This is a genomic window from Vibrio coralliilyticus ATCC BAA-450 (genome assembly GCF_000176135.1).
In the GTDB taxonomy this organism is placed as follows: Bacteria; Pseudomonadota; Gammaproteobacteria; order Enterobacterales; family Vibrionaceae; genus Vibrio; species Vibrio coralliilyticus.
In genome coordinates, this window is the sequence record NZ_ACZN01000016.1 from 230687 (window position 1) to 288357 (window position 57671).

At 45.6% G+C, this 57671-nt stretch carries 43 protein-coding genes (2 of these 43 running past the window's edge); 22 read left to right on the plus strand and 21 right to left on the minus strand.

The window, feature by feature from the left end:
* The 4 genes in view from VIC_RS12320 to VIC_RS12335 are tightly spaced (at most 46 nt apart) and all read right to left on the minus strand, a layout consistent with a single transcriptional unit that may run on beyond the window.
* Positions 1 to 1998: the 5' portion of a type I secretion system permease/ATPase gene (locus tag VIC_RS12320; protein WP_006960198.1), read on the minus strand. 117 nt of this gene lie to the left of the window's left edge; only the first 1998 of its 2115 coding nucleotides appear in the window; it begins with the start codon at positions 1996 to 1998; the stop codon falls past the left edge of the window.
* 11 nt (positions 1999 to 2009) lie between these two features.
* Positions 2010 to 3920 carry a bifunctional diguanylate cyclase/phosphodiesterase gene (locus VIC_RS12325; RefSeq protein ID WP_006960199.1) on the minus strand — a complete coding sequence of 637 codons (1911 nt, stop codon included), beginning with the start codon at positions 3918 to 3920 and terminating at the stop codon, positions 2010 to 2012.
* Positions 3921 to 3925: 5 nt separating this feature from the next.
* Positions 3926 to 4588 carry a transglutaminase-like cysteine peptidase gene (locus VIC_RS12330; protein ID WP_006960200.1) on the minus strand — a complete coding sequence of 221 codons (663 nt, stop codon included), beginning with the start codon at positions 4586 to 4588 and terminating at the stop codon, positions 3926 to 3928.
* A gap of 46 nt (positions 4589 to 4634) precedes the next feature.
* Positions 4635 to 6026, minus strand: a complete 1392-nt coding sequence (locus VIC_RS12335; protein ID WP_006960201.1) for an HlyD family type I secretion periplasmic adaptor subunit — start codon at positions 6024 to 6026, stop codon at positions 4635 to 4637.
* Between the two features lie 282 nt (positions 6027 to 6308).
* Between VIC_RS12335 and pdxH the strand changes: the two genes are divergently transcribed.
* Entirely contained in the window at positions 6309 to 6944 is a 636-nt protein-coding gene (pdxH, locus tag VIC_RS12340; protein WP_006960202.1) for a pyridoxamine 5'-phosphate oxidase, read from the plus strand.
* Between the two features lie 37 nt (positions 6945 to 6981).
* On the opposite strand, the gene VIC_RS12345 is transcribed toward pdxH, so the two are convergent.
* The 3 genes from VIC_RS12345 to VIC_RS12360 form a co-directional block, all read right to left on the minus strand.
* Positions 6982 to 7695: a helix-turn-helix transcriptional regulator gene (locus VIC_RS12345; RefSeq protein WP_006960203.1), complete on the minus strand. Its 714-nt coding sequence runs from the start codon at positions 7693 to 7695 to the stop codon at positions 6982 to 6984.
* A gap of 342 nt (positions 7696 to 8037) precedes the next feature.
* Positions 8038 to 9867 (minus strand): SUMF1/EgtB/PvdO family nonheme iron enzyme, encoded by a 1830-nt coding sequence (locus VIC_RS12355; protein ID WP_006960204.1) that lies wholly within the window; start codon positions 9865 to 9867, stop codon positions 8038 to 8040.
* A gap of 148 nt (positions 9868 to 10015) precedes the next feature.
* Positions 10016 to 11125 carry a PEGA domain-containing protein gene (locus VIC_RS12360; RefSeq protein ID WP_006960205.1) on the minus strand — a complete coding sequence of 370 codons (1110 nt, stop codon included), beginning with the start codon at positions 11123 to 11125 and terminating at the stop codon, positions 10016 to 10018.
* Between the two features lie 447 nt (positions 11126 to 11572).
* Between VIC_RS12360 and VIC_RS12365 the strand changes: the two genes are divergently transcribed.
* The 6 genes from VIC_RS12365 (at position 11573) to VIC_RS12390 (ending at position 18963) form a co-directional block, all read left to right on the plus strand.
* The gene (locus tag VIC_RS12365; RefSeq protein WP_006960206.1) at positions 11573 to 12388 is read left to right on the plus strand and encodes an AraC family transcriptional regulator; all 816 of its coding nucleotides are present in this window, start codon (positions 11573 to 11575) and stop codon (positions 12386 to 12388) included.
* 187 nt (positions 12389 to 12575) lie between these two features.
* Positions 12576 to 15695, plus strand: a complete 3120-nt coding sequence (gene putA / locus VIC_RS12370; RefSeq protein ID WP_006960207.1) for a bifunctional proline dehydrogenase/L-glutamate gamma-semialdehyde dehydrogenase PutA — start codon at positions 12576 to 12578, stop codon at positions 15693 to 15695.
* A gap of 22 nt (positions 15696 to 15717) precedes the next feature.
* The gene (locus tag VIC_RS12375) at positions 15718 to 16416 is read left to right on the plus strand and encodes a hypothetical protein (protein WP_006960208.1); all 699 of its coding nucleotides are present in this window, start codon (positions 15718 to 15720) and stop codon (positions 16414 to 16416) included.
* Positions 16417 to 16490: 74 nt separating this feature from the next.
* Positions 16491 to 17978 (plus strand): sodium/proline symporter PutP, encoded by a 1488-nt coding sequence (putP, locus tag VIC_RS12380; RefSeq protein WP_006960209.1) that lies wholly within the window; start codon positions 16491 to 16493, stop codon positions 17976 to 17978.
* Positions 17979 to 18145: 167 nt separating this feature from the next.
* Positions 18146 to 18376 carry a hypothetical protein gene (locus tag VIC_RS12385; RefSeq protein ID WP_006960210.1) on the plus strand — a complete coding sequence of 77 codons (231 nt, stop codon included), beginning with the start codon at positions 18146 to 18148 and terminating at the stop codon, positions 18374 to 18376.
* A 110-nt stretch (positions 18377 to 18486) separates the two neighbouring features.
* Positions 18487 to 18963, plus strand: a complete 477-nt coding sequence (locus tag VIC_RS12390) for an Lrp/AsnC family transcriptional regulator (RefSeq protein WP_006960211.1) — start codon at positions 18487 to 18489, stop codon at positions 18961 to 18963.
* A gap of 54 nt (positions 18964 to 19017) precedes the next feature.
* Here VIC_RS12390 and VIC_RS12395 read toward each other — a convergent pair whose 3' ends face one another.
* Together VIC_RS12395 and VIC_RS12400 are read right to left on the minus strand one after the other, a co-directional pair.
* Positions 19018 to 19719, minus strand: a complete 702-nt coding sequence (locus VIC_RS12395) for a DUF445 domain-containing protein (protein ID WP_006960212.1) — start codon at positions 19717 to 19719, stop codon at positions 19018 to 19020.
* Positions 19720 to 19844: 125 nt separating this feature from the next.
* The gene (locus VIC_RS12400) at positions 19845 to 21698 is read right to left on the minus strand and encodes an ABC transporter ATP-binding protein (RefSeq protein ID WP_006960213.1); all 1854 of its coding nucleotides are present in this window, start codon (positions 21696 to 21698) and stop codon (positions 19845 to 19847) included.
* 304 nt (positions 21699 to 22002) lie between these two features.
* On the opposite strand from VIC_RS12400, the gene VIC_RS12405 reads away from it, so the two are divergent.
* Complete coding sequence (locus VIC_RS12405) at positions 22003 to 22980, plus strand: arginine deiminase-related protein (RefSeq protein ID WP_006960214.1); 978 nt, start codon at positions 22003 to 22005, stop codon at positions 22978 to 22980.
* A 117-nt stretch (positions 22981 to 23097) separates the two neighbouring features.
* Positions 23098 to 23988 carry a LysR substrate-binding domain-containing protein gene (locus tag VIC_RS12410; protein WP_006960215.1) on the plus strand — a complete coding sequence of 297 codons (891 nt, stop codon included), beginning with the start codon at positions 23098 to 23100 and terminating at the stop codon, positions 23986 to 23988.
* 39 nt (positions 23989 to 24027) lie between these two features.
* Here VIC_RS12410 and VIC_RS12415 read toward each other — a convergent pair whose 3' ends face one another.
* The 4 genes from VIC_RS12415 to VIC_RS12430 all read right to left on the minus strand — a co-directional run bounded on the left by VIC_RS12415 (position 24028) and on the right by VIC_RS12430 (position 28301).
* Positions 24028 to 25002, minus strand: coding sequence for a TAXI family TRAP transporter solute-binding subunit (locus VIC_RS12415; protein ID WP_006960216.1), 975 nt, complete (start codon positions 25000 to 25002; stop codon positions 24028 to 24030).
* 55 nt (positions 25003 to 25057) lie between these two features.
* Positions 25058 to 25909 (minus strand): beta-keto acid cleavage family enzyme, encoded by an 852-nt coding sequence (locus VIC_RS12420; RefSeq protein WP_006960217.1) that lies wholly within the window; start codon positions 25907 to 25909, stop codon positions 25058 to 25060.
* Entirely contained in the window at positions 25900 to 27231 is a 1332-nt protein-coding gene (locus VIC_RS12425) for an aspartate aminotransferase family protein (RefSeq protein ID WP_006960218.1), read from the minus strand. Before VIC_RS12425 ends, VIC_RS12420 begins: the two co-directional genes overlap by 10 nt.
* A 149-nt stretch (positions 27232 to 27380) precedes the next feature.
* Positions 27381 to 28301 carry a polyprenyl-phosphate transporter gene (locus VIC_RS12430; RefSeq protein ID WP_039951879.1) on the minus strand — a complete coding sequence of 307 codons (921 nt, stop codon included), beginning with the start codon at positions 28299 to 28301 and terminating at the stop codon, positions 27381 to 27383.
* Between the two features lie 645 nt (positions 28302 to 28946).
* On the opposite strand from VIC_RS12430, the gene gltS reads away from it, so the two are divergent.
* Complete coding sequence (gene gltS / locus VIC_RS12435) at positions 28947 to 30173, plus strand: sodium/glutamate symporter (protein WP_006960220.1); 1227 nt, start codon at positions 28947 to 28949, stop codon at positions 30171 to 30173.
* 59 nt (positions 30174 to 30232) lie between these two features.
* Here the strand turns inward: gltS and VIC_RS12440 are convergent, their stop codons facing one another.
* The gene (locus tag VIC_RS12440) at positions 30233 to 31363 is read right to left on the minus strand and encodes an HlyD family secretion protein (protein ID WP_006960221.1); all 1131 of its coding nucleotides are present in this window, start codon (positions 31361 to 31363) and stop codon (positions 30233 to 30235) included.
* Positions 31363 to 31752, minus strand: coding sequence for a DUF3302 domain-containing protein (locus tag VIC_RS12445; RefSeq protein ID WP_006960222.1), 390 nt, complete (start codon positions 31750 to 31752; stop codon positions 31363 to 31365). Before VIC_RS12445 ends, VIC_RS12440 begins: the two co-directional genes overlap by 1 nt.
* Before the next feature lie 135 nt (positions 31753 to 31887).
* On the opposite strand from VIC_RS12445, the gene VIC_RS12450 reads away from it, so the two are divergent.
* Positions 31888 to 32778 (plus strand): DMT family transporter, encoded by an 891-nt coding sequence (locus VIC_RS12450; protein ID WP_006960223.1) that lies wholly within the window; start codon positions 31888 to 31890, stop codon positions 32776 to 32778.
* A 3-nt stretch (positions 32779 to 32781) separates the two neighbouring features.
* Here the strand turns inward: VIC_RS12450 and VIC_RS12455 are convergent, their stop codons facing one another.
* The 4 genes from VIC_RS12455 to deoD all read right to left on the minus strand — a co-directional run bounded on the left by VIC_RS12455 (position 32782) and on the right by deoD (position 38200).
* Positions 32782 to 34362 carry a GGDEF domain-containing protein gene (locus VIC_RS12455; protein ID WP_006960224.1) on the minus strand — a complete coding sequence of 527 codons (1581 nt, stop codon included), beginning with the start codon at positions 34360 to 34362 and terminating at the stop codon, positions 32782 to 32784.
* Positions 34346 to 35830: a hypothetical protein gene (locus VIC_RS12460; RefSeq protein ID WP_006960225.1), complete on the minus strand. Its 1485-nt coding sequence runs from the start codon at positions 35828 to 35830 to the stop codon at positions 34346 to 34348. The genes VIC_RS12455 and VIC_RS12460 overlap by 17 nt, the downstream gene beginning before the upstream one ends.
* 126 nt (positions 35831 to 35956) lie before the next feature.
* Positions 35957 to 37426 carry a hypothetical protein gene (locus tag VIC_RS12465; protein WP_006960226.1) on the minus strand — a complete coding sequence of 490 codons (1470 nt, stop codon included), beginning with the start codon at positions 37424 to 37426 and terminating at the stop codon, positions 35957 to 35959.
* A gap of 63 nt (positions 37427 to 37489) precedes the next feature.
* On the minus strand, positions 37490 to 38200 hold the full coding sequence (deoD, locus tag VIC_RS12470) for a purine-nucleoside phosphorylase (protein WP_006960227.1): 711 nt from the start codon (positions 38198 to 38200) through the stop codon (positions 37490 to 37492).
* Between the two features lie 350 nt (positions 38201 to 38550).
* On the opposite strand from deoD, the gene VIC_RS12475 reads away from it, so the two are divergent.
* From VIC_RS12475 to VIC_RS12490, 4 genes are read left to right on the plus strand one after another with little or no spacing between them, the layout of a single operon-like run.
* On the plus strand, positions 38551 to 39501 hold the full coding sequence (locus VIC_RS12475) for a YbgA family protein (RefSeq protein WP_006960228.1): 951 nt from the start codon (positions 38551 to 38553) through the stop codon (positions 39499 to 39501).
* Position 39502: 1 nt separating this feature from the next.
* A complete protein-coding gene (locus VIC_RS12480; RefSeq protein ID WP_006960229.1) occupies positions 39503 to 40288 on the plus strand; it encodes a MerR family transcriptional regulator in 786 nt (261 codons plus the stop codon).
* A gap of 4 nt (positions 40289 to 40292) precedes the next feature.
* A complete protein-coding gene (phrB, locus tag VIC_RS12485) occupies positions 40293 to 41708 on the plus strand; it encodes a deoxyribodipyrimidine photo-lyase (RefSeq protein WP_006960230.1) in 1416 nt (471 codons plus the stop codon).
* A 1-nt stretch (position 41709) separates the two neighbouring features.
* Positions 41710 to 42621 carry a L,D-transpeptidase family protein gene (locus VIC_RS12490; protein ID WP_039951882.1) on the plus strand — a complete coding sequence of 304 codons (912 nt, stop codon included), beginning with the start codon at positions 41710 to 41712 and terminating at the stop codon, positions 42619 to 42621.
* A gap of 63 nt (positions 42622 to 42684) precedes the next feature.
* Here VIC_RS12490 and VIC_RS12495 read toward each other — a convergent pair whose 3' ends face one another.
* Positions 42685 to 42933, minus strand: coding sequence for an Lpp/OprI family alanine-zipper lipoprotein (locus VIC_RS12495; protein ID WP_006960232.1), 249 nt, complete (start codon positions 42931 to 42933; stop codon positions 42685 to 42687).
* A 344-nt stretch (positions 42934 to 43277) separates the two neighbouring features.
* On the opposite strand from VIC_RS12495, the gene VIC_RS12500 reads away from it, so the two are divergent.
* Together VIC_RS12500 and VIC_RS12505 are read left to right on the plus strand one after the other, a co-directional pair.
* Positions 43278 to 44621 carry a DEAD/DEAH box helicase gene (locus tag VIC_RS12500; RefSeq protein WP_031343167.1) on the plus strand — a complete coding sequence of 448 codons (1344 nt, stop codon included), beginning with the start codon at positions 43278 to 43280 and terminating at the stop codon, positions 44619 to 44621.
* Between the two features lie 292 nt (positions 44622 to 44913).
* Positions 44914 to 47385 carry a collagenase gene (locus tag VIC_RS12505; RefSeq protein WP_006960234.1) on the plus strand — a complete coding sequence of 824 codons (2472 nt, stop codon included), beginning with the start codon at positions 44914 to 44916 and terminating at the stop codon, positions 47383 to 47385.
* A gap of 63 nt (positions 47386 to 47448) precedes the next feature.
* Here the strand turns inward: VIC_RS12505 and VIC_RS26305 are convergent, their stop codons facing one another.
* Positions 47449 to 47724, minus strand: coding sequence for a nitrogenase-stabilizing/protective protein NifW (locus tag VIC_RS26305; RefSeq protein WP_080555936.1), 276 nt, complete (start codon positions 47722 to 47724; stop codon positions 47449 to 47451).
* Positions 47725 to 47969: 245 nt separating this feature from the next.
* On the opposite strand from VIC_RS26305, the gene VIC_RS12510 reads away from it, so the two are divergent.
* The 5 genes from VIC_RS12510 to VIC_RS12530 all read left to right on the plus strand — a co-directional run.
* Entirely contained in the window at positions 47970 to 49295 is a 1326-nt protein-coding gene (locus tag VIC_RS12510; RefSeq protein WP_006960235.1) for a sphingomyelin phosphodiesterase, read from the plus strand.
* Complete coding sequence (locus VIC_RS12515) at positions 49295 to 50239, plus strand: hypothetical protein (RefSeq protein WP_006960236.1); 945 nt, start codon at positions 49295 to 49297, stop codon at positions 50237 to 50239. The genes VIC_RS12510 and VIC_RS12515 overlap by 1 nt, the downstream gene beginning before the upstream one ends.
* Positions 50240 to 50394: 155 nt before the next feature.
* Entirely contained in the window at positions 50395 to 52812 is a 2418-nt protein-coding gene (locus tag VIC_RS12520) for a M9 family metallopeptidase (protein ID WP_006960237.1), read from the plus strand.
* A 254-nt stretch (positions 52813 to 53066) separates the two neighbouring features.
* Positions 53067 to 54260 (plus strand): DUF3103 domain-containing protein, encoded by a 1194-nt coding sequence (locus tag VIC_RS12525; protein WP_006960238.1) that lies wholly within the window; start codon positions 53067 to 53069, stop codon positions 54258 to 54260.
* A gap of 415 nt (positions 54261 to 54675) precedes the next feature.
* Positions 54676 to 57671, plus strand: partial view of a tandem large repeat gene (locus VIC_RS12530; RefSeq protein WP_039951885.1) — the start only. Its footprint extends 3799 nt past the window's final position; the window shows 2996 of its 6795 coding nt (coding positions 1-2996); its start codon is at positions 54676 to 54678; its stop codon lies beyond the right edge, outside the window.

The following is a 57671-nucleotide window of genomic DNA, read 5'->3' on the forward strand; positions in this document are numbered from 1 at the left end:
GGATGTTTTATGCGTAATCAAGATCAGCGTTTCCGATGGCTTTAGTTGCGCTAACTGTTGCTTGATGTGCATTTCAGAGCGGTTATCCATAGCACTGGTTGGCTCATCCATTAACAGCACTGGTGGGCGACCAAGGAAGGCGCGTGCAATGGTAACGGCTTGACGTTGACCACCGGAGAGCAATAAGCCTCCTTCACCGACCTGACGTTCTAGACCTGCTGGGTCTTGCTGAGTAAATACGGTCACACCAGCGCGGTTAGCCGCATCCATCACATCACGATCGTCGGCCAATGGGCGACCCAAAGTAATGTTATCGCGAATGGAGCCATAGAAGAGCTGGCTGTCTTGTGGCACGCAGCCAATGTTGCGTCGGATGTCGATGTGATGCAGCTGCTCGATATCTGTATCATCGATACGAACATGGCCTTCCGTCGGTTTAAACAATCCAAGGATCAAACGCTCAAGCGTAGTTTTACCTGAGCCAATTCGACCAATAATAGCGACTTTTTCACCAGGATTGATGGTAATGCTCAGGTCTCGAATAGAAGCTATCGGCGAGTCCGGATAGTGGAAGGTGACCTTATCCAATTCAATCTTACCGTGAACAATTGGACGGTGAATATAGCGCTTCCCTTCCTCCTGCTCATCTGGCATTTCCATCACTTGTTCAATAATGGTCATTGAAGACTTGGCTTGGTTGTATCGTGTGGATAGCAAAGAAAGCTGAACCATAGGACCAATGGCTCGACCACTCAACATGGTTGCTGCAATCAGGCCACCCATGGTGAGGTCACCTTCTGCAATCAAGTACACGCCAAGAATGATCATCCCAACATTGGATGCTTGCTGAACGAAGCCTGCGGTGTTCTGGATGCCATCTGTGATGCGACGACTCTTGATGTTCCAGTTTGCCATATGAGCGACCGCTTCTTCCCAGCGGAACTGGAATTGGCTTTGCGCACCAAACAGCTTGACGGTTTCTAGCCCTGACAGACTCTCAATAAGGTTAGCGTACTTTTGTGAGGCTAGGCGTGAACCCTCTTCAATTGTGCGTCGCAAAGGTCCCTGAATCAGCGCCGAGTAGATAATTAGGATCAGCACGCCTGCAATTGGAACCAAAACAAGATTACCCGCCATCAGCCAGATTAGAACAAGGAATAGCAGCGCAAAAGGCAAGTCAATTAAAGAACCAATGGTGGCTGAAGTGAAAAATTCCCGAATGGACTCAAATTCTTGCAAATGACGAGCAAACGCGCCGACCGACGGTGGTCTCGCTTCCATTCGAATGCCAAGTACTTTACTGAACAGCTTGGAAGAGATCAGAATATCGGATTTTTTGCCTGCCACGTCGATAAAGTAGCTGCGCATTATCTTGAGTGTCAGATCAAACAGGAAGATGACAAAGATACCGCTTGCCAGCACCCACAAGGTTTCGAAGGCGAGGTTGGGCACCACCTTGTCATACACCAAACGGGTAAACATTGGCGCTGCAACGGCAAACAAGTTAATCAGAATAGAAGCGATCAACACGTCACGATAGATGTTCTTCGACTGCCAAATCGTGCTCCAGAACCAGTGCCCTTCGCGCGTTTTGAGGACTTCTGGAGAACGTTCGTCATAACGGAACTGTTTCTTAACCAGAAAGTAGCGACCAATGTAGAGTTCTTCCAGTTCATCAAGCGGAATAGCGATTGGTACTAAGCCAGATTCGCCAGTGACGATTTCTGCTTCCTGTTTATCACTGTTGATAGTGTTAAGCACGCACGCATCACCACTTTTTAGCAGTAAGACCACAGGCAAAACTAAATCCGAAATATCTTCGAGTTTGGAACGGTTCTCTTTCGCGACCAGACCGGCACGCTCAGCCGAGCGAGGGAATAAAAATGGTGTCAGCTTGCCTTCGGTTAAAGGCAAGCCATTTATCAAGGCTTCCGGCGAGTTAGCCAGACCGTAATAGCGGCTGACGTAAATCAGCGAATTTAATAAAGGATCCTGCATCTATAACCTTTTTACTTATCGACAATGAAGCCTTGGAAGACATCAATAAAGTGTTCAGACAAGAAATCCAACTGGATTTGTGTCTCAACTCGGGACGCAATGGTTTTAATACCAAGGTTATGTGCGGTACGTGAGATAGAAGTCAGGGTAAATTTCTGCTTCTCATCATCCAGATGGTGCGTGTATAGGTAATCCAGTTTGACGTAAGCCGGGCGGAATTCGTTAATGTAATCCAGCGATTGGAAGTTACGTCCGTAGTTATCGACACCAAAATCCGCACCTGCACCACGAACCGCATTACAGAATAAAGCTGTATGGTGCGGTGTATTGACAAAGCAGCTTTCGGGAACTTCGAAATGTAGCTTATCGGCAACGGACTTATGGCGATTCAACATCTGAGTGATCCAGCGGATAAAGCTTGGCTGGGCAATACTGCTTTGCGAAATGTTGATGGCAATTGGTTCAGAAAATTCCCCTTTCTCAAGGCGTTCGACAATGGACTTGATAACGTATTCATCAAACAGGTGGCTGGCATTGAGCTGTTCTAAGGCAAACAGGTATTGGTTAGCACTGAAGCGTTCGCCATTTTTCTCAATCGCAGAAAAGACTTCTCGGTGATAAGTTCTTCCACCTTCGTCATTGGCAGCTTGGAATCGGAACTGGAACCAATCGTTACTGATGGCTTCCTCAACCAACGTTTTCCATTGCTGTTTACCCATCAGATTTTCAGAGTTATCACCCGTGACGTAGCCATAGGTAATTTCCGGATCAGACTTAGCCGTTGCCAGTGCGTTATCTAGCATGGTCAAAATTTCAGATGGGTTCTTAGTTGTTTCACTGTATACAACACCCAGTGATAGGTTGGAGGTAGCCATGCCTGTCGGATCGGCGTTGATGTCCTGAACATAAGTTACGATGCTATCGGAAACCAGTTTAAGGTCCACTTCATCCATATTTGGCAGGATGAAACCGAATTCTGCGGAGGAGATTCGAGCCAGCGTCACATCTGGAGACGTGAGAGAGATTTTAAGATGGTCAGCCAACTCACGTACCATTCCATCACCAGCTTCGTAACCTTTCTCTTCATAAAGCTCGTTGATGAAGCTTGCTTCGAGGATTGCAACACCGCCGATACCGCCTTCACCAAGCCACGAGTTAAGCTGACTCATATAGTAAGCGCGGTTTCCAAGCCCTGATACTGGATCAATGTAGGCACGCTCACGTAGTTGCTGTGCTTCTTTTGCTTGCGCCTTAAAGGATTGTTCTACTTGAGCAGACATGCTGTTAATGCCGTCAACGACATAAATAAGATCTTTCGTGCTCGGTCTTGGGAGTGGTTCACCAAAGTGATTACGTGCCACTTGCTCCATTTTTTCAACGATGAGCTGAAGAGGACGAAGGGCGCGCTTAAGAATGAAGGCAATTGATAAGAGTCCGATAGTGAAAATCAGACTGAACGCGATAACTAGGCGCTCAAATGCGTTCCACAGCTGGGTGTAGGCATCCCCAGTGTGGCTGACAATCTCAACTTCTGCCAGTTGCATCCATCCGCTAGTAACGACTCGGCGCTCGTGAATTTTCTCAAACAGGTGCAGTTTGGTAAACCAATCTGGCACATCCAGTGGCTTGACGGGGTACGAACGAAGAATTTCCTCACCATTATCGAGGAAAATCAGTCGAACGACTGAATAACTGCTGCCATCAAACAGGGCATTAATGACGGATTCAACGGCGACCTGATCCTTGTTCTCCAGATATGGAGCCAAAGCAAGACCGACTGTGTTGATGGTGTTATTCACTTCAGAGCGCTGCTGCTGCACTAAGTTATTGCGCGTGGTGTTAAATTCGATGATGAAGACCGAAGCCATCAGCATCAAAAATACAGCAATCATTCCCGCGACAAGCTGTTTATATAAAGTCATATTGCCTACTCATCGTAATTCACTATTGGTTTGTTGAGTTTGAGTGATTTTTCTCGTGCACGAAGATCATTCCATAGACTAAGTCTGGATGATTTTCCTGCCAGTTGTCCTTGTTTTGATTTCATCAGCCATAGGTTTTTACCGTTGAAGCTGTAAATCGGTAGTAAGTCCCTGCGTTTGGAGGCTTTTTTTATCTCTGGGTCGATATTATCGAGCAGAATCGGTTCCGCACTGGGCTTAGAGTAATATGCGAGCACCATGTGAAACTGGTTAAGCGTGATAGCTTTAACGTATACCAAACGCAGTTTTTTATCTGAGACGCCCAGCTCAAGGAGAGAGAAATACTTTGCGATGGTAAAATCTTCGCAATCGCCGGCATTACTGCCGAGAAATTCCAACGGAGTAGCCCAGTAGTCTTTCTTTCCCCATAAACGGTCATCGTTGACAAAGTTCAGCTGGTTAAAGAAGCTATTGACTTCAGTGAGCTTTTGTCTTTCCGAAAGCCCCTTAAACTGTTCCATTTCACGACGCCATGTTTCGACACGTTTGCCTGCTCGATCACCATAAGTATTACGCACAGCCTCGACCCAGCGCTGCTCTTGAGTATTGAGCGCCTGTGAAGCTGTGGAAGCTAAAATAATAAATAGAGCTGCGAGCCAGTATTTCATGTTGGCTATACTCTGACCTTACTTGCAGTCTCAGTTGTTCGCATCTTTATTCCTTTAGTGCGTTGTTTTTGGCGCCCAAAATTGGTTTAAGTAAGTATTCCATTACCGTGCGTTTGCCTGTGATGATATCGACAGAAGCGGTCATCCCAGGAATGATGGGTAAAGAGGTATCGTTGTTCAGGCTGGTTTCTTTAGTTCGCACTCTAACCAGATAAAAGCTATTGCCTTCTTCGTCTGTCGTGGTATCAGCACTGATGTGCTCTAACGTTCCTTCCAAACCCCCGTATTTGGTGAAATCATATGCACTGAACTTAACGATGGCATGCAATTCAGGGCGTAGGAAGGCAATATCCTGTGGGGCAATTTTTGCTTCGACCAACAGAGTATCTTCACTTGGGACAATCTCAACGATATCCATGCCCGGTTGGATAACACCACCGACGGTATTCACATTCAGTGTTTTTACTGTTCCGGTAACGGGGGATACGACCACAGTTCGATTTACTCTGTCTTCAAGCCCTACTGTTGATTCGGTTAGGGCTGATAGCTTGTCCTGTGCTTCGTTAAGCTTTTCTTGTTGCTCAGAGCGGAATTTTTGTGCGGCATCTATCCGGCTGAGCATGGATTCTTTGATAGAGGATCTTAAGACGGGAACCTTCAGTTCACTCGAAGTCATCTCCCGGCGGGTATCATTAACTTGACGTTGTAATTTAAGCAACTCAATACGTGGAACAACACCTTCATCAGCGAGTGGTTTGGTGATTTCCAGCTCTTTACGGGCAAAATTGTAGCTTTCACGTAAGTTGCTTACCCTAGCCTGAATTTCGACGAGGTCTTGCTGCTTCTGTTTAACTTGTTGATCGATCACTGAGATTTGGTTACGCAGGTTATTTAAGTCTTGACGATACTCAGCGCGCTGGCGAGCGACGAGTTTTGGTTGACGTTCTTCAAGTTCAGGTGGAAATGCCAGTTTACTGAAGTCGAGTTGAACACTTTGCTGCCAAGATTTTTCACTGAAGTCTTCATTCACACTCACGCTGGTGATAGACGCTGATAGCTGCAGAACACTGGCCGTCAGGTTTGCCACTTGCTGTTCGCGTTCACGAAAATCTGAGCGAAAGCGGGTATCATCGATCAAAAGTAGTTGCTGACCTTTCTGAACGATTTGACCTTCACGAACGAGGATTTCTTTAACTAGGCCGCCTTCAAGGTTTTGTACTACTTGTATTTGAGAAGAAGGCACAACCTTCCCTTGCCCAACGGTAACTTTATCGATCTGAGCCCAAGACGCCCATGCCCCAGCAAGGATAAAAAACAAAACCATCACCCACAGCATAATTCTCGCGCTGCTTGGCGTATTGAGCAAGAGCGCTGCTGTTTTGTCATCTACATACTCAAGCTCATTGTTAGCGAGCTTGTTGTAATTGTCTTGACCCATTGATGATCCTTGTTACTTCTACGTATTTGATTGATTCTATTATCCAAAATGATAAATGTTAAGCTGTAGTCGTTAGAACGGTGTGCCATATCAAACACTTAAATAATAGAAAACAATCAATCAGTTGTACTAAGTATATACGGCGATTTTTCTTGATAACTTGCTTTCTACCGATAGATAGCGCTTTACGTGCATCAAATCTCCCGAGACAATCTGGTACATGAGCTTGTGTTCATGTATATATGAGCGCACAATCGGCAAAAAAATTTCGCAGGAGAGAAGATGGAACTCGAAGATATCCGCCGTGAATACAGTAAAGGTGGTTTGCGTAGGAAAGACCTAAAAACCAACCCAGTAGATCAATTCAATCTATGGTTGCAGCAAGCGATTGACGCTAAACTTACTGACCCAACCGCAATGACAGTGGCGACGGTAGACGAAAACGGTCAGCCTTTCCAGCGAATCGTGTTGCTGAAGTATGTCGATACACAGGGGTTTGTCTTCTATACCAACTTAGGTAGCCGCAAAGCGCAGCAAATTGAAGTTAACTCACGAGTTAGCCTTCATTTCCCATGGCATCCATTGGAGCGTCAGGTGCATATTACGGGTGTGGCTGAAAAACTGAGTGTTGCAGAAAATATTAAGTACTTCTCCTCACGTCCAAAAGAAAGCCAACTGGCGGCGATTGCAAGTAGACAAAGTAGCCGTATTTCTACACGCGGCGTACTGGAAGGTAAGTTTCTCGAGCTAAAGCAAAAGTTTGCACAGGGCGAGATTCCTGTTCCTAGCTTCTGGGGAGGATTTCGTATTAAACCTGAAAGCATTGAGTTTTGGCAGGGTGGCGATCACCGCCTTCATGACCGCTTTTTATTCTCCAAGTCAGATAACGAGTGGCAGATTGACCGTTTAGCACCATAGGTTAGCCGCTTACAAGACATACGTTGAATACGCCGTGCTATGCGGCGTATTCATTACTCAATACCACTGAAAGCTGTGTTCTCAGCAGGGTTTGAGGGATGTGCGAGCCAAATCCTGCATCCAGAGCCATATCAATCAGTTGTGCTTTACTGTGGGCACCAAATTTCCCTCTTAGGTGCAACACGTAGTTTTCCAGCGTTTTAGTCGAGATGTTCATGACATCGGCTATGTATTTCGGCTTCTTACCGTACAGCAACAAAAATAATACTTCTGACTCTCTTGTTGTCAGCTTGATTTGATGGTTTTGCGGCGACAATTGATTCAACGAGATTCGCTCTTCACTGTGTAAACCCGTCGCCCGACAAATCCAATGACCGACCTCCAACACTGCGGTATCAGTCAGCTCTTGACCATAGAAGATAGTGCCCTGAACGTTTCCTTGAGAGTCATACCAAGGGGACTTACTGAAAATGTGTGTGCGCCAACTGCCGTCAGGGTAGGGGTGAACATCCAGTACCTTAATTGACTGTTTAGTCTCAATCACGAACCTATCTTGCTCCTGAAAGTCACTGGCACACTTAGTGGTTGGGCTAGGCATCTGATGATCGGTGAGACCGATACAATCCTCTGGCAGTTCAAAGCCAATGAGCTTGGCATAAGAGTGGTTAGCGTAAGCGAAAACGGAATTGAGGTCTTTGCATCCCCAGTAGCCAGGGAGTTGGTTGAATAAAGAAATTAGGTGCGGTTCCAAAGCGATGTCTACCTTTTACAGTACTCCGGTTATGATATCAGATGAGTAATCTGTCAATCCATCCCAGATTTGCTGTAAGGGCTTTAAAAATAAGAATTTTTGCGGTAAATCGACAAGTATCGAACGAAAAAAAGCCAGCTATCGACAGGATGGCTGGCAAACACAAGAATAATTCTTGTCGACGTGTAGAAGAGGTTCTATGCACTCAGTACGAGGAACTGAGCATAGACGTATCAATCGATACTGAGCCCATTGTTGGGTGAGCTCAGGGGAAATTCTACGTGGAAATGACGTACAAAAAAGGGGGGAAATCCCCCCTAAACCATTATGTGTATTGTTTATTTAATTGATGTCTCTTACGACACGGAATCCGACATAGTTTGCAGCAGACGAACTTGATAGCGAAAGCTGCTGATGAGCCGCTGCCATGTCTGGTGAAAAGTTCCATGCGCCACCTTTTAGCAGACCGCGAGAGTCACTGGTCCATTGCCAGATGTTACCCACAGTATCGTAAATACCTAAACGGTTTGGTTTGAACGCATTGACTGGAGAGGTACTCTTGTTTGACCAAGGCGTTCCTCCCCAACCCGTGTTGGCTTGATTGGGGATAAAACTGTCACCCCACCAATAGTTGGTTTCCGCGCCTGCTCTTGCGGCGATCTCCCATTCATCCTCACTTGGTAGACGATAGGTATGTTTGGTTTTTGTGCTTAACCAGTTTACGTAGGCTTGAGCATCGTTTCTGCTAACACAAACCACAGGAGAGTTTGCTGCTTGTTTAAAGCCAGGGTTACGCCAGTAGCCTTTCGAGATAGGTGTTACTTCGCCTTTTACAATAGCGGTACAGGTGTTCTTAAGCTCCGCGTCAGTCTGGTAGTTAGTGGCGTCAACGAACGTTTTAAACTGACCAACGGTAATAGGAGTAGTACCAAAGCCGAATGGGTGTTTCAACTGAAGTTGCTTTGAGCCATGTTCACCAAGAATGTACTGGCCTGATAGAATAGTGGACAACTCAGGGCCTTGATAACCAGAGCCCAGTGAGTCTGCGAACTTGTCACCTTCACGCAATGGGTTCTCTTTTTCGACCAGAACAGCACGAAGATTTTGATCACGTCTGACGGTCAGCTCACGATGGAAAGAGCGGTAGCCTTCTTTCTGGACGGTAATCATATGCGGCCCAACGGGTAACATGACTTCGACAGGAGTACTGCCATAGTTTACGCCGTTGATCTCAACGTTATCATCGTAAAGGTTAGAACGGATATTCAAAGTGACCCAAGCCACTTCTTTATTGCTAACAAACTGATCTTTATCGCTCAGTGCTTCCGGTTCGAAGCAGTATTTCTTATCGATGCCCAATAGTGTACAAGCTGCGCTTTGGGTTGGTCTGGCTTGCATCTCAACGTCCATTAAGCTGCGGTAACGAACACCATCATAGAAGCCAGATTCTTTCGCTTTTGAGCGCAAAACGTGAATGTTGAAGGGAACCTTATTGGCATGCAGTTTCACCACTTGAGGCTCACTGGTACCTGCTACAAGTTCTGACTGGAATTGCTTAACCGCCTTCTGCAATGCAAGATCGCGAGTCTGGCGATCACACTGGGCAATAGTCATATCTGCCTGACAACGATTTGTGAAACTCACAGATAAGGAGTGAGCTTGCTGAAGTTCCTCTTGAAGGCGCTCGGCGCGTGCACGCAACTTATTCTGGTCGAGAGCATCAATGCCTTGCTCAATCGATTCAACTTCATTGTTCGCGAGATCAAGCTGGTGTTTAAGCTCTTGCAGTTGCTGTTCTTCTGATAGGCGTTCTTTCTGGTTTTGTTTTACCTTTGACCAGGCATCTTGGTAGGCTTTCTGAGTAGCGGCGAGATCGATGTTCGGGTCTTCAATCATCCGTGAGTAATCACTTTCAAGGCGTGTTTTTGCCTCGGTCAGTGCCTCATCAAGCGATTTGGCCAGCTTGGTTAATTCAGAGACAGATTGTTGCTGTTGCTCATACGTCGCTTTTTGCTCATCCCGAGCTTGAGTTGCCGCTTTCAGCTCTCCATGCCTATCAAATAACTGCTGATCAATTTCGACAATAGGATCACGAGTATCCTGTGCCGCAACATTAGCTGTGATGAAGCATGGTGATAAAGCAAGAAGAAGCGTTGGTAAACCAGTTCGCATTATCTATATCTACAATTCTTTTCTATCTAATGGGCTTATTCTAAACGAAAACGCCATTTTGTCTTAAGTTATAAAGCGATAACTTACGACAAAACGGCGTTTTAGGTCAATTTTGTGCAATTCCCCTCTTTCCAAAAAGAGAAGTGGGTTAAATATCTGAATCTGGGCGCAACTTCACCCATACTGTATCGTTGCCATTGACTGGAATTGTACGGTTATAGGTTTGGTAGCCATCTTTCGACACAGTAAACTGGTGTTTGCCTCTTGGTAACACAACTTCAACTGGTGTGCTGCCGTAGTTGACACCGTTAATGGTGACACGATCTTCGTACTGATCTGAACGAATGGTAATGTTTGCCCAACTCTTCTCTTTGTTGCCTTGTTCTTTCTTGACAACTTCGGTGCCGTTTAGGCAGTAACGAGATGACACGTTCAATAGCTTACAAGCTGCAGAGGCTTCTGGACGCGCCTGAAGTTGCGCCTGCATTTCAGTGTAGTAGCTGTTGTTACCTTCAAAACCAGAGCGGATGATTTGGCTTTCCTGAACAAACACATTCAGCTGCACACCTTTAAGGTTCTGCTTAGCCAGATTGGCTTCAGTTAAACCATCAAGCAGTTTCGCTTTGAACGTGTTTACAGCGCGCTGCTTAGTTAGGTATTTACCTTGATTGGTACATTCACCAAGTGTCATGGTAGCAGAACAAGTGGTCTTAAATGCTGTGTTGAGCACATCGCTTTCGCGCAATTCAGCGTCAAGACGCTTCACTCGCGCTTCGACTTTCTGCTCTTTTAGGTAAGATAACTCTGAGTTAATGCGAGAGCGTTTCTGTTTGATTTGCGACAAACGCATTTCCTGTTCGGTAATGGTTTGTTCCTGTTCCAGAATCTGACTTTGGTTCTCTTTAACCGAAGCCCAAGCTTGTTGATACTCCTGCTGGAAAGAAAGCAGGTCAACATCTGGATCGTCTAGAAGGCGGTTATATTGCTTGTCCAGTGCAGACTTGGCACGGTTACGTTTGGCGTTTAGCTCTTGCTCTTCACGCTGGTACTTGGTCAGCTCAGCCCTTAGCTGCTGTAAACGCTCAGATTCTTGTTCAAACTCAGCTCCAAGTGTCTGTAGTTCACTTTGTTTGTTCTCTAACTTTCCATCGATAGTTGCGACAGGATCGGCAGAGGTTGCCGTTTCCGCAAAAACCGAAGTCGATACCCACATAGGGCTTAGCGCAAGTAAAAGCGCTGGGATGCGACGTGTTATCATATTTCCCTGCAACAATTAACGTTTCATTTTACCAACGTAAAAACCAAAAAAAGACAAACTTTTGACAGTCCTTGTTTCCCTGCCTCTCCCAAGTTTTCTTTTAACCTAGCATCTTTCTTTTTAACAGATTAATCAGATTAATCTAACTTAAGTATATAAAACTTGGATGCTATCTATCATTTTGAGTTGATTGGGGAAATATGCAAGTGAAGATTGGGCATCTTCAAAAAGAAAAGTTGCTAGAAGTGACATATACCGTAATTTATGTGCACTTGATCATTCTTCCGGAGCGGTTGAAAGTGTGCTTTTTAACCTATGTTCGGTACTTTTTTCACTCTTCAATAATGTGATACTGTACCCAATTGCATATTAATCGATAAATTTCGAATTGAAGGGATTTTGGTATAACATGCGACTCTAGTGCCATTCGAGATCACAAATTGTGCCATGACAGCATCTAAGTACACACAATTGATTGGTGAACATGCCAAACTTTTGTCACCCAAGCCCGCAGAGCTAGTGACACTGCCGTCTTATATGGACTGCCACGATCACAGCTATACCCAAATTGTGATTGGATTGAAAGGGCAGGCGGAATTTGAAGTAAGTGGGTTTGGTAATTTAGTTGGGCCTGGTCAAGGCTGTGTGGTTACGTCTGGCTCTGGTCATGCGTTTGGCGGTGTAGTCGGACAATCCGATATTCTGGTGTTGAACATGCCCGCGCCATCAGGCGATGACCCGTTAATGCTGCAAAAACTCAACGAACTCAACCAGCGTGATACCTATTTCCAACTCGATGGACAAATTCAAAAGCTGATACAAATGCTCGTTGCAGAAATGCAGTCTAGCCCAGAGGACTTGCTTCTCAGCCGGGCTTGTAATGACACTGTGATTGCTTTGATGCAGCGTCATATGTCGAACTTTGCAACATCCCGTAAAGATTCACGCTTCGACCTTGAAGCCATCGACAGATACATTGAACAACATCTTAGTCAGAAGATATCCGTTGCTCAGTTAGCAGGTAGCGTGTTTCTTGGTGAGAGTCAGTTTCACAACTTGTTCAAAGAACAGATGGGCATTACACCTCACCAATACGTGTTGGGTAAGCGGATAGATATGGCCAAGTCATTGATTGAAAAAGGCCACCTTTCATTAGGTCAAGTAGCAGAGCTGACGGGCTTCTCCGGCCAAAGTGCTTTTACTCATACCTTTTCTCGTCTTCAAGGCATGTCTCCATCTCAATACAAGAAACAATTTGGTTAAATAAGAAAAGATTAACCATATATTATTTTGCTTATATGCATGTGACTCTGTTTTTGTTTTGTTAATAATCAGAGTTTTTAGCAAAAAACTCGGAGTTTTTGACAAGTAATCCTCTCCCGCTCAAAATACACTGCAAGCCATTGTAAGAATCCTGATGAAATTGTCAGGTTGAGATTGAGGAAAACGCATGTTTACAGCAACTGATGTGTTGAATGCCGAGTTTGTCGAGCAGCCGCTTGATAAGTTATGGTCATTGATCTCGCCACTTTACATGGTGGACGAATCCCAATGGCTTGAACAACTGTTGCCTCTGGCAATCCCTACTGATGCTGAAAAAGCACAAATTAGCGACAAGACCACCCAGCTAATCGAATCGATTCGTGCTGATAAGAAATCAATCCAGATGATTGACGCCTTGTTGCTTGAATACAGTCTAGATACTCAAGAAGGTATCTTATTGATGTGTCTGGCAGAAGCTTTGATGCGTATTCCTGATTCAGCGACGGCCGATGCATTGATTCGAGATAAGCTGAGTGTTGCCGATTGGAAATCTCACCTAAAGAACTCTGATTCTGTATTCGTGAATGCCTCGACTTGGGGCCTAATGCTGACCGGTAAAGTGGTTGGCTTGTCAGAAGCTGAGTCACAAAGCCCTGTTTCTGCGGTTAACCGCCTAGTTAACAAGATGTCAGAGCCTGTTATCCGCAAAGCGATGCACCAGGCGATGAAAGTGATGGGCCACCAGTTTGTTCTTGGACGTAGTATCGCCGAAGCGCAGAAAAACGGTCGCACCATGCGTGATAAAGGCTTTACGTACTCCTACGATATGTTGGGTGAAGCCGCGCTGACGACAGCAGATGCGAATAAATATTTCAAAGATTACCTGATGGCGATTGAAGCGGTTGGTCGTGACAAATATGGCTTAGACACTAGCCCTGCGCCTTCAGTGTCTATCAAGCTGTCAGCCTTGCACCCACGCTACGAAGTGGCGAACGAAGAGCGTGTTCTAACTGAATTGGCTGATACTCTTATGCAGCTTCTTCGCCGAGCTGTTGAGTTGGATGTTGCTATCACAATCGATGCGGAAGAAGCCGATCGTCTTGAGCTTTCACTGAAATTGTTCGAGAAAGTGTATCGCAGCGACTTAGTGAAAGGCTGGGGTAAGTTTGGCCTGGTTATTCAGGCTTATTCAAAACGCGCACTGCCTGTGCTGGTTTGGATTAACGGTCTGGCAAAAGAGCAGGGCGATTTGATCCCACTGCGTCTGGTTAAAGGTGCATACTGGGATAGTGAAATCAAATGGTCTCAACAAGCTGGCTACGATAACTATCCAGTTTACACGCGCAAAGAAGCGACGGATGTTGCTTATCTAGCGTGTGCGCGATTCCTACTTTCTGAGAATGTTCGTGGTAACATCTTCCCCCAATTTGCGAGCCACAACGCTCAGACGGTGACGTCTATTGCAGTCATGGCTGAGCACAAAGATTACGAATTCCAGCGCTTGCACGGTATGGGTGATTCCCTGTACAACCACGCGATGGAAGCTTATCAGCAATCTGTGCGTATCTACGCACCAGTCGGCAGCCACAAAGATCTATTGCCGTATTTGGTTCGTCGCCTTCTAGAAAACGGTGCAAACAGTTCATTTGTACACCGCTTAGTTGATGCTCGCTGCCCGGTAGAGACTTTGACTCAGCACCCAGTCGATATGCTAAAAGCGTTCGATACCTTGAACAACGCTAAGATACCACTGCCACCACAGGTCTTCCCTGAGCGTCAAAACTCATATGGTGTCAACGTTGATATTGAATCAGAAGCCAAACCATTTGAGCACTCTGTCGAAAGCTTCCTGAAGAATCAGTGGCAGGCGGGTCCGATCATCAATGGTCAAGCTCATGCCGAAAGCATGATCAAGGAAAACATCAATGTTGAAGCTGTAACAGCGCCTTACGACCGCCGCATTGAAGTGGGTCAGGTTGCCTTCGCGACTCTTGATCATGTTTCCGCTGCCATCGATGGTGCACAGCAAGCGTTTGCCAAATGGCAGACCAGCGATAAAGCTCAGAGAGCCGCTATGCTGGACAAATTGGCTGAGCTACTGGAAGCCAATCTTGCTGAACTTGTTGCTCTGTGTCATCAGGAAGCGGGTAAAACTATTCACGATAGCATTGATGAAGTTCGTGAAGCCGTGGACTTCTGTCGCTACTACGCTAAGCAGGTCGATGCTTTAGGCGAGATTCACTTAAACGGTTTTGATGGGCAGGCACGTACAGTGTCTCGTCAAGGTCGCGGTGTGTTTGTGTGTATCAGCCCTTGGAACTTCCCACTGGCGATTTTCCTCGGTCAGATTACAGCCGCTTTAGTCGCAGGTAACACTGTGGTTGCGAAGCCGGCTGAGCAAACCAGTTTGATTGCTGCACGTGCCGTCGAGTTGATGAATGAAGCAGGCTTCCCAGCAGGTACGATTCAATTGCTGCCAGGTCGCGGTGCTGAAATTGGTTCTGCGTTAACTTCTCACTCTGCCATTGCTGGTGTTGCCTTTACGGGTTCAACGGCAACAGCGCAACGAATCAATCAAACATTGGCGTCTCGTGATGCGGCACCTGTGCCTTTCATCGCAGAAACTGGCGGTCAAAACGCAATGATTGTGGACAGTACGGCACTACCTGAACAGGTTGTGCGCGATGTTATTCGTTCTGCGTTTGCATCAGCAGGCCAACGTTGTAGTGCTCTGCGCGTACTTTATGTTCAGGAAGACATTGCCGATCGCATCGTTGCACTGATTCAAGGTGCGATGCAGGAACTGAGTGTCGGTCTTCCTTATCTTCATTCCACTGATGTGGGGCCGGTTATCGATACGACAGCAAAAACCAAACTGGTTAAGCATATTGAGCGTATGACCGCGACGGAAAAGAAAGTGGCTGAGCTTACTTTGGGTGAAGAACATCAACACGGTGATTTCGTTGCACCAAGTGCCTTTGAAATTCGTGATATTTCTTGTCTTGAAGAAGAACAGTTTGGTCCGATTCTGCACATTGTCCGCTTTAAAGCGAACGAACTTCACCAGATTGTTGATCGCATTAACAGCACAGGTTTTGGTTTGACTATGGGGATTCATAGCCGCAACGAAACCACTTACCGCTGGATTGAAAAACACGCACGTGTGGGTAACTGCTACATCAACCGTGATCAGGTGGGTGCGGTTGTTGGCGTGCAACCGTTTGGTGGTCAGGGCCTTTCTGGTACTGGTCCAAAAGCTGGCGGTCCGCACTACCTATTCCGCTTTACACAAACTTCGTTTTCTTAATCTGTAGGCAAGGAGAAAGATTATGGTTCATCAAGTAACTCGTTTTTCTGATGCTTTTTCAGCGTGGGAAAACTGGAATCTGACTAACTTTGACTCAAAAAGCGAGTGTTTACTGGCTTTTAAACAGGCTCTGCAATCAGTACAGCCGAATTTAGCTTCTGTTGTGGCATACCACATGGAACATGCGTCAGCGCTATTAGCTGAAACGCATCAACTGGTAGGCCCTACTGGAGAAACAAACGAACTGTATACCGCAGGTCGAGGTGTGGCACTGATTATTCAAGATGAATCTTCAGAGTCAGCACAACAAGCAACGATTGCACAGGTGACTGCTGCGTTAGTTGCGGGTAACAGTGTCATCTTGTGTAGTGATGACACACAACTTACTCAAAATCTGGAAGCTGCCTACACGCAGTCTTCCTTACCTATGAACCTATTACAATTTGCCTCTCTTGATGCTTATCATCAGCTGCTGGAGTCAGATGTACGTAGTGTCGGATACATAGGGAATCAAGAGGTTGAACAAACAATCAACCGCCAATTGTCGAAGCGTACAGGTGCTATTGTTGGCCTAGTTTCGGAGACGGATGTTGCGACTATTCCGGTAGCGCATGATCCACATCTATCGCTTCGCTTTATCACAGAGCGAACGAGAACAATAAATATAACAGCAGTGGGCGGCAACGCGACCTTGTTAGAACTTGGGAGTGAGGCCCACTAATCCTTTCTCAGAGAGCCCTCACTCAGTGTAAGTGAGGGCGTTCATGGAAGGCGATCTTAATAGAGGACAAACACATGGAAAATAGCTTTGCTATTACGACCACGTTTATTGCGTATCTTATTCTGATGTTGGCGATAGGCGTTATTGCTTATCAACGAACGAAAAACTCGACTGATTACTTCTTAGGTGGCCGTTCATTGGGCCCTTGGCCTGCGGCGCTGTCAGCGGGTGCATCTGACATGAGTGGCTGGTTGCTACTTGGCTTGCCTGGCTATGCGTATGCAGCGGGTATTGAGGCTTTCTGGTTGGCTGGTGGTCTGCTAGTTGGTACTTGGCTGAACTGGCTAATCAGTGCAAAACGTCTACGTACATACAGTATTACGACAGATGCTCTGACTCTGCCTGAGTTCTTGTCACGTCGCTTTAACGACAATTCGAAACTGATTCAGGTTATCTCTGCTTTCTTTATCCTTTTATTCTTCCTTTTCTACACCAGCTCAGGTCTGGTAGCGGGCGGAAAACTGTTTGAAACGGTATTCGGATTGGATTACACCACAGCAGTTATTATTGGTACTGTTTGTGTGGTTTCTTACACATTGTTTGGTGGTTTCTTAGCGGTATCTTGGACTGACCTTGTACAAGGCCTTCTGATGGCAGCGGCACTAATGATTGTGCCTATTGCAGCGATGGAAGGTGGTTTTGGTCAACTAAGCACTGATCTAACTAACATCAACCCTCAGCTTTTGACATTGTGGAATGATACTAAAGGTGAGCCGCTGTCAGCGATTGCGATCATCTCTTTGGTTGCGTGGGGCCTAGGTTACTTTGGTCAGCCACACATTCTGGCTCGTTTCAAAGCAGCGCGTAGCAACAAAGATTTGACCACGGCTCGCCGTATCGCTGTGATTTGGACCGCACTGTCTATGGTTGGCGCGATGCTGGTTGGTCTGGTTGGTCTGATTTACGTGACCAACTCTGGCGTATCCATTGATGACGGCGAGAAGATCTTCATGCTACTGGTGAACTCTATCTTCCACCCTGTGGTTGCTGGTGTTCTTCTTGCGGCGATCTTGGCGGCAATCATGAGTACTGCGGACTCACAGCTTTTGGTTTCTTCTTCAGCATTGGCAGAAGATTTCTACAAGCAGCTTGTGAAGAAAGACGCTACGTCTGAAGAGATTGTTATGGTTGGCCGTATTGCGGTAGTGGCTATCTCTATCGTGGCGCTAATCCTAGCGATGACGCCAGACAGTTCAGTTCTTGGCCTAGTGTCTTACGCTTGGGCAGGCTTTGGTGCTGCATTTGGTCCAGCATTGGTGCTTAGCTTGTACTGGTCTCGTATGAACCGCAACGGTGCGCTTGCAGGTATCGTGATTGGTGGTGTGACTATCGTGGTATGGAAGCAGCTAACGGGTGGTTGGTTCGATGTTTACGAAATCGTTCCGGGAATCATCTTCTCTACTATCGCAATTGTAGTTGTGAGCTTGATGACAGGTGAACCAGAAGAATCCGTGAAAGCACAGCACGCTAAGTTTGAAAAACAGCTTACTGAGCTTGAATAAGCGGTAAGCTGACGAAACATAAAGCCCCGATATTCGGGGCTTTTTTAATAAAGTTGGTTAATAATTGAACTTGGTTCACAAATTGAAAATGAAAATTTGAGCAATTGGAACTAAGGCCTTACTAATATGTCCACTATCAATAACGCCATCGCTCACGGAGAGAGAAAATGCCTCAGGTATATTGCCATTGCTGCCAAAAAGTGACTGCCCACAAAGTTGTTATGAAGCGATGCCAAGAAGAGCATGACTCGGTGAAAAAGAGTTTGGCGTGTTTCTTTGCGACCCTCTTTCAGGGCGCACACTATGTAAAAATGGAAAAGCAGACGTTTTGTCGAGTGTGCAACACTCAGGCAGACTTAGTCGAAGAGCGTGAGCTCTCGAACGTTGAAGCCGCTTAAGTTTCCATTCCTCTCAATAAAATTTCTTCTAAGTCGGTTCCTTTATTAGGTTTCGTTGACTCGTTTCGATTATGATAAGCATAAAGAAAGACATCTAATCAGAGCGTTAAATGGACTTAGATAGAATTGACCGTGAAATCCTTCGCACCCTAAACCTTAAAGGGCGTCTTCCTGTCGTCGAGCTTGCTAAGCGAGTGAACCTGACTACATCCCCGTGTTCTGATCGCGTCAAACGATTGGAAAAAGAGGGTTACATTAAGGGCTATCATGCAGAGCTGAATCCTGAAAAGCTAGGCTTAGACGTTCAGGTTTTCATCCATATTCGCCTTGATCAAACCAGTTTCTCTATCTTTGAAAAGTTCGCCAAAGCAGTGGAAGACATGCCAGAGATCGAAGAGTGCTATTCGTTATCCGGCGATTTCGATACCATGATCAAAGTACGAGTTAAAGATATGAAAGCTTATCAGAGCTTTATGTCGACTAAGCTCGGGACACTGCCAGGTGTGATCCAGACGCGAAGTGAAGTGGTGATTGAAGAGCATAAAACCAGCTTTGGTGTGAATGCGGATTTGATAGCAACACTGTAGAACAAGAAAAGGGAAGCATTCGCTTCCCTTTTTCGTCAATTGCTGAGTTCTACGTTAGGCAATGAATGATGATGCGATACCAATTAGACCACCAAACACGCCGCCCCAGACTACCAACCAGCCTAAATGCTCTTTAATCATTTTCTGGACGATTTCTTTGACCAATTTTGGCGTCAGTTCACTTAGGCGCTGGTCAATAATGTTTTCAATGTTGGCCTGAATCTCTTCCATCATGGCTGGTGATTCTAGTTGACCCTTAAGCGCTTCTTTAACCGCATCACTCTGGCTTATTTCTACCACCGCTTCCTGCATTTTTTCGACAAACGGTTCTTTAAGCGGTTGCAGGGCCTCCGCGCCGCCAAACATGGCCAGCATGCTGCCAAAAGAAGAGTTTGCAATGACATTGACCAGAGAATCAAACGTTGGATTGAAATCGACTTTCTCTAGTACAGGCTCAAGATTGAGAGTCTTGCCCGACATTTCTTTGTTGAGGAATCGATCAATGTTCTCTGCTGTAAAAAACTGTTCCATCATCAAGTTCTTGATGGCGGCCTTAAACTCTTCAAAACGCGCAGGGATCACGCCGGAACCGTATAAGCCGGGTACTTTCTCGAACAGCATGTGAATCGCCAACCAGTTAGTGATTGCGCCAGAGAAAGCGAATAGGCCTGCGTAAAAAGCAATTTGGTTGCCTGTCTGATAGCCACCAGCCAATAGCGCTAGTGCCAGCAAATTTGTCAGTAAGCTTTTATTCATTAGATTTGTGGAAAAATATTGAATGGGAATGGCGCGAGTATATCTCAATTGCTGGTAGAGATTGAATATCGGAAACAAAAAAGCAGAGGGAATACCTCTGCTTTTGTATTGGGTGATCGCTTTGATCAGGCTGTTTGTTTCTGCTCGCTTTCATCGCCGATGAATCCGCCCGTTTGATGGGCCCAGAGCTGAGCGTAGATACCTTCGTTCTGAATCAACTCTTGATGAGTGCCTTGTTCAACAATCTGGCCTTTATCCAACACGATTAATCTATCCATAGCTGCAATGGTTGATAGGCGGTGTGCAATCGCAATAACCGTTTTGCCTTGCATCAGTTCATTGAGGCTCTCCTGAATGGCCGCTTCTACTTCTGAATCCAGAGCAGAGGTCGCTTCATCCAAGATAAGCAAAGGGGCATCTTTAAGCAGCACACGTGAGATAGCGATACGCTGTCGTTGACCGCCAGACAACTTCACGCCTCGCTCACCCACCTGAGCATCGTAGCCTTTGTTACCAAACGGGTCATTGAGTGACTCGATAAACTCATGAGCATGAGCCTGTTTGGTTGCGCGCAGTAGGTCATCTTCTGTGGCATCAGGGTTACCATAAAGAATGTTATCGCGAATAGAGCGGTGAAGCAGGGATGTATCTTGCGTAACCATACCAATATTGCTGCGCAGTGAGTCCTGAGTGACATCAGAAATCACCTGACCATCAATCTTAATGCTGCCACTTTCGACATCATGGAAGCGCAGCAGCAAGTTGACCAAGGTCGATTTACCTGCACCTGAGCGTCCAACTAAGCCAACCTTTTCACCCGGCTTAATATTGAGATTGAGATGACTGATCACACCTTTGCTTTCATCGCCGTAGTGGAAGCTGACATTATCAAATTCAATGCCACCTTGCTCAACCACAAGAGGCTTAGCATTATCTTTGTCCTGAATATCAATCGGTTTGGAGAGCGTTTTCATACCATCGACAACGGTACCCATGTTTTCAAATAGGGCACCGACTTCCCACATGATCCACATAGACATGCCGTTGATACGCAGCGCTAGAGCGATTGCGATAGCGATGGCACCGATGCTGATCGAATTGTCCATCCACAGATAAATAGAGAGCGCACCGATAGTGAAGACCAATAGGTAGTTGGTGATCTCAACAGCAACGTCAAAACCGGTGACTAAGCGCATCTGGCGGTATACGGTATCTAGGAAGCCGCGCATACCATTTTCTGCGTACACCGTTTCACGTTTGCTGTGGGAAAACAGCTTAACTGTAGCAATGTTGGTGTAGCTGTCGACGATACGACCAGTCATGGTCGAACGTGCATCGGCTTGCTCTGACGCCACTTTCTTCAGTTTCGGCACGAAGTAAAGCTGAATACAGACATAACACATCAGCCAGATCACCATTGGGATCATTAGACGCCAGTCAGCCTGCGCCAACAGAACAACAATCGCGGTAAAGTAAACCGACACATAAACGAATACGTCCATGGTTTTCATCACGGTTTCACGCACGGCCAAAGAGGTTTGCATCACTTTCGTCGCCACGCGGCCTGCAAAATCATCCTGATAGAAGTTCAGGCTCTGTTTGAGCAGGTAGCGGTGCGCGAGCCAGCGAATAGACATTGGGTAGTTGCCAAGTAGCGTTTGGTGAACCAAAAGAGAATACGCAACGACCAAGATAGGCATGACTATTAATAGCAAGCCGCCATACAGCATCAGCTCTGATTGGTTTTCCTGCCAGAAGGTTTCTGGATTGCTGGTTGATAGCCAGTCAACGAGGTTACCCATAGCACCAAATAGCGATACTTCCACTATCGCAACCACAGTGGCCATCAATGACATCAGGATCAGAGGCACCTCAAATCCACGGGTGTAATAGCGACAAAAAGCGAAGATCCCACTCGGTGGCTGAGAGGGTTCTTCATCGGGAAAAGGTTTCGTAAAGCCTTCAAATTTCTTAAACATATCTCGCCTTAAATATTACAACGCAGGAGAGAGCCAGACATGGCAATTGCGCTTGTGTCATATGGTAGCTCGTTAATGTTTGAAATGTAACCATATATCAACCATTTGTTATACGAACTGCTGCATATTATTCAGGCAATAAGTTTTAAAAGTCATGCCGACCATAAAATTTACTGAGAAATACGAAATTCACAGTAAAAATGCAAGGTATATATCTATTGAAATGGGTGAATTCAGCAATTGTTATTTTAACAATATGTCTACAATTCAACGTAAGTGAGTGAGATATAACGAGTCTATCGCAATGTTCAAACAGCAAACACAACTAGAAAAGTCAGTTTCTACAGTGCAAAACGCTAACTGTGTGGTGATGGTGCCACCAAAGGAATTTGCGTTTAATGCTGAAACCGCTCGAGACAATGAGTTTCAACATCAGGTGACTGAGTCCACTGAACAAGTTCGCAAACAGGCGATGCAAGAGTTCAAGACAATGGTCGGTCAGCTGCGTCAGGTCGGCGTTCAAGTGGTCGAATTTGATTACCCGCTTGGAGACGTGGAAACGCCAGATGCGGTATTCCCAAACAATTGGTTTAGCACCACTGCTGACGGTGCTCTTTATACGTTCCCAATGGCGTGTGAGAACCGTCAACAAGAAGTTCGCCCTGAGGCTTTGCGTGAAGCTCTAGAAGCTGCTGGTCGAGCTGTATCTAGTGAAGATTCGCTGACGGATTACTTAGCAGAGAATGCCCACCTAGAAAGTACCGGTGTGATGGTGATTGATCATGTCAATCGCACCATTTATGCTGCGCTGTCACAACGTTGTGATCGAGAAGTGTTGGAAGATTACGCCGAGCGAATTGGTTACGAGCGTGTGGTTTCTTTCCAGACGGCACTTCCATCGGGCAAGCCTATCTATCATACCAATGTAATGATGGCGATCGGCGAGCATTTCTGCGTAATTTGCGATGAAGTGATTCCTGAATTTGAGCGTCGATTTGTACTCAAATCTCTTGCGAAAGATAAGCAGGTTGTTTCAATCAGCCTTGAACAGATGAACCAGTTCTGTGGCAACATCTTGGAGCTTGAGACGGTCAATGGTGATAAAGTGATTGCAATGTCGCAATCGGCGTACGATGCGTTTTCACCTGCACAGCGTGCCCAGCTGTCGAGCCACGGTAAGCTTCTTCCATTCAACGTCCAGACCATTGAGTCAATCGGTGGTGGCAGTGTTCGTTGTATGTTGGGTGAGGTCTTCCTGCCAAGCCGCAAGAACAACTTATAATCTTACAACAGCCTGTCACTCGACAGGCTGTTTTGTTTTGGATCGATACTTCCCTTTACAACTGCCCGTCACGCCTCTTATTCTGCATGTATGAATTAAAGGAATAGATTCACACCTATGCTCAAAGGAAGCGAACTTCCATCGATTAAAGCACTGCGATCCTTTATCGCTGTTGCTCATCATCAGAGTTTTTCAAAAGCAGCAGAAGAGCTTTATGTTACTCAGGGTGCTGTTAGTAAGCAGATAGCGATACTGGAGCAAATGGTTGGTCAGCCACTGTTAGAGCGCCAGTTGAATGGCATTGAACTAACGACTGCTGGAAAGCAATATTTACCCAAAGTTATTGAAGCGCTAGAGATCATCCAACACGCAACCGCCAGCTTGATTCAAAGTGACACTCAGCAAGAGTTACTGACTATTGATGTGACGCCTTCGTTTGCCAGCTTATGGCTGTTGCCTAAGATCGAAGAGTTTCGCCGTTTGCATCCACAGCTTCAGGTTAAAATTCGCACTCGCGAGAATACCCAGCTTAAACTTGCGGGTGAATCGGATATCGCCTTGCGTTGCTTGCCACTGTCCCAGCACTACGAGCACAGTCAATTATTGTGTCAGGAAAAACTGCTTTTGATTGGTGAACAATCTGCGACCTGTAGCGACGTCAATTCTGTTTTAACGCAGCATGCATTGATTCCTCACACTACTAGACCACAGCTGTGGGAGCTGTTTAAGTTAGAACATCAGTGCGCGGAGTCGCTCAACTACTATGGTGTTGGCTACGAACATTTTTACTTGTCACTGGAGGCGGTGAAGCGGGGCAAAGGGCTGGCTTTGGTGCCTGATTTTATGGCGAGTGAAATGTTGGAAAAGGCTCTGGTGAGTAATCTGCTTGGGCTCTCCATGCTAAGTGGCTATGGCTACTACTTGAGTGTGCCGAATTACCGTTTGGCTTCAAGGAAAGTTCAGCTCTTTCACCAGTGGCTCAGAGACGAACTCGAAGAAAGCAAATAAAAAACCCGGCGTTTGCCGGGTTTGTTACTTATGACGTGGTTACTTAATCAGTCCCACTTCTTTGTAGTATTTCAGTGCACCTGGGTGAAGAGGTGCAGACAGACCGTCTTTGACCATCTCTTCTTTTTTCAGGTTTGCGAACGCAGGGTGCAGCTTGCGGAAGTTATCGAAGTTTTCGAATACCGCTTTCACAATGTTGTAGACCACATCTTCCGGTACCGCAGTAGAAGAGACAAACGTTGCGCCAACACCAAATGTTTGCACATCATCAGGGTTGCCCTTGTACATGCCACCAGGAACCGTTGCAGTACGGTAGTAGCTGGCATCAGACAGAAGCTTGTCGACTTGCGGACTTGCTACCTGAACGATATTACTTTCACATGACGTGGTGGCTTCCTGAATTGCACCACTTGGGTGGCCTACCACATAAACCATCGCGTCAATTTTGTTATCGCACAATGCTTTCGACTGTTCAGCTGCTTTCAATTCTGAAGCCAGCTTAAAGTCCTTAGTTGTCCAACCATACTGGTCCATCAGAACTTCCATTGTGCCGCGTTGCCCCGAACCTGGGTTACCGATGTTGACACGTTTACCTTTCAGGTCTTCAAAGCTCTTGATGCCCGAATCGGCGCGAGCAACAACGGTGAACGGTTCTGGGTGAACAGAGAACACAGCGCGTAGCTCTTTGAATGGGCCCGCTTCAGAGAACTTGCTTGTTCCGTTGTAGCCGTGATATTGCCAGTCAGACTGTGCGATACCTAAGTCCAGTTCACCCGCACGAATCGTGTTGATGTTGTAGATGGAACCACCGGTAGACTCAACAGAACAACGAATGCCGTGTTCTTTTTTCGTCTTGTTTACCAAACGGCAAATAGCACCGCCTGTTGGGTAGTAAACGCCTGTTACACCACCAGTACCAATGGTTACAAATCTGTCAGCAGCCGAAGCGTAAAAAGTGGCGCCTAAAAGTGCAGTTGCTGAGGCGGCAGTCAGTACGTTTTTTAGCAATGTCATAATAATTCCTTTTTATTGCGTGTAACGATCCTATCTTACTTACCAGAGGCACGAATCAGTTTTTGTTTAGTGCCTTTCGGAAACTATAAGCATCATGAATGCAAATGTTTAATAATTTGTTAATTTTTTTGAGGTTTCTCACTTGTTCCGCATTATTAATGGCTGGATTTCCTTGTGGATCAAGGTGATTGTTCTCAAACCCAACTCGTACATCGAGGCCGAGTAGCATGGCACTGATTAGGCAGTCCTGCTCACGATCTCCAAACGCACATACTGCGAGGTGGACGTTTTGTTGAACAAACCGACTCAAGTCGAGTTGTTTTAAATCCCACGGACTGGATTGCTGTTCGTCATGGTATCGGCCAAGAACGATGAGAGCGTGTTGATTCATTGTCGGCAAGATTCCCTGAGATCGAAACCGGAAGTAGCGGTCAATATCATCTTGATCGTAGAGAATGATTTGGCTGATGATTCCGTGTTCCGCGACCCAGTGGAAAAAGGCCTTTCCAGACTCAATGTGGTTGTCATCGGGTATCAATTCACGCAGTGCGAATGAGGCGGCTTCGGGCTTGACCGCTTTAGTCAGTGCTATTTGCTGCTCTGCACTATAAATCCCTACGGCTTCGGTTGTCAGCTGGACGATAATGCTGTCACCGACGGCCTGTTTCACCTTGTCATACAGTTGGAGATTGGGTTCGATCTCTAGGCTGTGCTGACCATGTTCATCTCGACAGTGAAGATGAATCATTGCAGCGCCGGCATCACGACATGCAATGACCTCAGAGATAATTTCTTCCTCGGTCATTGGAAGATTGGGATGATCTCGCTTGGTTTTACGCGCTCCATTTGGTGCCACGATAATTGCGCTGGTTTGCTGGTGGCCAGCATCAACTGTTGCTAAATCCATGCTCCGGACACCTCAGTCAATGTGGTTTTCAGTTTAGCCACAATCTCGTCGATGTGGCTTGGTTCGATGATGAAAGGTGGCGCTAACAGAATGTGATGACCTTGTTTTCCGTCAATCGTCCCGGACATTGGGTAACACATCAGGCCATTTTTCATTGCTTGAGACTTAACCGCAGTGTGGGCTTTTGTGGCGATATTGAGCGGAGCTTTGCTTGCTTTATCCTTGACGAGTTCAATGCCAAGGAAGAGTCCTTTGCCTCGAATATCGCCCACGTAAGGCAAGTTGCCCAACTCACTCGACAGGGCTTGTTTAAGCTCTGCTCCGTGAGATTGCACCGCAGACAACAAAGATTGTTGTTGAATAGCTTCGACTGTGGCCAGTGCAGAGGCACATGCCATCGGGTGCGCCATAAAGGTGTGACCATGCTGGAAGAAGCCGCTGCCATCGGCAATGGCTTGGTAAATCCGGTCATTGGCGATGGTGGCACCGATAGGTTGATAACCCGCTCCCAGTCCTTTCGCAATACAGACCAAATCGGGTTCTATCTGCTCTTGCTCGAATGCAAAGAAACTGCCGCTGCGACCGACTCCGCACATGACTTCATCCAAAATGAGCAACACTTCATATTGATCGCAAATCTCTCGAATTCGTTTGAAGTAGCCTTCTGTCGCAGGCACGGCGCCAGCAGTCGCGCCAACAACAGGTTCAGCGACAAACGCCATGACGTTTTCTGCGCCTAATTCGAGGATTTTTTCTTCAAGCTGATTGGCACTGCGAAGTGAATAGTCCAGCTCTGACTCTTGTGGTTGTTGTAAACGGTAGGCGTAGCAAGGATCGATATGGTGACTAGTTGTGAGAAGTGGCTGAAATGGCTCACGACGCCATTCATTTCCACCGACAGCAAGTGCTCCTAGCGTGTTTCCGTGGTAACTCTGTTTACGCGCAATGAACTGAGTCTTGCTTGGTTTTCCTAGCTCAACAAAATACTGTCGAGCCATTTTTAGCGCCGACTCCACGGCTTCAGAACCTCCGCTGACAAAGTAAGCGTGATTGAATTGCGAAGGCATCAAAGCACACAGTGCATCGGCCAATTGTTCACAGGGCTCGTTGGTAAAAAAACCGGTGTGAGCAAAAGGAATACGCTTAAGTTGTTCAGCGATGGCTTGTTTGACCATCGGATGGCTATGGCCAAGATTAGAAACTGCAGCGCCGCCACAAGCATCTAGATAAGCTTTTCCATGTTTATCATAAAGATAAACACCTTCGCCGTGGCTGATAGTAGGTAGTTGTGTATGACAGTGTCGGTGGAATACGTGAGACATAACAGGTCACTCGGTGGTCGCATTAGCCTTATCCTGTACAACAAAGCTTAGACGCGCAATCGATTAAAAGTTGACCGCTATGAGTTTTTGGAATGAGGTTGAGAATACAGAGATGAAAAAAAGCAGCCAACAGGCTGCTTTTAAAACAATTAGATATCGCGATTTTCGGCAAATTTTTCCAAGCCGAGGACCAGCGCAATGGCACACAACATGAGAACGATGGCGATGCCTATCTGAGCAGGTTGTGAGGTGATGGCTTCAAAATCAAACGGTGATAGGTTGCGTTCAATCAACGGGACTTGTTCACCACTTGAGTTAGTGCGCCACGTCAACGTTTCTTTCCAAGGCCAGATCTTTGGTAATGTGCCAATCATTAGGCCAGTCAGGAAGATAAGAGTGATGTCTCTGAATCGTTTTAGGAGCCAGGATAAGACGTGGGAAAAGCTCAGTAAACCAATGACACAGCCCGTGAGGAATAACAGCAGAATGGTGATATCCAATGATTTGACTGCGCCAAGTACAGGGCTGTACATACCAATGAGCAGCAGGATAAAACTGCCAGAGATACCGGGTAAGATCATCGCACAAATGGCGATCGCTCCAGCAAACATGACATTAATGCTGGTCGGATCCATTTGAAGGGGTTTGAGGATGGTAATGCTGTAAGCAAACCCGACCCCAAGTAATAGGAAGATAAGGCGACTGAAGGTTCTTTTTTCTATTTGTTTCAGTATATGGAAAACGGAAACCAGAATCAGACCAAAGAAAAAAGACCATAACGGAATAGGGTGTGTCACTAGCAACCACGAAATCAGCTTAGCTAGTGTTGCAATGCTGGTGAGAACGCCCCCGAATAAGGCGATAAGAAAGAAGCCGTTGATATGGTTAAACGCAGCTTTAACGCCATCGCGTTTCAATACACCAATCAGGCTTGGATTAATGCGTCGGATGCTTTCCAACAATGTGTCATAGATGCCTGTGATGAAGGCGATGGTGCCACCAGAAACTCCTGGTACAACGTCGGCCGCGCCCATGGCTAAGCCTTTACAGAAAGTGGATAGATAATTCATTCGATACAGCGATTCAGTTCAGGTAGTGGGAGTATATCGACAATAACGTAAAAAAAGTATGAAAATAGTGCATTGATAAACTAGTTGATAAGATACTTGTTTAATATCGAATTGCACTTTTTTGCAAAATGCAATTTTCATTTTGCACATTCAATATAATAAATTGGCTAAAAGTTGGATCAATATTGTGGTTTTATGGGTTTTAAAGTTGGCACGCTACATGCATTAATGTGATTGACCCTTATTAAGCCGAGGGTCACCTAGCCAACTGACGTTGTTAGTGAATGAATTTGTTCACACTATATATATGCCAATCGCCTTCATTGCGGTTGGCTTTTTTTTTGTCCTTTGGTTAACTCTTGGTCAATTTACACGGATTCATGACACGAATTTTCTGTCTATACTCGACAAACGCCTGCGAGTTTATTAATAATGTCCGCTTTCTTTTTATAGCCCTAAAGTACACCGTAGGGTTTCGCTGTTGAAATGGAGTGGGGAGACCCGCTGTAGAGAGGACGTTTTTCAATAGAGAATATCTCAATCAGTGCCTGCAATTGTTACCTGAGACCTTGGTAGCAAAATGGCCCAGAGCAGTATGCTCTTAACTCGTTAGGGAAGATGAGTGACAGACAATAAAGAGGTTATATGAATCAGATAATTTCGGTTGGACCACTAGAATCTTTCTTAATCGCAATCAGCGTGTTGTTTCTTGGTCACTTTGTAAACTCAAAGCTCCCTATTCTGAAGAAGTTTAATATTCCAGAGCCTATTGTTGGTGGTTTGATCGTTGCGATGATCATCACGGGAATGCATTTCAATGGGGTTAGCTTAGAGTTCTCATTACCGTTGCAAAACACCTTTATGTTGATGTTCTTCAGCACTGTTGGTCTGGCTGCAAATTACACTCAACTGATGAAAGGCGGCGCTAAAGTCTTTCTATTCCTAGCCGTTGCGTCTTTTTACATCATCATTCAAAACGGTGTTGGTGTGTCAATGGCGACAGCGCTTGGTTTGGATCCTCTAATGGGGTTAATTGCTGGCTCCATCACATTGTCGGGTGGGCATGGTACGGGTGCAGCATGGTCTCAGACTTTTACTGACACTTACGGTTTGAGTAATACACTTGAAATTGCAATGGCATCTGCGACTTTTGGTCTGATCATTGGCGGTATTATCGGTAGCCCGGTTGCTCAGAAATTGGTTACTAAACATAACTTCGAATCTGAATACGGACGCGGAACACAAACCCATGAAAAGTTCCCTGAAGTCGTGACGTATAACGAATACGAAGAAGATAAGGTGACGGCGAAAAAGGTTATTGAAATCCTGTTTATTCTTCTTATCTGTGTAACTGGTGCTAAATACCTTGAACAGTGGGTGAGTAGCTTGGAAATCAGTTGGCTGATGATTCCAGACTTTGTTTACGCTTTGTTCATCGGTGTTTTCATCACCAACGTTATGGAAGTTACTAAGACACACAAGGTAGACGCAGAAACCGTTGATATTTTGGGTACGGTCTCGCTATCTTTGTTCTTGGCTATGGCACTGATGAGCCTGAAACTATGGAACATCTTTGACTTGGCGATTCCGTTCCTAATCATTCTGTCGGTTCAGTCTGTCATTTTAGGTATTTTTGCGTACTTTGTGACGTTCAAAGTGATGGGCTCAAACTACGATGCAGCTGTTATTGCGGGTGGTCACTGCGGTTTTGGCCTTGGGGCAACACCGACAGCTGTTATGAATATGGGTTCTCTGGTGAATAAGTTTGGCCCTTCACCGCAAGCATTTATGGTGGTGCCGATTGTTGGTGCTTTCTTTATCGACATTGTTAACTTAATTATCCTTCAAGGGTATATCTCCTTTATCGGCTAATAAGTTCATATATAAAAGAAAAGGCCTCTTTAAGAGGCCTTTTTGCTTTCTGACGGATTTTAATGGTCTAGGTAGAGATAGTTCTGCCAGCTTTTCATTCTAATGAGTACTTTACGCATAATGGATACATGAGTGAATTGATCGGAGTAAACCGCAACTTCGACCGCTGTCCCCATGGGTAAGTGGTAGTCAGATAAGTCATCAGTGATCTTCAGAGTAACAAAGACTCGCCCACTGGTGCGCAATGCCTCCGTGCCAAGCAGGGCGCCACGGGCCTGAAATTGGCTTTCGCCAATGGCGGGCAACACATCTACTACTTCCCCTTTAAAGACCTTGCCTGGAAGCGCTCTGAAGAGAAATTCTGCTTCATAACCCGGCTGTAAGCGTTGTAAGGAATTTTGCCTGAACGCGGCTGCATAAAGCGTTTCCTCTGTATGAACAAAGGTCATCACAGGTGCTAACGGCAGTGGAACTGCCATAACCCCAGGTCGCAGAGCTAACTGCGTTGCAAAACCATCGGTGGGAGCTCTGACGATGGTTTGTTCAAGATCGAACTCAGCTTGACGCAGCTCCGCTAGCAAACGCGCCACTGTTGTGTTTTCTCCACCAATTTCAGAGTTGAGTGCTATCTTGGCTTGATCCACTCTGGCTTCCGCAACTTTGACCGCAGCCTCAGTGGCTTTGTATTCTTGGCGTCGGGTGTCCAGTTCTTGCTCGGTGAAGGCGCCTTTATCGTAGCCACGTTGATAACGAGCGTATTCACGTTGTGCCTTATCTCTATCTGCGATGGCTTGAGCTTGAGCGGCTTGCGCTTCTTGCACATCAGACTCCAGTCCAAGTGCGCCTTGGCTGGCTTCTTTAATTTGTGCTTCAAGCTTTTCAACTTCAGCTTCGTATGGGATAGGGTCAATCATGAAGAGAATGTCCCCTTGTTTGAGTGGTTTATTGGGCTCAACAGGCACTTCGATAACACGGCCTCTTACTCCTGAAACGATAGGAGTGCTAGAAAAGACCTGATTGCCAAGCTGGGTAAAGGGATGGTTGTAGTTCATCAACAAAATTAAGGTGCCGACTAAAACCACACCTCCCAATACGGCTGTTGGGACGGTCCATTTATTGAGAGGAATATTGAAGATTTTAAAGATTGCAATGCACAAAGCGGCGTAGGTCAGAATGAGAAGTAAATCCATTATTGCTCCTCCTCATGTTCATCGATACGGGGTGTTACAGTCGTTTGATTGTTGTGTTGCTGCTTAAGTTCAAGGACTTCCTTTTGTAGCTGGCTTACTTGATCAATCAGTGAATCAACACGGTGATGAATATCGTGTTGTTCTTCTTCCAGCTTTTGAAAGCCCCACCCTCGTTCCTGACGCCATAAGGTGGCCCATATCCAGAGAAAAGGCCAGATGGCGTGAAGTGTGAAGAGACTCACCCAGCCAGCATAATGAATCGCATCCTGATGTGGATGCTCTCGCTCCTTGGCTATCTCATACGGAATATCGTGAATCACGATAATGCCGTAGAAAATGACCAGAGCAACAAAGATGAGTAGACCTAGCGCGAAATAGTCCAAAAACATAAATGCGTCCTGTTATTGTGTTTGTATTCAATAAAACGTACGGTGATACAAAGCTAAGTATAGAAATAAAAACAAGATATTAGAGAGACTTTGTAAGTCTGCCTCTTTTTTTCAAATCAATACTAAGGTCAATAGATGGAGTTTCAGGGAGAGATTGCCGCGTTGTCGGCTGCAGTGGTCTGGGCGCTGGCGACTTGGATTTACAGTCAATTCAGTCATCACTTTTCAGCTATGCAGCTCAATATTGTTAAAGGTGTCGGCGCTTCAGGCATGATGCTGGTGGTGATGCCATGGATTGAGATGCCCACAATGGCGATATCTGCTACTCATTTGGCTATATTGGCAGTGTCGGGAATCATTGGTATTGCCGTCGGAGACAGCGCTTATTTCGCCTCCTTAAAGCGAATTGGTGCCAATAAAACACTATTACTGGAATCCTTAGCGCCGCCGCTTTCAGGTGTGTTGGCGCTGGTCGCCCTAGGTTCGGTTCTACCTCTGCAAAGTTGGCTCGGTGTGTTATTGACAACCTTAGCCGTCACTTTCGTTATTTTTCAGCCTGATGCTAGTGGTGAACAAACGAAGTGGTCAGGTGTAGGCTTTGGCTTGCTTGCGAGTGTGTGTCAGGCGTCGGGAGTGGTTATCTCACATTACGCGTTGGTAGCAGGAGATTTACCGCCTCTGTTGGGAGCGTTAATCCGGCTTTCTGTTGGTGTGCTGGCGGTAGCTATGGTGATCGTGTTATTTGAGCAAAAACCTTTCTCGTCAATGAGAAAGCATTTAGGGCAACTTACGAAGTCGGCCTTTCTTTGGTTGCTAGGTGCGATCTTTGTCGGGACGTTTTTAGCATTGTGGCTTCAACAAATCGCTTTGAAACACGCTAACCCTGCCATCGCTCAAACTCTGATTGCAACCAGTCCACTATTTATATTGTTTATCTATATGTTAAAAGGGGAGAAAGTCACAGCCAAAAGCATCATCGGTACTTTGGCTGCGGTTGGTGGGATATCGTTGTTCTTTTGGCGTTAAATCTTATTCCGTACAGACTTGATTACGCCCATTGGCTTTTGCTCGGTATAGAGCTTTATCTGCACGGTAGAATGTACGTTGAGTATTCTCGCCTTCCCGGTGAAGGGTTATGCCAATACTGACGGTTAAGCCACGTTCACCAAGAATATCTTGCCAGCCAAACTTAAAAATACGCTCACGGTAATTTTCAGCATGCATCGTGGCTTGTTCCAGTGTGGTACGCTCAAGAATAACCAAAAACTCCTCCCCACCAAATCGTACGCTCGATGCACCTCGGAACTTAAAGTAGGCAGACAGCTCATGAGAGACGTTCACGATGGCTTTATCGCCAACTAAGTGGCTCAGCTCGTCGTTAATGGATTTAAAATGGTCAATATCGATAACCATGAGCGCAAAAGGCACGTCATGCAGCAATAGGTCTTTGAGCTTCACATCCAGCCAGCGTCGGTTGTGCAGGCTGGTCAGCGGATCGGTAAACACATCTTGTTGGAGCTGAGCCACGGTGTGCTTCTGGCTCTCCGTGGTTTCTTTGAGCTCACGATTTTCAAGTTCAGATAGAATCAGTTTGAGTTGCAGTTCAAATCGTGATAAACGCCGCAGCTGTGCCGCACCAAGTTCACCGATTGGGATCTGCTTCATCAAGTCACTTTCGATACGAAATGCCCGCTTCTGACATTCCAGTGCTTTTTGGAAATCGCCTTGTTGCTCGTAGATATCACCTAATGCCGTGTTCAGCTTGAGGTTGAGTACAGGAGAAGCGTAACGTCTGATCTTCTTCTGGGCGCTTTCTAGTACCCAGTTAGCCAAATGGGGTTTGTTTGACTCGTTGAGACTGTGCGCCAGCTCAAGGCGAATCATGTTCGACAGCCAGATCGAGTGGATATTACCGGCGGTGTATTGAACATTGCCTAAACACTCTATCGCTTTGTCCTGCTTGCCCTGTCGACGATACAGCTTTGCTTGATAGAGTAGGATTTGCCCAGCAAGTACCTTGTCACTGACCAGAATCGCCAGCTCAGAGCACTCTTTAAGTAGGTCTTTTGCCGCCGAGGTGCGATTAAGCTCGATATAGCACGACAACATGTACAGCTTGTAGCGCAGACGCAATGAGCGGCTGGAGATGGCATGATCGATACCATCTATCTTTTGGTAGTAGCGTAATGCTCGGTTATGGTCGCCGTAGGCATCGCATAGATTACCCATGCCCAAGACCGCCAGTACATAGGCATCGATATGGCTGGTATCGACGGCAATGGTTGAGGAAGAAATGTACTCCTGCAATGCACCTGAGTAATCGCCCCCTTCCACCAGTCGATCGGCTAAGCTGTTTTTCACCTCTAGAATCAACTCTGCGTCGCTTGGCAGAGAGAGGTGTTCGAGTGCACTTCTTAACTCTTCAATGCTGATTTTGGGCTGTTTGAGCTCATTGCGATACTCAGCACTGATGATTAAGCTTTGCGCTTTTTCCTGAGGTGTTGTCGCAATATGCTGACGAATGTGGTTCCAGAAAATAATCGCCTCTTCACCTGAAACAGAAGAAGCATCTAAACCCGATTCGGAGATTTTATTAAGCAAAGTTTCCATTCTGTACTTCCAATGGTTGGCTTTCTTCTAGTTGTTCTAAAGTAAATGGGAACGTCAGGATGTCTTGAAAAACCACTTTAGGCAGTGATTTATTGAGTCCTTTTCGGTGCCATGGGTAGATTTCGATCATTTTTGCTAATACGTGAAACACTTGCAAAGCGGCATCGTCTTTCTCTGCGAGCAGGACACCGAGGCGATCACTACTGAGTCGAGAAAGGAGGTCTTGCTGTGTACACAAAGAGTGTGCGAGTTCAGCACACACTTCAATGTATTCAGGGTCGCTGTGCTGAATGATAACGACTGCATGGTTAGAACGTTTCAGTTCGGTCTTGAACAGAACCAGTTGCTCCCACCAGTAAATCTCAGACACCATCTGATTAAGGTGCTTTTCTGGGTCGTATTCGTGTTGGCCACGAATGCGGTTAATCAATTTGCGCGCGCGCTGTTCGAGTTGACGCTTCGATGCTCGGGCTTTGTCATTACTTACTCGGGCGGTTTGCTCTCTGAGCATATCTGTTGAGTGTTTACGGTACTTTTGAAACGCGTGCAGCGCCTCTTTAAAGTTACCTTGCTCTTCAGCCACACGTGACTGCTGAAAACAAATCTGCGACAACAGTTCGCCGTTATCGAAAGACGATGCTGAACGTTCGGCTTGTACTAGTAGTTTGGTGGCTTCTTCCGGGCGTTTTCTCAACAATTCTAGTCTTGCCTGGCTGATGTACGAGTGCGCTTTCATCCACACCAGATCGTGTTTTTCAGCTAGGTCTTGCGCTTTACCCGTTGCAATTTCTGCGTCTTCAATCCGCTCAAGCCCTAACAGGGCTAATCCTCTGAAGTCCCAGACTTCTGCTTGCCAGGTTTTATCTTCGTGGCCTTTGAGTGCCTCGGTCGCGCCATCAAGTACTGTCAGCATCTCAACATAGTTGTTGAGTAGGTAAAGGTCCCATGCCAGTAGAATTCTCGCTTTACCTTCAAGCCAACCGATACGTGTATTATTGGCAACGGTCACAGCCAATTCGTGAGTCGTTTTGGCGAGTTGATATTCATGAGTAATTCGCCAGACGTTGCCTAGCCCGATTAAGCATTCGATTTGTATTTCGATTTCATCGACCAGAGCGGATTGCTCAAGGGCGTTAATCCAGAACTGTTGAGCGGAGTAATATTTGGCTTGGCCCCAGAAGTGAAGCGCATGGATATGAAGAATCTCAGGAAGAAAGTCGTCGGTATCTAGGGAGTTGAGTTTACTATGGGCTTCTTTGATGTATTTTAGCCCACGCCGATAATCCATCAGGCTCCAGGCACAGCGAGACATGATAATCAGACACTGTACAGCCCCTTCTGGGTACAAAATCTGACTGGCGCGCGTCGCGCACTGTTCAGCGATGGCTAAAACCTTTTCAGGCTCACTTTCAATTCGTGCTTTGAGCTGTTCAATCTCTGTATCTAGCAGATGCTGGCTTTTATCCAATGAATCAATCCCTTAACAGCCATTCTTAATATCATTCAAAAGTATTATAAAAATAGTGACTGATGTAACTCTAGTAAAAGCATTAATACGCCTAAGGTTTAATGGCGTACTTCACAATAATGGTAATTATGAAAGCAGTTCCCGCAGAGTCAAAGGTGATTGAGTTAAACCAAGACTTTGCGCCGCTGTCATACCGCTCTTATCTTGGTAGCACAAATTATGCCATGCCCGGAAAATATCCAACATTGGTAATAAACCACCAGGGCGAAGCTTACGACGAGGTTCGTTGATAAAGCTTTCAAAAAGAGTTTGAAAGCGCTGTTGGTAGAATTCGGTCTGGCGGACGCTTGCTTTTCTAAGCCATTCTTTCGGCTCGTTATTCTGCCCTGCAAGGTAGCAAATCCCTTTTGATGAATTTGCAAAAGAGGTAATAGCCCAGCGATCGCGCCACCAACCCATATGAACAATATCGATCTTTCCGACCAGACTGTGCTCATTCCAGCTTTCATCTTCCTCGACATACATAAGGTCGACATTTTGACGCTGGATGCGTGATAAGCAAACACTCAGCGCTGCAGAACGCAAAACGGGATCTTGGGGTAGATAGATAGAAACCTGACGTTCACTGTTACACAGATCCAGTACATGAAGGAAATGAGCGTAAGAGGTATATGGCGGTCTGATCAGTGCTCCTTTTGATGGGTAGTTGAACACGGTCAGGTTACCCATCGGGTCTTCAACATTGCCACGTGCTAGGATCGTTTGATATTGCTGATCAATACGTTCTCTGAGTACAGGTGATGGCTCTGGAACTGGGATGCTGGCTTCAGATGAGTGATCGCGCGAAACGAATCGAGCGGTTTCCTGATACGGATCGTGGTCAATACTGCCTAGTGGTTCTTCATTACCAGAATAGTTGACGTGCTGGCAGAGGATGTAGCCTGAGTTGGCTTCACCAGTCGCTATCCATAGTACGCCATTATTACTCTTAGGTTGCAGAGGCACGTAGTAGGACGCCAGTTCATATTTCTCAGCATGATTGACCCAGCGTGCATCAAACATAGCCAGCTTGCGACGACATCGGCTAGCAATATGATCGAGATGATCGTAAAACGTCTTCGGGTTGATCTCTAACTTACGGCAGATTTCACGTACTGAGTAGCCCATAAAGAGCAAACCGAGGAGGTTTTCCTGAAAGGCAAGTTTCTTATTGGCACCTGACCATTTATCAACGAACGTCGATTGGCAAAGCTTGCAACGATAACGTTGGCGGTCACCGCTGTAACCAAAGGCATGATAAAGGTGTTTATGAGTATGGACAGATAAGCCAAAATTTTCGCAATCGGTATTGCGACAGGTTGGCAGACCGTCACTGTGGAGTTGTCTTAAACGATGGAGTTCGTTTAACACTTCCTGATTGTTAAGTAAGGGGGGGAAAGCACCGCACTCCCGACATACCATCGCAGGTCGCTTAGGGTTAGCATGTTGCACGACGTATCGATGTGCATCACTCAATCCAAAGTTGTCACACGCCAATGTTTTACAAAAGTTGAGTTGTAACCCGTCTGCTTCCTGTGGCAGTTTGCCAGTTGTCACTATCTCCCCCTCGGGATTATCTGGGCTGCCAGGCTATTGGCTCTGGCAGCGAAGGAATGGCGATTAGATGTTGATGGCTGTCTCAAGCGCAACTTTCATCATGTCGTTGAAAGATTTTTGGCGCTCTTCTGAGCTCAACTTCTCGCCACGGATGATGTGGTCAGAAACCGTTAGGATAGTCAGTGCTTTTGCACCTAAATCGGCAGCAACACCGTAGATACCTGCCGCTTCCATATCAACACCTAAGATGCCTAGTTTTTCCATCTTCTCGAAAATGTCGGCTTCTGGAGTGTAGAAAAGGTCTGCAGAGAATACGTTACCTACTTTTACAGGTACTTCTTGAGCACGTGCTTGGTTTACCGCTTCTTCTAGAAGGCCGTAATCAGCAATTGCCGCGAAGTCATGATCGTTAAAACGGATACGGTTCACTTTTGAATCTGTTGATGCACCCATACCGATGACAACGTCCATCAGGTTTACGTCATCACGTACTGCGCCACAGCTGCCAACACGAATTACGTTTTTCACACCATACTCAGCGATTAGCTCGTGAACATAGATACAAGCTGATGGGATACCCATGCCGTGACCCATCACAGAAACACGTTGACCTTTGTAAGTGCCTGTAAAGCCGAACATGCTACGAACATCACAAACTTGTTTTACATCTTCTAGGAATGTTTCCGCGATGTATTTAGCGCGAAGTGGGTCGCCTGGCATCAAAACCGTTTCAGCGAAATCACCTGGTTGAGCGTTAATGTGTGGGGTTGCCATAGTTGTTACTCCAAGTTTATTAGTAATTCTGTGTTCTGATTACTAATTTTGTTGATTCTCAAAAATCTGTTGAAGCAATACTAGCTAGATATGGCAAGGCTCCATGAGAAGTACGTCACAAAAGTAATCCATTTCACTATAGATGTAAGTATTTATAACGTTTTTTGTTGAAAGGGTTAATGCAATCGATTTGGAAAAACGATTGCCTCAGAATTGAACCGAAATCGTATCAATTACGTAACACTCCATTAAATTGTACATTTTTATTTCTTGTATAACTTTGAGATGTTGTGCTAAAACTTATACAAAAGATATTTTTGTACACCTCAACAAGAATACTGGAGCACAATATGAGCAACGTAATTAAAGTCGGCATTAGTTCTTGCGTTTTAGGTGAAAAAGTTCGCTTCGACTCAGGGCACAAGATTAGTAAGTTCGTCACTAAAGAACTCGCACCTTTTTTCGAGTTTGTTCCAATTTGCCCGGAAGTTGGAATGGGGATGCCCGTGCCAAGGCCGACTATCCGTTTGGTGTCGGATCAAGAACGTATTGCTTTGGTAGAAACAAAAGATGCGTCCATAGAGCACACAGACAAGATGGTGGACTACTCCAAAAATAAAGTGGCTGAGCTGCGTGACACAGAACTGTGCGGATATATTGTGTGTGCCAAATCACCAACCTGTGGCATGGAACGGGTGAAAGTGTACAAAAAAGGTGGGGCTGACAACACAGGAGTGGGTCTTTACACCCAAGAGCTGATGAAGCAAATGCCTTGGCTACCAGTTGAAGAAGATGGCCGCTTGAACGACCCGGTTTTGAAAGAGAATTTCATTACTCGCATCTACACGCTGAGAGATTTTTACGACTCCATGGGTGGTGCTCCGACAGCCGGTAAAATTGTTGCATTTCACTCTCGCTACAAACTTACTTTGATGGCCCATCACCCTCAGTCATACAAAGAGTTAGGTCGCTTAGTCGCCAATATCAAAGAGTATGACATCGATACTTTTTATCAAGAGTACCGTGTGGGTTTGATGAATGCGGTATCGCACAGAGCAAGTCGTAAGAACAACACCAATGTGCTTATGCATGTCCAAGGATACTTCAAGCGAAACCTCGCCAAGGACCAGAAAGCGGAATTGTGTGGTGTGATTGATGAGTACCGTCAAGGTACGTTACCACTACTGGCCCCCATCACTTTACTTAAACATTATTTGGCTGCGTACCCGGATGCTTATTTATCCGAGCAGAAATATTTGCAGCCTCACCCTCAGGAAATGCGCTTGAGATATGGATTATAGAATGAAGAAATATGCAATCAGAGAAATATCAGAGCTGACGGGGGTGAAACCTGTCACTCTCCGAGCTTGGCAGCGCCGCTACAACTTGATAGAGCCTGAAAGAACAGAGAAAGGCCACCGCCTATATACACAAAAGCACATCGACTTAATCAATGACATTCAAGGTTGGTTAGCTAAAGGAGTGTCGATTGGCAAGGTGAAAGCGTTATTGGAATCAGGAGATCAGGCTGAATCCGATGTCTCTACCAATATGGCTCATTTAGATGATGTTGAACCTGTTTTAGATGCTTTGGCAAGCCTAAATAAAGGGAAAGCCGAAACTCTGATTCATTCAGTGCTCAAAGAATACCCGCTCAATGTCGTGGAAACTCAGTTTATTCAGCCTGTGGAGCAGGCATTAGGACTTGTCAGACAGAATTTGCGATCACTTCAATTTGGTTTGTTTCAAACATTGATGCTAACCAAGCTCAACGCGATTATTGAAGCAGAAAACAAAGCCGCTCGTTTAGGCAAAGCGCTCTTTATCAGCGTTCAAGGAAGTGTGGATGTGGCATCTCGCATAATGGCTCTTTCACTGGTAGAAAAAGGGTGCAAAGTGACCATCATCGATGAGGTTGAAGATTTATCTGGACTGCTTGGTCATCCATGTCTTGAAGAGTTTTCAACCTTAGCGATTTACAGCGCACGTGCGATTAATGAGTCGCAAATGGCTGCGATCCAACAACTGGAAACCATGATTTCCGGAGAGCTGATATTGCCGGAACTGTTACAACGCCTAAAGAGGTAAAGTCATGAATCTGGTGTGGCTAAGACGCGATTTAAGAATCGAAGATAACTCAGCACTAGTTAATGCTGTAGAGACTGGTGAGCCGGTTGTCTGCATTTACACTGCAACTCCTGAGACTTGGCATGAGCACGGTTTAGCGCCTATTCAGGCAGATTTGATTTACCGTCGATTGCAGGGATTAAAGCAAGACCTGGAGTCTTTACGTATTCCACTGCTTTATGAGGAAGTGGATACATATACTGAGAGCGCAAAGCGTGTCGCTGAGATTGCTACTTTGCTCAGTGCGAATCGAGTGTTGGTTAACAAGGAATACGAGGTTAATGAGCAGCGTCGAGATGCCACGCTTGAAATGTGTTTGAATGATACTGCCATTCAAGTTAAGTCCAGCGATGACAAATGCATATTTGCTCCCGGTAGCATAGTGAACAAGCAAGGTAGCTATTTCAAAGTGTTCACACCGTTTAAGAAGGCCTACCTCGCTGAACTTGGCGAGTGCTCATTTCAAGTTCGCAAACCACAAGTGGCTTGTTCGAGTAGGTTACCTGAGCACTTGAGTTCTCTACTATTCGCTGATGATGTGACCTTCAGCTACCCGCGAGAGCCGAGCGACCAATTTGCCGCGGATACCCAGTCGATAATCCAAACGCTGAGAGATTTTGATAGCCAAGACGTAGAAGGCTATGCTAGCAACCGAGATTTTCCCGCTATTGCTGGAACGAGCCAACTGTCTCCTTACTTAGCTATCGGTGCTTTATCTGTTCGTCAATGTATGGCGCGTTTGATGTTTGGCCAAGCTCCCCCTCTCAGCCAAGGTAGAGAAGTCTGGCAGAGTGAGTTGATCTGGCGTGAGTTCTATCAGCATCTGATTTATTTTGAAGCTAAGCTGAGTAAAGGAAGGTCTTTCGTTGATTGGGGGGATCGCTTGGTATGGAAGAATGAGCCACAGTATATTGAGGCGTGGAAGCAGGGTGAAACTGGTTTCCCGATAGTCGATGCTGCCATGAAGCAACTTAACCAGACAGGGTGGATGCATAATCGCCTCAGAATGATAGTCGCGAGCTTTCTGGTTAAGGACCTCCACGTTGATTGGCGGGTTGGTGAGCGGTACTTCATCAATAAACTGATTGACGGCGATTACGCGGCGAATAATGGTGGTTGGCAATGGTGTGCGTCGACAGGTTGTGACGGCCAGCCATATTTTCGAATTTTTAATCCTATTACGCAGGGTGAGCGATTTGACCCGCAAGGCGAATTTGTCCGTCAATGGTTGCCTGAATTAGCACAAGTACCTGACAAATACTTGCACCAACCCTGGAAATGGAGTGGTGTAAGAAGCTTGTCATATCCGCCGCCAATAGTTGATCATAAGGTAGAAAGAGAAGTAACCTTACGGCTCTATAAGGAAGCGAAGGACGCTTAGAATGCTGCGAAAAATACTTTCTCTCTGTTGCTGCTTTAGTACCTCACTATTCGCCGCAACCTACGAATTACCTCCAGAGGGAAGCAGCATGGTCGGGCGCACACAATACCATCAAGTGGAAAGTGGTGAGAGCCTAGCAGATATTGCAAAGCAATATGATGTTGGCTTTCTTACCTTGATGGCTGCAAACAAAGGCGTGGATCCTTTCCTACCTTCTGAAGACTTTGTTCTGACGATTCCGACGCAAATCATTCTTCCTCAAGTGCCAAGAGAAGGGATAGTCATCAATTTGGCAGAGCTGCGTCTGTATTACTTCCAGCCGGAGAAGAACTTAGTACATATTTTTCCGGTCGGTATAGGTCGAATTGGTCGCGACACTCCTGAGATGGTGACCAGCATTAGTCAAAAACGGCCAAATCCAACTTGGACACCACCCGCATCTATTCGCAAAGAATACCTTGAGAAAGGCATCGAGCTTCCGCGTGTTGTACCCGCAGGTCCGGAAAACCCACTTGGGGAATACGCGATGAGGCTGGCTTATGGCGTTGGAGATTACCTTATCCATGGTACTAACAAAGACTTTGGTATTGGGCTGCGTGTCAGCTCAGGTTGTATACGTATGAACCCTAAGGACATTGACTGGTTGTTTCCAAAAGTGAAGTTGGGTGAAAAAGTTCGAGTGATTAATGAGCCAGTAAAAATTGCACTAGAGCCGGATCGCAGTGTGTTTTTGGAAGCTCATGAACCGTTAACGCGAAGCGATGGTAGTAAGAAGGATTTGAAGATCCCTCAGGAACTGCAGTGGTGGTTGGAAGAGTTTGAACTATCGGATGCTAAAGCAAGAGCGGCGATTCTTGCGCAAAATGGTGTACCAGTGGAAGTGGTCTCCCCGAGTTATTCATACGTGAATTGAGTCTTGTTATATAAGAGAAAGGGCCTGCAGTTGCAGGCCCTTTCTTATCGAAAATTGACAGAATTACTTAGTGTAAGACTGAGCAATGTTGTCGATACGCTCGTTAGCGCGTGCTGCTTCTTCTTGAGCAGACATTGCTGCATCGCCTGATTTACGTACATCAGACTGTAGAGCCTGTACATCTTGGCTTAGCTGGCTAACTTGATTGCTTAGCTCGTCAATTTTTGCTGAAGATGCTTCGTCTGGACCAGAAGCACAGCCAGCTAGAAGAAGTACAGAAGACGCCGCAGCTGCGATCAACATTTTGTTCATAGATGAACTCCTTGCATTGTAAGTATCAAAATGACGTCCTATACATTTCTGCTCATATAGTGACGGTTCCTAAAGTGTAGACTCAAATCTAGGCTTCAAAAAGCAGAAAAAAGTCAAAAAAACCCAAGAATTTAAGCAATTATCAAATTAGTTGATATATGTCTCACTGACGAGAGCTATAAGTGTCAATGTTCTAACTATATCGAGGGATGTAAACACGGCGAAATAAGATAATTTTCTGTGATCTCTATCCAGTATGGATCTTTCACGGTATCATAGCGCGTTTTTGAAAACTTTCGTGTTTGAGCTATAACCTAGAGCAGGGCTGAGACACATCTATGAACTTGGAGAATACTTTGCACTTTAAAGATTTAGGCCTAGACAATCGCTTACTGAAAAACCTGAAGCACTTTGACTTCAAGCAAGCGACAGAGATACAGCAACAAGCCATCCCGGTGTCGATTGCTGGTAAAGATCTGTTGGCTTCTTCGAAAACTGGCTCAGGTAAAACACTGGCGTTTGTGCTACCTATGCTACACAAGTCGTTAAAGAACAAAGCATTTTCAGCGAAAGATCCTCGTGGTGTGATTTTGGCTCCGACCCGTGAACTGGCGAAGCAAGTTTACGGTGAGCTGCGTTCTATGCTGGGTGGTTTGTCTTATGACGCGACTCTAATTGTGGGTGGCGAAAACTTCAATGATCAGGTGAAAGCGCTACGTCGCTACCCGAAATTTATTGTTGCTACACCGGGTCGCTTAGCGGACCACCTTGATCACCGCTCGCTTTACCTAGACGGATTAGAGACTCTGATCCTTGATGAAGCTGACCGTATGCTGGATCTCGGTTTCGCGCCTGAGCTACGTCGCATCCACAACGCGGCTAAGCACCGTCGCCGTCAAACATTGATGTTCTCAGCAACTCTTGATCACGCAGAAGTGAATGAGATTGCTTTTGAGATGCTAGATGCTCCAAAACGTATCGCGATTGGTGTTTCTAATGAAGAGCATAAAGACATCACACAGAAATTCTATTTGTGTGACCACCTTGACCATAAAGAAGCGATCCTTGAGCGCATTCTAGAAGAAGCTGAATACAAGCAACTGATTATATTTACTGCGACTCGCGTAGATACGGAGCGCTTAACGGACAAACTCAACGAGAAGAAGCTTAAAGCAATCGCTCTGAGTGGTAACCTGAATCAGACTCAGCGTAACACCATCATGAGCCAGTTTGAGCGTGCCGTGTTCAAGATTCTAGTCACAACAGATGTCGCTTCTCGTGGTCTGGATATTGCGAACGTCACACACGTTGTGAACTTTGACATGCCTAAGCATACCGAAGAGTACGTTCACCGTGTTGGTCGAACTGGCCGTGCTGGTAATAAAGGTGACGCCGTGTCTTTGGTTGGCCCGAAAGATTGGGATAGCTTTAAGCGTGTTGAAGCTTACCTCCAGCAGGACCTAACGTTCTCTGAACTGGAAGGTTTAAAAGGTAAATTCAAAGGAATCAAACCACGTAAACCGGATTATCGTGGTAAGAAGAAAGTGGTTAAGAAAGCCAAACCACAAGCGAAGAAAACAGCGAAGAAGCCTGCTCAGCGTGATAAAGGTTTCTATCAGAATGTCGCTGTGGGTGATTCGGTCTTTATCCCGAAAAAGAAAGTCGCCCCGAAAGCCGACGACGAGTAATAAGAAAGCCACCTGTAATAGGTGGCTTTTTTGTATGCATTTAACGGAACTTGTGCCGTTAAAAAGGTTGTTAAATTAGTAGCATAAGATAGCTTTTCCACCAGAAAATATAATTGAGAGCGCATTTCTGAAACCAGCAAGATTAGAAACTGAGACCACAACATCCAGTGTTAATATTTTGCTTACTATGCGCATTTTTCTCTGTTTAGAGTGAGTAGTGATCGGGTGACCGATTGCATATGGCACTTCACCGTGAAGTGCTCCTACTTAACGACAGACAGAAGAAAAAAAGATGGAACTTAAAAAAATAACAGTGGCAGTGGCTAGTGTATTACTTAGTGCGAATGCCTACGCCATCAGCGCGCCCGTACCACAGGTTGTCGAACTCGATGCAGGACACAATCACGAACATCACCATGGTGTAGAAGATCAACACCTCGAATACGCCCCAACGAAACTCACTCCCAAAAAGCCTCAACCAACAATCAAAGCGTTTAACATGATTGCGGCTGATGAAGCAGCTGTACCATGTGACGTTGAAGCGTTCGCGACATCAAACAGCACCAGCCTGATTAATACCATCACAACTCAAGGTGCTAGCTGTGTTAATGAGCTGTTCTCTGCTGAAAGCCGTATTCAGGAGACAACGTTTGAATCTAGCAACATGTTTAACGTTGCCAAGCACACCACAACTTTAGCTAAGAATTACCAAGGTGGAGGAAGCGATGAGCTGGAAGCTTTGTTCCTCTATCTACGTGCTGGCTATTACGCGGAGTTTTACAACGATAAGGTCAGCTTCACCACTTGGGTGCGCCCAGCGGTGAAAGAGGCGGTAGATGCGTTTGTTGCCAACGGCAATTTCTACGAGAACAGTGACGCTCACGGTAAGGTGTTAGCAGAAGTGATCATCACTATGGACAGCGCCAGCCTAGAACATCATTACATCGATGTTGTCACGCAATGGCTCAACCGTTGGAACGCCGACTACGCGCAGAGCTGGTACATGCGTAATGCAGTAAATAGCGTCTTCACCGTGTTGTTTGGTGGCAGCTGGAATGATGAGTACAAGGCGAAAATCGGCGAGCAGACTGACCTAGTGAATGCGTTATCGAGTTTCGCGCTAAACCGTAACTCAATTGGTCGCGATGATGAGTTTATGACCGCAAATGCGGGCCGTGAACTGGGTCGATTAACGCGTTATCAAAACACGCCTATTGAAGCCAATGTCAAAGCTAAGGTGAAGCAGATCTTTGATCAGTATGAGATGTATGGTTTTGGTGATTCAGTGTGGCTGGGAACGGCGGATACTGCTTCATACTACTCAGATTGTACAGAGCTGGGAATATGTAACTTCAAAACAGAATTGAAGTCGTTAGTGCTGTCACAAAGCTACACCTGTGGCCCGTCGGTCCGTATTTTGTCCCAGAATATGACTCAGGTTCAACACCAAGCGGCCTGTGACAAAATGGGTTACGAGGAAGGTTATTTCCATCAGCGCTTAGAAACGGGTAACCAACCAGTGGCTGATGACTACAATACTCAATTGCAAGTGAACATCTTCGACAGCAGTAATGACTACGGCAAATACGCCGGACCGATCTTTGGCATTGATACCAACAACGGTGGAATGTACCTCGAAGGTGACCCTTCCAAACAAGGCAACGTGCCCAACTTCATTGCTTATGAAGCCTCCTACGCTAATCCTGATCATTTTGTTTGGAACCTAGAACATGAGTACGTCCACTATCTGGACGGACGATTTGATATGTATGGCGATTTTGGTCATCCAACTGAAAAGGTTGTGTGGTGGAGTGAAGGGGTAGCGGAGTATATCGCCAACGAAGACAACAATCAGAAAGCCATAGATACGATCAAAGACGGCTCAACTTATACACTGAGTGAAGTGTTTGAAACAACGTACGATGGTTTTGATGTCGACAGAATCTATCGTTGGGGTTATCTGGCAGTCCGCTTCATGTTTGAGCGTCACATGGACGACGTAAATCAGATGCTGGTGGAAACGCGTAAAGGTAACTGGTCGCAATATAAAACCATCATCAACGGCTGGTCTACGGCTTACCAAAGTGAGTTTGAACAATGGCAGCAAGAGTTGGTGAATGGTGGTTCGGAACAACAGCCACCAACAGCGGTGATATCGGTCAATAGTGAGGGACAAGTAGGTGAATCCATTTCATTCAGCAGTAAAGGTAGCTCAGACTCCGACGGTCAAATCTCGAGTTACCTCTGGGAATTCGGTGACGGCGCGACCAGTTCAGAGGCCAATCCGACGCACCAATACAGTAGTGAGGGGAGTTATTCGGTCCGCTTAACGGTCACAGATAATGATGGTCTAACGGCCAATACCAACGCATCGATCAATATTCGCAGCCAAGGTGACAACGACTCTTTGCCTACCGATTGTGCTGTTCGCCCGAAAGTCAGTGGTGGGCGATTGACGGCCGGAGAGCCAGTATGTTTGGCGTCTCAGTCGCCAATATGGCTGAGTATCGAAGGGGTTAATGAATATCAGTCGATGTCGATTACATCGGCGCATGGTACTGGTGATCTCAAACTGGAGTACAGTAACTTTGGCTGGCCAAATGATGAAGGCTCCAATCTTCATGGATGGTCTGATAATTCAGGAAATTCAGAATGTATCACTATTAATGGTCAGGCGAATTACTGGGGGTACTTGAAAGTGTCAGGAGAGTTCAGCAACGCAGCACTGGTGGTTGATTTCAATACATCAGGTTGCCGTCAATAGGTCGTGACTTCGAACAAAGCTCAGCATTCGCTGAGCTTTTTCGTTTTTAGCTTCACTGAGGGATTAACGTCGCTGACAAGTGGTGCACCCTCGACATGCGGAGCGGGAATGAGGATCCAGACGGCTACGCTGAATTTTGCAGTAGGCACTTTTCAGGCAGCGCCGCGCTGCAAACCAATCTTCAGGTTTTACCATAATTAAGTAGCCGTTAAACCGCTTCACTAGAGGCGTTCGATACTCGCTTATAAAAGCTGGTTCGTAACCGATCTCGAAATAATCTAACGCCTCCTCTATAGAGGATAATTGGGCAATTTTTCGTTGGATTTCAGCGTCGCTCATCGTCGAAAACATCTGGAGAATGTGCCGAAATTATCTCATCTCTACTGATAAAGTTATTGATCTAAATCGAATCTAGTAAGGTGTGGGCAAATGTTAAATTTTGAACAACAACTGATCAAAAAATAGACGCTTCATCACATATTTTCATTAACTTACGTGATTTTTATCTTTTCATATATTTATAACAAATATGCAACTTGTTTGCTTTAAGTTCTAGCCTTCAAACAAAAACTAAGGAACAAAACATGAATCTTAAGCAGTGGAATATCTTGTTAGCGTCTCTGATTGCGCTTCCCGTTTTAGCGGACACAGATGTATATTTGACCAACAATTCAGACCAGTCTCTGACTATTCAGGTGAGCCATGATGGTACCGATTTACTTGAATATGGGGAAGAATGGAAACAACACACAGAAACGCTTGGGCCATGGGAGACCAAGCAAGTACTCAGCTTTAATCGCTGGGAAGGGGTGAAATCGGGCAAGACATACCAATTCAACACCGTGGTTTCCAATCCTGTAGGTGAAAGCGTCGTACTAAACCAAGTGATGGAAGGTCATTGGTATAACTCTACTATTGAATATGGGGTCTCTTCCTCTGATGTTGAACTGGCTTTAAAAGATGACCGTAATGTACATCGCTTTAATACGGCTGCATTTGGTGAGCGACAAGCGGAGTTGGCGTTTAAGTCTGCGAATACCGCTCGCTATGATGACCTTTACTACACCATCACACCTGCCAAAGTCGATGAAACGGTTGAGCCAGATGAAAACACGCTTAAGTTAATGACTTACAACATTTGGGCGTTGCCTGTTATTGCGTCGCACATTGGCGATCGCTACGCACTGATCCCTGAATACGTCAAAGGTTACGATGTGTTGGCTCTGCAAGAAGTGTTTGCTAGCGGTCGAGAGGAGTTTCTACGCGAATTGGCAAAAGAGTATCCTTACCAGACCAAGATGTTAGATAAAGATGGCATCAACATTTACGACGGCGGTGTTACTATCGTCAGCCGCTACCCAATCGTCAATCAAGCCCAGTATGTATTTCCTGATTGTACCGGAACGGATTGCTTCGCAGACAAAGGCGTCAACTACGCAGAAGTAATTAAAGGTGGTAAGGCTTATCACGTGTTTGCTACGCATACAGCGTCGTTCGATACAGACACCGCTCGTGATTATCGCCAGCGTCAGTTCAAACAGATCCGTGAACTGGCGACATTACTCAATATTCCGTCAAATGAAACGGTGGTTTACAGCGGTGATTTCAATGTTAACAAGCGTAAGTTCCCGGGTGACTATCAGCAGATGATTGCAAACCTCAGCGCAATTGAACCGCAATACTCAGGCTATACGGAATCGACTTTCGATCCACGCATTAATGATTTTGCTGGCGAAGCCATGTCAGGTGGTGAAAATGTCGAATATCTTGACTACGTCATGGTGAGTGACGAGTACGCGGTGAAAGCATTCAACGATAACCGTGTAGATGTACCGCGCAGCACAGATGAACGCTTGTGGAAGCATTACAATCTATCCGACCATTTCCCTGTGTCGGCGGTGATTAAGTAATGGTTTATCGTTACCTGTTGTTGATGCTCGCCGTTGTGGCGGGCATCTTTCTCTGGCCTTCCGATGAGGTTGTTAATTCTCGGGTGATGGTTGAGAGGGAGTATGCTGACCAATCTGTCGCTGCTAACGAGAGTCTTGCTCGAACAGTGGTAGAGGGTGGAAGCCCGTCCGAAAATACGATTAGCCCCTATCAAGGCAAAGTGTTAAATCCTCTTGCGGAAGCCTCAGGAAACGCGCTGGTTGAAGCGTTGGAATCTTTTTGGCAAGAGTGCCAACAGAGTAACGATTGTGAACAGCTACTGGTTCAGCTCCAAGCTGAACTGTCGGACGCTAGGTATCAACTCCTTGCTCGTTACCCTCAATTGAAAGCCCAGTGGCAAGAGATAATGGGAGAGCTGGATCTCAATCAATACCACTCGTTAGTTGATCGAATTGCCGAAATGAAGCAGCAGGCATTGTTAATTTGGGGCGAGCTCGCAAGTGTTATGTTTGCTGAAGAATATGCGCTCTATGACTTTAGTTTGGCATCCCAGGACTTAGCCACTGATAACGCTGAGAGTTATGTTGAAAGCTATGAAGCATTGCTGAATCAATGGCAACACAATGAAGAGTCGTTGTCTTTAGATAGCGGTGCTGCACGTTATGAAAAAGGCGTGAGTCTAATACCAAGCACGTTTTCGCAGCAGCAAAAGGATCAAGCAAAAGCAAAGCTCGCCACCAAATACCTTAATGCTGAACAGTCGGCATCCATTGCTCAACGAGAGCAGCAAGTCGCGAGTCAGGAGGCACAAGTCGCAAGCTATCAAAGCCAGTTATCTGATCTCAAAGAGTCACTCGACCAGCAACGTTCAACGGCGGGGTCAGCAATGTCTGATCTTGAGTGGCAACAGTACGTTGAGCAGCAGATTAGCGACTTTCGTATTAACTTTTTTAACTATAACTAATTGTTAAATAAGTGTTTTATTTAATCGTTTGCGAAGATTTAATCTAAGAAATTATCGGAACCAGCCTCTAAATTGCTCATCAATCGGTCTTATGTGACTTATAGATCGTTGATATAACGCAGCTCCAAATCATTACAATAAGTGTGGTGTTGCGTATGAAGCACAATCAACGTTTGTTTATTCCCAAGAAAATTGCCAGCGCTTTGCTATTAGCTGGCATCAGTTTCAATGCCTTATCTGCTCAGGAGTGTGAGTATGAGTTGCTTTCGCACTCTTCTGACTGGCTGACACAGATCAAACGCGCAGATTCGTCGTGTTATCACTCATGGTTCAATGCGCCTGAAGAAGCAGCGACGGGCATCTACAGCGAAACGTCAATAAGACAAGTACAGCGTGAGTTGCTTGAAGAAGTGACGCAGTATGAGGGAGATGAGCAGCAGGCTAAGCGAATTGCCAACCTTAGTGAATTTATCAAAGCGGCGTACTTTGCGCGTTACTCAACCCAATCAAGCTATGGCTATTATTCTGAAGAGTTGAGTCGTGAGCTTGCGCAAATTTCAGCTCGATTCTTAAGTAGCCAATATGCTCAAGCGCTGGGCCGCGAACAGGTACGTGCAATGTCTGCGATGAGCATAATGGTCGATAGCGTGAAACAATTACCTACCGCAATGCCTGCCATGTTAGACCTGCTCGAAAGCTTCAACCACCAAAATAGCCAGCGGCTGCAGTATGTAGATGGATTAAACAATTTGTTCAGAGCGATGAGTGGTCACGTGGCGCGAGATTATTTTTATGCGGATCTCGCAGCTCACCCTGAGTATTTGGTGAGGCTGGAGCGGTTTGTTGATCAGAATCGCTGGGCACTGGGTACAGACGCTGAGTTTCTCATCTACAATGCGGTACGTGAATCTGGCCGGCTATTGGCGAGTAGAGATGAGAAGCTACGTAACCAGGTGATGGCGTTTATGAAACGTACGCTAGAACGTAATGCGATCGGCAGTGAAGGCGAACGTTTATGGATTGCGGCTGCGGAGATGATCTTGTTTTATGCGCCAGAGGAAGGCAAAAAACTAAAGCTTGAACAAAGTAAATCGCAACTTGAACTTAGCCTTCTTCCATACCGTTACGAATGTCAGGGTGCCGCGATCATACGTTCGCAAAACTTATCAGAGCAACAATCTGAACAGGCGTGTGACGTTCTGTCAGCGGTTGAAGCCGATTTTCATCAAGTGGTGAACTCTGGTTGGGCTCCGGTCGATGATGATCACAATGATAATGTTGAAGTGGTGGTCTGGAAGGACAATGATGCTTACGTTACCTACTCTAATTTTCTGTTCGGCAACAGCACAGACAATGGAGGGCAATATCTAGAGGGTGATCCATCCAAACCTGAAAATGTGGCTCGCTTTTTAGCTTACCGCTACGACTTCAGTGATGAACTTGCCATCCTAAACCTTGAGCATGAGTACGTTCACTATTTAGATGGCCGTTTTAACCTCTATGGTGACTTTAGTGACACTTTAAGCCGTGGTCGTATGGTCTGGTGGCTGGAAGGATTCGCAGAGTATATGCACTACCGCAAAGGTTACCAAGCGGCGGTAGATTTAATTGAACATCAGCCACTGTCTTTCAGCGAAGTCATTGAAACCACGTACGAAGATGACGTAAACCGTATCTACCGCTGGGGTTATCTCGGGGTTCGGTTTATGTTGGAAGAGCACCCTCAGCACATGGCTCGTTTATTAGAGTCTGCAAGGAGAGGAGACTATGTGACTTGGAGCGAACAAGCGAAGCGTTTGGGTGTTGAATTCAATGACGAGTTTGAATTGTGGCTAGAAGCAGTCTCATCTGCCGATTCTGACTCTCACAACGATGACGGTGAGAAAGAACAATCGCCCCAAGGCTCAGCAGAAATAGTGAGTTTTGCCGCCAACCATTCTCAGATCTTTAGCGCTAACGCCTACGAGGAGCATCTGTTTTACATCGATATCCCTGCGGAAGTGACAGAATTCTCCGTTTCGATTGAAGGTGATGGGGACGCTGATCTATATGCAAGTTACCAGAGTGTTGCGCACTACTATGAGTACCAGCTTTCGGACTTTCAGCGAGGAAGTCAAGAGTCAATCGAGATTGAACCACAGCCAAACGGGTACATTACGCCGGGTCGCTACTATTTCAGCTTAACAGCCCGCGAATCATTTGAATCTGTCAGGGTGACAAGCAAAACAGTCACTCAATCCCCTACCGTTGAGCAAGATGACCTGACGCCAAAACTGATGCCAGCGAATGAACCCCTGCGAGTAAAGGTGAATAAGACACGTTATGTGGGTATGTATGTTGAAAGACCAGCCACGGTTCGGCTTTGGATAAACGCGTTAGACGACATTCCAAGTAATGTGGACGTATTTATAGGCAAACATTCTTGGGCAACACGTGAAGACTTTGATGTAGCTAGTCAGCAAACTGGTAGCAATGAGTTTGTCCAGTTTGAGGTAGAGAAAGCAGGTTATGTTCACTTTACGTTAAGCGCCGAACAGCAAGGTGGAGAAGTCGAACTTTACGCCACTTATTAGAAAGGACAAAAGAGCACTTAAGGTGCTCTTTTAGCTAATAATATTATGAATTGCTTATTGATTGGATTATTAATTCGCACATTCTAATTTAGATAAGATTAAATATCATACAATTTGGTTAAAAAGTGATCTTGAGCTGGAAAATGGAACAAAAAGCAATCGTTTTACTTCCACTTATTGATATTGCTGATAGGTTTTTATGTGTAGGGCAAATGCTCTATATAATGATAAAAATTAAAATAAGGATCATTTTTATGAGACCAAATCTATCTATTAGCATGATGCTTGCAACGGCGGTGGTTGGCTTCCAGTCGAATGCGCAGACTGTAGACACAACAGATGCTCAATCTAAGGCTGAGGCGATTGCACAACAGAAACAGTCCATCGCTTTGCAGATCAGTGCTCGCTATGCTGATCTTGAATCCTCTATCAAGTCACAGATTAACGAAGAGCATCTATCAGCACCTCTGAACAACCTACAGTCTGCTCAGCCATATTCTGCGTTTAGTCAAAAAATGCAAAAAGCGGATCGTAGCTATCGCGCCATGAAAGGCATTAGTGAGTACAGTGATTCAATCATGGAGCTGCGTATCGCGGACGCTTCAATGGTGAAAAACTGGAAAGAGGGTGAAAGCCCACTGTTCGCGTTCGAGCCTTCAGGTGATGACTCTAACTGGCAATTTATCGAGGCGTATGATGTTTATGGCCAGGTGCATCAACTGGATGTTTATGAGATGCCAGATGTGCCTGTATTGGTTGTCGATAGTAATGGCGCAGAAGAACTACGTGCTGGTTTGATGGCCATGCAAGCAGAAATGAAGCGTTTAGGTCAGGATACGGAGCTGACAACCAATGATTCTGCACCAAAACCGGCTGCTAAGATGAGTAAAATGAGCCGCTCGGTCATGGCTGCCGATGTTGAGCCTCTTAACACCACTCAGTTGACCAAAATTCGTTTAAATGATGACCAAGAGCCTTGGATTTCTGGCAAAGCTGAAGTCTACGCCATCATTACTGGTGTCGATCCAAGTCGCGTTGAACCGGAAATTGATTTAGTTGAAATGCCTTACCTTGACTACGATGGTCAAGACTATTACCCAGGACAGACAATGGTGCTTTGGCCACGTTACCGCTGGGGCGCTGTCGACATGATCCTGATGGAGCAAGACGATGGTACTGACTACAAAGAACTGGCGAAGCTATTGGTCAAAGCCGCTGAAGAAATCCTTAAAATGATTCCGGATCCTGAAGTTCAAGGCTACGCTATCATTGCTCAGATTACCGGTAAGATAATTGACGTGATTCCAGATGGCTTACTAACCAATGATGACGACTACGTTGATGTTTATTATACCTTGATGCAGAACACAACTTATGTCGATCGTCCTGGAGCTGGTGGCAATGCTGTCGCGACCTTCAAGCCAGTAACAATTTCACCGACTGAATAATTAGCGACAACCCATCTACATTTAAGAGCGTATATTCGAAAGGATATACGCTCTTTTCGTTGTTATCCTTCTTATCCATCTGGGCGCAATCCGCACTGAGTATCATCAGTCATTGAGTGGCACTCCAGATAGTTCCTTTGGCGACAAAATGCCATCAGTAATATGATAAACATGGTTGTTACATGAAGCCTCAAATAGTCACCTTATGAATTGATATTCTGTGTTTGTGAACTGGTCGTATTTTATAAATCAACTAAGTGAACTATAGTGATTCTGTATTAACTTAGTGTTTTGATTGAAGTTTAACCATTTTCAAATACATGAATGCGTGACATTTTTAAACCTTGCCACAGAAGATTTATGAGTGATCTAGATCTCATAAATAAAAAAAATATTGTCTATTGATGTATAAGAAATGCCAATTGAACGGCATTTTGACTACTACAACAGTGCTAAATACCTCTCTGAATTTCTTTTTTCTTATCAAAAGTTAGCCACAACCCTGACGATTTTTCCATATCTAGTGGTGATTCGCCGCGTTGTTATTATTAGTGCCAAAAATATACTTGAGCCACTTTTTTTGCAACGTCACTTCGGCACCATGTTGAGATTCACTAATAAAATTAAACTTATTCTCACCATCCTGTCCATCCTGTCACTAAGTTCCTGTGGCGGCGGTGGTGGAGATGGGGACTCTTCACCACAGTCACGTAAAACGGGCACTATCACCGGTACTGTATTCGATGCACCTATCTCTGGTGGTGTAGTGACGGCATACGAATATAAAAACGGCGTGTTAGGTCGAGAGTTAGGCCAAACTAAAACGAACGCGAGTGGCGAATACACTCTGAACGTAGACTCTGCCTCCATGCCTGTTTACATAAAAGTTCAGGGTGGTGGGTATCGAGACCCGTTCTCAAATAATGTTGTTAGGACGAGCTCTAACGGTGTTATCGAACTGGCCAGTGTGATTAATTTTTCCGAAGGTGAAACTGCGCAAGTGATGATCACCCCTATGACCTACATGGCTCAAGGGCTAGCGGAGTACAAAATCAAAAGGGAAGGGCAAAGCGCATCATCTGCAATCAATAGCGCGCTAAGTACTATTAATTCAATGTATGGCTTTAACGTTAACACGGTTAACCCTATTGATATCACAACAGGCGGACACGACGCTGTAGCGACAGATGGCCATAAATACGGTGCGCTGTTAACAGCCTACTCTTCCTATGCTTATTCATTTTTGGAAAACGACTCGACGGGTGCCGAGACTTATACGTCAATCAACCTAGCCAGAATTGGTTATGACGATATTGTTGCTGATGGCTTACTAGACGGAAAAGTACTTGATGATAGCCGAGATTTCTTAGAAGACGCGCGCTTTGGTACTCAATATATCACTTCCGATTTTTACACTCACTCGGTAGCTGAGCACACACTGATCGTGGTTAGTGATCCAAATGTCAATGTTTCAGGTACGCCAGTTAATCAGTACGAAACTACAGTCAATCACCTCAATAATCTAGGGACTAGCGGTGGTGAAGGCTCAATACCGTCGCGTCAGCCGAAAGAAATGGATAAAAACGCACCAACTGCAAAGCGCTCAGACACTAGTGTTTTGGTTGGTACGGAGTCAATGGAAGTCACACTGGAAGACGAGACGGGTGTTGAAGGTTTAAGTGTGACTGTTAAATATCTTGCGAAAAATACAAGCGATCCAAGCACTGGCACCGAAGTAGAAGTATTGTGTGAGCAGGATACCGCTTCAATTTGTTGGTTGGATAAAACCAGTTTTGTTAAGGGGCCACGTAAAACGACTTTGAAAGTCTTCGTCAATACAACGTCCCTTGATGAGAGCGTCTTTACAGGCACTGTAGACGCAAACTTAATCGTTAGAACGGTCGATGTCCTAAACAATGAAGATAATTCAGGCATCGCACTCCCATTTAAATGGGATAATGTTAAGCCTGTGATTGAGTTTACATCCAGCGAGAGCGTACGAAATACAGACGATAACAATAACAAGATCGAAACGTATATTCTTAAAGGGATAGTTAAAGAAACGTTGAACGATATCGTTGATCAGTCAGTTTATTTGACGATTGCGAGCTCTGGCGACCCAATTAAAATTGAGTGTAAAGAGTTAAATACTCAATGCCAGTTTAGTTACAGCTATGAGACGGAATTATTTTCAGCCAGTGTTGAGTTTACCGTTGCTGCAACGGATATTTATGGTAACAAGGGTGAAGCAAGCTATACAGTCTATAAGGATGATCAACCACCTCAAGTATCCCTAACTTTTTCAGAAGCACTTTTTAATTACAAACAGACTGATGGCAGTGGGTATTCTGGATTATTTGATCAAACTACATTCCCTTCAGGTAGCGTTGATAGTCTCGATCGATACTTGGATATTGATTTTGCTCTCGCCACCTCTGGTTTAAACGAAACCCATGAAGGTTTGAACTATAAGGATTTCGAGCTTTCAGAAGGCGTATTGCAAAGTAATTCAATTCCCTACTTTATTGCTACGATTAAAGACTTAAGTGATAGAAATACCTACGGTTCATCAGCAGATGACTTAACCTTAAGAGTTGAGTACCTGCGTAAGCGCTCGACAGAAGATAAATACTCACTTGTAAGTACAAAGACGCAGGTTGCCAGTGAGGCATTTGACGATAATAGTGGTATTCCTTTCAAGCGACTTCCTGACGAAAGTTCAGAAGAGCGTGTGTTCTCAATGGACTACTATCTTCCACTGACGGCGGATCTGCTGAGTGACTTCGCCAACGCATCAGAAGGTGATTCACAGCTAATCCAAGTCAGTGTGGAAGACCCGGCTGGCAACTCTAGTGACCCACAACAGGTTTACTTTAAAACCACTTTTGAAAGACCGACGTTAACAATCGTCACTCCTTTTGTAGGCGCGATAGCCACAGTTGAAGGCTGGAATGAGGAAAGTAAAAAGTTCGAACAAATACAATCGTGTACGGACTTCACGCATTCCACGACGAATGTTGCTACCTGTTCTATGCCTTACAACACTCGGATCCAATTCTACAATCTGTTCAGAGTGACGTTGCAAAATGGTCAGGATACTTATTATCACCAGTGGTCTAACAGTTCTAAAGACGATGCTGTGAAGTATACGGCTGACTTTGCAGATGCAGCAGGTGCTATTGGAACCTATTTCACTAAAGCAGAAACCAAAACCATTTACCTCACTGAGTTTTCCGCTTACCACACAGGGTTGTTTGAGTATCTATGGAATAAGTCGGCTAAAACGGTAAATGACGCTGAAACCATCCTGACGGATGTGGCAAAGGCCATAGTCGGTGATAGTGACAGTAAACCTCTACTGGGATTTGACCCTTTCAGCAGTAGATATGCGACCAATGAAAACATGATTTC

Excerpts from the sequence above, each read along its gene's own strand:
- VIC_RS12520 (WP_006960237.1), top strand. The coding sequence starts at position 50,395 with ATGAAGCACAATCAACGTTTGTTTATTCCCAAGAAAATTGCCAGCGCT.
- VIC_RS12415 (WP_006960216.1), bottom strand. The coding sequence starts at position 25,002 with ATGACATTGCTAAAAAACGTACTGACTGCCGCCTCAGCAACTGCACTT.
- VIC_RS12490 (WP_039951882.1), top strand. The coding sequence starts at position 41,710 with ATGCTGCGAAAAATACTTTCTCTCTGTTGCTGCTTTAGTACCTCACTA.
- putA (WP_006960207.1), top strand. The coding sequence starts at position 12,576 with ATGTTTACAGCAACTGATGTGTTGAATGCCGAGTTTGTCGAGCAGCCG.
- deoD (WP_006960227.1), bottom strand. The coding sequence starts at position 38,200 with ATGGCAACCCCACACATTAACGCTCAACCAGGTGATTTCGCTGAAACG.
- VIC_RS12385 (WP_006960210.1), top strand. The coding sequence starts at position 18,146 with ATGCCTCAGGTATATTGCCATTGCTGCCAAAAAGTGACTGCCCACAAA.
- pdxH (WP_006960202.1), top strand. The coding sequence starts at position 6,309 with ATGGAACTCGAAGATATCCGCCGTGAATACAGTAAAGGTGGTTTGCGT.
- VIC_RS12420 (WP_006960217.1), bottom strand. The coding sequence starts at position 25,909 with ATGGATTTAGCAACAGTTGATGCTGGCCACCAGCAAACCAGCGCAATT.
- VIC_RS12410 (WP_006960215.1), top strand. The coding sequence starts at position 23,098 with ATGCTCAAAGGAAGCGAACTTCCATCGATTAAAGCACTGCGATCCTTT.
- VIC_RS12440 (WP_006960221.1), bottom strand. The coding sequence starts at position 31,363 with ATGGATTTACTTCTCATTCTGACCTACGCCGCTTTGTGCATTGCAATC.
- VIC_RS12510 (WP_006960235.1), top strand. The coding sequence starts at position 47,970 with ATGAATCTTAAGCAGTGGAATATCTTGTTAGCGTCTCTGATTGCGCTT.
- VIC_RS12330 (WP_006960200.1), bottom strand. The coding sequence starts at position 4,588 with ATGAAATACTGGCTCGCAGCTCTATTTATTATTTTAGCTTCCACAGCT.
- VIC_RS12375 (WP_006960208.1), top strand. The coding sequence starts at position 15,718 with ATGGTTCATCAAGTAACTCGTTTTTCTGATGCTTTTTCAGCGTGGGAA.
- VIC_RS12360 (WP_006960205.1), bottom strand. The coding sequence starts at position 11,125 with ATGATAACACGTCGCATCCCAGCGCTTTTACTTGCGCTAAGCCCTATG.
- VIC_RS12355 (WP_006960204.1), bottom strand. The coding sequence starts at position 9,867 with ATGCGAACTGGTTTACCAACGCTTCTTCTTGCTTTATCACCATGCTTC.
- gltS (WP_006960220.1), top strand. The coding sequence starts at position 28,947 with ATGAATCAGATAATTTCGGTTGGACCACTAGAATCTTTCTTAATCGCA.
- VIC_RS12390 (WP_006960211.1), top strand. The coding sequence starts at position 18,487 with ATGGACTTAGATAGAATTGACCGTGAAATCCTTCGCACCCTAAACCTT.
- VIC_RS12480 (WP_006960229.1), top strand. The coding sequence starts at position 39,503 with ATGAAGAAATATGCAATCAGAGAAATATCAGAGCTGACGGGGGTGAAA.
- VIC_RS12400 (WP_006960213.1), bottom strand. The coding sequence starts at position 21,698 with ATGTTTAAGAAATTTGAAGGCTTTACGAAACCTTTTCCCGATGAAGAA.
- VIC_RS12425 (WP_006960218.1), bottom strand. The coding sequence starts at position 27,231 with ATGTCTCACGTATTCCACCGACACTGTCATACACAACTACCTACTATC.
- VIC_RS12335 (WP_006960201.1), bottom strand. The coding sequence starts at position 6,026 with ATGGGTCAAGACAATTACAACAAGCTCGCTAACAATGAGCTTGAGTAT.
- VIC_RS12365 (WP_006960206.1), top strand. The coding sequence starts at position 11,573 with ATGACAGCATCTAAGTACACACAATTGATTGGTGAACATGCCAAACTT.
- VIC_RS26305 (WP_080555936.1), bottom strand. The coding sequence starts at position 47,724 with ATGAGCGACGCTGAAATCCAACGAAAAATTGCCCAATTATCCTCTATA.
- VIC_RS12450 (WP_006960223.1), top strand. The coding sequence starts at position 31,888 with ATGGAGTTTCAGGGAGAGATTGCCGCGTTGTCGGCTGCAGTGGTCTGG.
- VIC_RS12505 (WP_006960234.1), top strand. The coding sequence starts at position 44,914 with ATGGAACTTAAAAAAATAACAGTGGCAGTGGCTAGTGTATTACTTAGT.
- VIC_RS12495 (WP_006960232.1), bottom strand. The coding sequence starts at position 42,933 with ATGAACAAAATGTTGATCGCAGCTGCGGCGTCTTCTGTACTTCTTCTA.
- phrB (WP_006960230.1), top strand. The coding sequence starts at position 40,293 with ATGAATCTGGTGTGGCTAAGACGCGATTTAAGAATCGAAGATAACTCA.
- VIC_RS12325 (WP_006960199.1), bottom strand. The coding sequence starts at position 3,920 with ATGACTTTATATAAACAGCTTGTCGCGGGAATGATTGCTGTATTTTTG.
- VIC_RS12455 (WP_006960224.1), bottom strand. The coding sequence starts at position 34,362 with ATGGAAACTTTGCTTAATAAAATCTCCGAATCGGGTTTAGATGCTTCT.
- VIC_RS12395 (WP_006960212.1), bottom strand. The coding sequence starts at position 19,719 with ATGAATAAAAGCTTACTGACAAATTTGCTGGCACTAGCGCTATTGGCT.
- VIC_RS12405 (WP_006960214.1), top strand. The coding sequence starts at position 22,003 with ATGTTCAAACAGCAAACACAACTAGAAAAGTCAGTTTCTACAGTGCAA.
- VIC_RS12525 (WP_006960238.1), top strand. The coding sequence starts at position 53,067 with ATGAGACCAAATCTATCTATTAGCATGATGCTTGCAACGGCGGTGGTT.
- VIC_RS12515 (WP_006960236.1), top strand. The coding sequence starts at position 49,295 with ATGGTTTATCGTTACCTGTTGTTGATGCTCGCCGTTGTGGCGGGCATC.
- VIC_RS12430 (WP_039951879.1), bottom strand. The coding sequence starts at position 28,301 with ATGAATTATCTATCCACTTTCTGTAAAGGCTTAGCCATGGGCGCGGCC.
- VIC_RS12475 (WP_006960228.1), top strand. The coding sequence starts at position 38,551 with ATGAGCAACGTAATTAAAGTCGGCATTAGTTCTTGCGTTTTAGGTGAA.
- putP (WP_006960209.1), top strand. The coding sequence starts at position 16,491 with ATGGAAAATAGCTTTGCTATTACGACCACGTTTATTGCGTATCTTATT.
- VIC_RS12445 (WP_006960222.1), bottom strand. The coding sequence starts at position 31,752 with ATGTTTTTGGACTATTTCGCGCTAGGTCTACTCATCTTTGTTGCTCTG.